General features: G+C 68.7%; 42 protein-coding genes and 1 pseudogene (2 of these 43 only partly in view). 10 read left to right on the plus strand and 33 right to left on the minus strand.

Annotated elements, in window-relative coordinates:
* The 5 genes from GGR64_RS20875 to GGR64_RS12790 form a co-directional block, all read right to left on the minus strand.
* Nucleotides 1-398, minus strand: the 5' portion of a protein-coding gene (locus GGR64_RS20875; RefSeq protein ID WP_260303007.1) for a pyridoxamine 5'-phosphate oxidase family protein. The gene continues 931 nt to the left of window position 1, outside the view; 398 of the gene's 1,329 nt are visible here — the first part of the coding sequence; its start codon is at nt 396-398; its stop codon lies off the left edge, out of view.
* Nucleotides 399-517: 119 nt separating this feature from the next.
* On the minus strand, nt 518-1,594 hold the full coding sequence (locus GGR64_RS12775; protein ID WP_184646274.1) for a ParA family protein: 1,077 nt from the start codon (nt 1,592-1,594) through the stop codon (nt 518-520).
* Nucleotides 1,595-1,693: 99 nt separating this feature from the next.
* The gene (locus GGR64_RS12780; RefSeq protein ID WP_184646276.1) at nt 1,694-2,533 is read right to left on the minus strand and encodes an NrdJb; all 840 of its coding nucleotides are present in this window, start codon (nt 2,531-2,533) and stop codon (nt 1,694-1,696) included.
* Between the two features lie 87 nt (nt 2,534-2,620).
* Nucleotides 2,621-3,325: a hypothetical protein gene (locus GGR64_RS12785; RefSeq protein WP_184646278.1), complete on the minus strand. Its 705-nt coding sequence runs from the start codon at nt 3,323-3,325 to the stop codon at nt 2,621-2,623.
* Between the two features lie 192 nt (nt 3,326-3,517).
* On the minus strand, nt 3,518-6,790 hold the full coding sequence (locus GGR64_RS12790) for an LAGLIDADG family homing endonuclease (RefSeq protein WP_184646279.1): 3,273 nt from the start codon (nt 6,788-6,790) through the stop codon (nt 3,518-3,520).
* A gap of 495 nt (nt 6,791-7,285) precedes the next feature.
* Between GGR64_RS12790 and GGR64_RS12795 the strand changes: the two genes are divergently transcribed.
* The gene (locus tag GGR64_RS12795; RefSeq protein WP_160970164.1) at nt 7,286-8,722 is read left to right on the plus strand and encodes a Do family serine endopeptidase; all 1,437 of its coding nucleotides are present in this window, start codon (nt 7,286-7,288) and stop codon (nt 8,720-8,722) included.
* A 10-nt stretch (nt 8,723-8,732) separates the two neighbouring features.
* Here the strand turns inward: GGR64_RS12795 and GGR64_RS12800 are convergent, their stop codons facing one another.
* Nucleotides 8,733-8,960, minus strand: a complete 228-nt coding sequence (locus GGR64_RS12800; protein ID WP_184447365.1) for a hypothetical protein — start codon at nt 8,958-8,960, stop codon at nt 8,733-8,735.
* Between the two features lie 175 nt (nt 8,961-9,135).
* Here GGR64_RS12800 and GGR64_RS12805 point away from each other — a divergent pair, with 175 nt between their 5' ends.
* The 6 genes from GGR64_RS12805 (at nt 9,136) to GGR64_RS12830 (ending at nt 14,013) form a co-directional block, all read left to right on the plus strand.
* Nucleotides 9,136-9,507, plus strand: a complete 372-nt coding sequence (locus tag GGR64_RS12805; protein WP_160970160.1) for a hypothetical protein — start codon at nt 9,136-9,138, stop codon at nt 9,505-9,507.
* A 7-nt stretch (nt 9,508-9,514) separates the two neighbouring features.
* The gene (locus GGR64_RS12810; protein ID WP_184447366.1) at nt 9,515-9,991 is read left to right on the plus strand and encodes a phage holin family protein; all 477 of its coding nucleotides are present in this window, start codon (nt 9,515-9,517) and stop codon (nt 9,989-9,991) included.
* Entirely contained in the window at nt 9,988-10,482 is a 495-nt protein-coding gene (locus GGR64_RS12815) for a hypothetical protein (protein ID WP_184646281.1), read from the plus strand. The genes GGR64_RS12810 and GGR64_RS12815 overlap by 4 nt, the downstream gene beginning before the upstream one ends.
* A gap of 174 nt (nt 10,483-10,656) precedes the next feature.
* Nucleotides 10,657-11,769, plus strand: coding sequence for an AI-2E family transporter (locus GGR64_RS12820; protein WP_160971099.1), 1,113 nt, complete (start codon nt 10,657-10,659; stop codon nt 11,767-11,769).
* A 110-nt stretch (nt 11,770-11,879) separates the two neighbouring features.
* Entirely contained in the window at nt 11,880-12,593 is a 714-nt protein-coding gene (locus GGR64_RS12825) for an HAD family hydrolase (RefSeq protein ID WP_184646283.1), read from the plus strand.
* 49 nt (nt 12,594-12,642) lie between these two features.
* Nucleotides 12,643-14,013 (plus strand): leucyl aminopeptidase family protein, encoded by a 1,371-nt coding sequence (locus GGR64_RS12830; protein WP_184646285.1) that lies wholly within the window; start codon nt 12,643-12,645, stop codon nt 14,011-14,013.
* Between the two features lie 495 nt (nt 14,014-14,508).
* Here GGR64_RS12830 and GGR64_RS12835 read toward each other — a convergent pair whose 3' ends face one another.
* The 14 genes from GGR64_RS12835 to GGR64_RS12900 form a co-directional block, all read right to left on the minus strand.
* Nucleotides 14,509-15,870: a VOC family protein gene (locus GGR64_RS12835; RefSeq protein WP_184646287.1), complete on the minus strand. Its 1,362-nt coding sequence runs from the start codon at nt 15,868-15,870 to the stop codon at nt 14,509-14,511.
* 928 nt (nt 15,871-16,798) lie between these two features.
* Nucleotides 16,799-17,389 carry a hypothetical protein gene (locus GGR64_RS12840; protein WP_221236200.1) on the minus strand — a complete coding sequence of 197 codons (591 nt, stop codon included), beginning with the start codon at nt 17,387-17,389 and terminating at the stop codon, nt 16,799-16,801.
* A gap of 155 nt (nt 17,390-17,544) precedes the next feature.
* Nucleotides 17,545-18,303, minus strand: coding sequence for an HAD family hydrolase (locus GGR64_RS12845; RefSeq protein WP_184646373.1), 759 nt, complete (start codon nt 18,301-18,303; stop codon nt 17,545-17,547).
* Between the two features lie 199 nt (nt 18,304-18,502).
* Complete coding sequence (locus GGR64_RS12850; protein WP_160970970.1) at nt 18,503-18,880, minus strand: EF-hand domain-containing protein; 378 nt, start codon at nt 18,878-18,880, stop codon at nt 18,503-18,505.
* 226 nt (nt 18,881-19,106) lie between these two features.
* Nucleotides 19,107-19,496 carry a hypothetical protein gene (locus tag GGR64_RS12855; protein WP_184646289.1) on the minus strand — a complete coding sequence of 130 codons (390 nt, stop codon included), beginning with the start codon at nt 19,494-19,496 and terminating at the stop codon, nt 19,107-19,109.
* Nucleotides 19,497-19,575: 79 nt separating this feature from the next.
* Nucleotides 19,576-19,773: a CPXCG motif-containing cysteine-rich protein gene (locus GGR64_RS12860; RefSeq protein WP_010340161.1), complete on the minus strand. Its 198-nt coding sequence runs from the start codon at nt 19,771-19,773 to the stop codon at nt 19,576-19,578.
* Between the two features lie 30 nt (nt 19,774-19,803).
* Nucleotides 19,804-20,583 (minus strand): M15 family metallopeptidase, encoded by a 780-nt coding sequence (locus GGR64_RS12865; RefSeq protein WP_260303009.1) that lies wholly within the window; start codon nt 20,581-20,583, stop codon nt 19,804-19,806.
* A gap of 111 nt (nt 20,584-20,694) precedes the next feature.
* Nucleotides 20,695-22,059: an XVIPCD domain-containing protein gene (locus tag GGR64_RS12870; RefSeq protein ID WP_184646291.1), complete on the minus strand. Its 1,365-nt coding sequence runs from the start codon at nt 22,057-22,059 to the stop codon at nt 20,695-20,697.
* Between the two features lie 67 nt (nt 22,060-22,126).
* Nucleotides 22,127-22,678, minus strand: a complete 552-nt coding sequence (locus GGR64_RS20880; protein WP_255421571.1) for a lysozyme inhibitor LprI family protein — start codon at nt 22,676-22,678, stop codon at nt 22,127-22,129.
* Nucleotides 22,679-22,894: 216 nt separating this feature from the next.
* A complete protein-coding gene (locus GGR64_RS12880) occupies nt 22,895-24,805 on the minus strand; it encodes an XVIPCD domain-containing protein (protein ID WP_184646293.1) in 1,911 nt (636 codons plus the stop codon).
* A 155-nt stretch (nt 24,806-24,960) separates the two neighbouring features.
* On the minus strand, nt 24,961-25,743 hold the full coding sequence (locus GGR64_RS12885; protein WP_184447375.1) for a hypothetical protein: 783 nt from the start codon (nt 25,741-25,743) through the stop codon (nt 24,961-24,963).
* 387 nt (nt 25,744-26,130) lie between these two features.
* Nucleotides 26,131-27,060 carry a hypothetical protein gene (locus GGR64_RS12890; protein WP_184646295.1) on the minus strand — a complete coding sequence of 310 codons (930 nt, stop codon included), beginning with the start codon at nt 27,058-27,060 and terminating at the stop codon, nt 26,131-26,133.
* A gap of 113 nt (nt 27,061-27,173) precedes the next feature.
* Nucleotides 27,174-27,974 (minus strand): N-acetylmuramoyl-L-alanine amidase, encoded by an 801-nt coding sequence (locus GGR64_RS12895; protein WP_184646297.1) that lies wholly within the window; start codon nt 27,972-27,974, stop codon nt 27,174-27,176.
* Nucleotides 27,975-28,059: 85 nt separating this feature from the next.
* The gene (locus tag GGR64_RS12900) at nt 28,060-30,852 is read right to left on the minus strand and encodes a TonB-dependent receptor (protein WP_184646299.1); all 2,793 of its coding nucleotides are present in this window, start codon (nt 30,850-30,852) and stop codon (nt 28,060-28,062) included.
* A 341-nt stretch (nt 30,853-31,193) separates the two neighbouring features.
* On the opposite strand from GGR64_RS12900, the gene GGR64_RS12905 reads away from it, so the two are divergent.
* Entirely contained in the window at nt 31,194-32,588 is a 1,395-nt protein-coding gene (locus GGR64_RS12905; protein WP_184646301.1) for an SH3 domain-containing protein, read from the plus strand.
* Nucleotides 32,585-33,691 (plus strand): dipeptide epimerase, encoded by a 1,107-nt coding sequence (locus GGR64_RS12910; protein WP_184646303.1) that lies wholly within the window; start codon nt 32,585-32,587, stop codon nt 33,689-33,691. The genes GGR64_RS12905 and GGR64_RS12910 overlap by 4 nt, the downstream gene beginning before the upstream one ends.
* A 247-nt stretch (nt 33,692-33,938) precedes the next feature.
* Here GGR64_RS12910 and GGR64_RS20885 read toward each other — a convergent pair whose 3' ends face one another.
* The 6 genes and pseudogenes from GGR64_RS20885 to GGR64_RS12935 form a co-directional block, all read right to left on the minus strand.
* A complete protein-coding gene (locus GGR64_RS20885) occupies nt 33,939-34,955 on the minus strand; it encodes a glycoside hydrolase family 43 protein (protein ID WP_326520333.1) in 1,017 nt (338 codons plus the stop codon).
* Nucleotides 34,929-36,389: pseudogene (locus GGR64_RS20890) on the minus strand (MFS transporter); the annotation flags it as partial. The pseudogene GGR64_RS20890 and the gene GGR64_RS20885, both read right to left, overlap by 27 nt.
* A 22-nt stretch (nt 36,390-36,411) precedes the next feature.
* Nucleotides 36,412-39,054 (minus strand): glycoside hydrolase family 3 protein, encoded by a 2,643-nt coding sequence (locus GGR64_RS12920; RefSeq protein ID WP_184646377.1) that lies wholly within the window; start codon nt 39,052-39,054, stop codon nt 36,412-36,414.
* Nucleotides 39,055-39,107: 53 nt separating this feature from the next.
* Nucleotides 39,108-40,799: a glycoside hydrolase family 43 protein gene (locus tag GGR64_RS12925; protein ID WP_184646306.1), complete on the minus strand. Its 1,692-nt coding sequence runs from the start codon at nt 40,797-40,799 to the stop codon at nt 39,108-39,110.
* Nucleotides 40,799-42,778 carry a sialate O-acetylesterase gene (locus GGR64_RS12930; RefSeq protein ID WP_184646308.1) on the minus strand — a complete coding sequence of 660 codons (1,980 nt, stop codon included), beginning with the start codon at nt 42,776-42,778 and terminating at the stop codon, nt 40,799-40,801. Before GGR64_RS12930 ends, GGR64_RS12925 begins: the two co-directional genes overlap by 1 nt.
* A complete protein-coding gene (locus tag GGR64_RS12935; RefSeq protein ID WP_260303010.1) occupies nt 42,775-44,907 on the minus strand; it encodes an alpha-glucuronidase family glycosyl hydrolase in 2,133 nt (710 codons plus the stop codon). Before GGR64_RS12935 ends, GGR64_RS12930 begins: the two co-directional genes overlap by 4 nt.
* 111 nt (nt 44,908-45,018) lie before the next feature.
* Here GGR64_RS12935 and GGR64_RS12940 point away from each other — a divergent pair, with 111 nt between their 5' ends.
* Nucleotides 45,019-46,077, plus strand: a complete 1,059-nt coding sequence (locus GGR64_RS12940; RefSeq protein ID WP_160968756.1) for a LacI family DNA-binding transcriptional regulator — start codon at nt 45,019-45,021, stop codon at nt 46,075-46,077.
* Between the two features lie 14 nt (nt 46,078-46,091).
* Here the strand turns inward: GGR64_RS12940 and GGR64_RS12945 are convergent, their stop codons facing one another.
* The 7 genes from GGR64_RS12945 to GGR64_RS12975 form a co-directional block, all read right to left on the minus strand.
* On the minus strand, nt 46,092-48,644 hold the full coding sequence (locus tag GGR64_RS12945; protein ID WP_184646310.1) for an exo 1,3/1,4-beta-D-glucan glucohydrolase: 2,553 nt from the start codon (nt 48,642-48,644) through the stop codon (nt 46,092-46,094).
* 22 nt (nt 48,645-48,666) lie between these two features.
* Nucleotides 48,667-50,001: a xylose isomerase gene (gene xylA, locus GGR64_RS12950; RefSeq protein WP_184646312.1), complete on the minus strand. Its 1,335-nt coding sequence runs from the start codon at nt 49,999-50,001 to the stop codon at nt 48,667-48,669.
* Nucleotides 50,002-50,045: 44 nt separating this feature from the next.
* On the minus strand, nt 50,046-51,548 hold the full coding sequence (xylB, locus tag GGR64_RS12955; protein ID WP_184646314.1) for a xylulokinase: 1,503 nt from the start codon (nt 51,546-51,548) through the stop codon (nt 50,046-50,048).
* A gap of 54 nt (nt 51,549-51,602) precedes the next feature.
* A complete protein-coding gene (locus GGR64_RS12960; protein ID WP_184646316.1) occupies nt 51,603-53,132 on the minus strand; it encodes a tryptophan halogenase family protein in 1,530 nt (509 codons plus the stop codon).
* 13 nt (nt 53,133-53,145) lie between these two features.
* The gene (locus GGR64_RS12965; RefSeq protein ID WP_184646318.1) at nt 53,146-54,147 is read right to left on the minus strand and encodes a cupin-like domain-containing protein; all 1,002 of its coding nucleotides are present in this window, start codon (nt 54,145-54,147) and stop codon (nt 53,146-53,148) included.
* Nucleotides 54,148-54,167: 20 nt separating this feature from the next.
* Nucleotides 54,168-54,926 carry a SapC family protein gene (locus tag GGR64_RS12970; protein ID WP_184646320.1) on the minus strand — a complete coding sequence of 253 codons (759 nt, stop codon included), beginning with the start codon at nt 54,924-54,926 and terminating at the stop codon, nt 54,168-54,170.
* Between the two features lie 94 nt (nt 54,927-55,020).
* Nucleotides 55,021-57,671, minus strand: partial view of a TonB-dependent receptor gene (locus tag GGR64_RS12975; RefSeq protein WP_184447389.1) — the 3' portion only. It continues 481 nt past the right edge of the window; only the last 2,651 of its 3,132 coding nucleotides appear in the window; its start codon lies off the right edge, out of view; it ends in the stop codon at nt 55,021-55,023.

Raw genomic sequence — 57,671 nt, forward strand, 5'->3', positions numbered from 1 at the left:
GCATAACGCAACTGGTCCTCCAGCACGTCGCGCGGATAGGCCAGCAACCACTGCGACACCTGACGCAGCTGAACCACATCGTGATCGAACTGTTCGACGAACTGCCGACGCGAATTGACGAACTCGTAAATGACCAACCAGACCGTACGTAGCAAATAAGGGAGAAAAGCCAACGTGAGGACCAACCCCGCCCGCGACAGGGTCACCATCCACAGCTGCGGCGCAATCCAGAGCAACAGAAGCGATGGCAGCAACCCGATGACGATTCCCACCCATCCCACTGCATTGAGCACCCGCATCCAGCGCGGCGTCGACAACGCAGACACTGGCCCTTCCGGCATCGCCGCGATCTTCTGCTCCAGCAAAGCGAACGTCAGTGGTGGCTTGACAGCATCCATTGCAAGGAGCTCCTTTTGCTAAGCAGGACGGCTAGCTCAAACGGCACCGCCTTACATCTCTCATTCGCACCCAAATAGCTGAGTGACGCACGATCATCCCGCCCATTACACTCAAAAAGTCAAACAGACTTAACAACCAGATCAAGCGCAATTCTGCAGTCAACTATCCTATTATTATCTATATTAACTTCACGACCGTGAACGAAGTGCCGACCTCCATGCAAGGATGAGACAGGCACACCTTCATGCGCAGCAACAACACCAGCAGTATTAAAATCCCGCAATGATACCGAGTACTTAATAACAAAATCATTCTCGTTAGTAGGAGCCTGGGCTCGCACAGTAAAACGACCTGGATTCCCTTTGTACAAACCATATAGAGATTCAGCACTAGCGCGAGACAGTGCCGCAAATGCTGCAGCCGCGCCTAGATTTTGCGTAAGCCTATTGCCAATAACTTGATGTATCTTCGGAACTGACACCCCATATGCCTGCGCATTATGCGCGAATGTCCATGCGCCATAAATGGGATGCGGTGGATTTTGGCCATATAAAAGCGAATGCATAGCGCCAATCGCAGTTCTTGATGAGTCGTCAGCATTAACAGGGAGCAGCAATCTTTCGACAGCACAAATGGCAAGTTCTGTGTAACTAGAAAAGCTCGGATTTGTGTCGATAAAAACCACCCACTCTCCACCCAACTCTTTATCAACTGAACTTATTAGCCTCTTAACAACCTCATGCACCCACACCCATGGCTTGATAGTGGGCAAAACTTGCTGCGCTGAAGCAAGATTTGAAATATAGGCAGAAATAAGCTCAAGATTTGGATCGCCACATATTAGATGCAAATTTTTCGGCAAACTAGTATTGATGGCAGAAACATTCGTCACATAAGTCGCCGCCATTGGAGCATTGGCTAGGGGGCCACCGCCCAATGCCTGTGTTAAATAGCCGACGATTGTTGGGGCAGCTGCGCTAGTACAGAGCTTGTGAACCTCCGCCTCCCCTTTTAAACCCCCTCCAAGAAGCATCATGCTTACATTGGCTTGCGGGCACATATCTATGACGAGAACGTGCTTGTCCTCATTTAGCTCAGCAAAACGAGAGGCAACATTGAAAGTGATGGTGCTCTTGCCCACTCCGCCCTTATTATTCCAAATTGCATAAGAATTTTTTATCACAAACCCTCCCATGGCATATGTGTAATAAATTACTTTACTATCCCGCCCCGCTCAATATTTACCACTTAGTGCGGTCATTTTATTTATGGCCGCAAAATTACTGCAATGCACTCACCCACACTTCGAATACCCACAATTCAAACACGTCGCACACCCGTCCATGATGACCAGCGCCTTGGTATTGCACTTGTGGCACATCGTGGCCGACGGCGGGAAACTCGCGCCGTCGCCGGTAACGGCGATGTCCTCTTCGTGGTCGGCGGTGGAGTCGGCCGAAACCTTACCCTCATCCGCCCTGCGGGCACCTTCTCCCGCAGGAGAAGGAACCGCCTTGCTCACTTCACTGTTTTTTTTTGAGCGTTCTTCGTACTGCTTGCGCTTCTCGGCGATCAGCGCGCGCTGGTGGTCGCTCATTTCCGGGTCGTGCAACAAGCCGATCGACTTCATGTGCTCTTCGACGATGCTGCCCAGTTCGGCGACCAGCGACGGCATGTACACGCCGCCGGCCTTGAAGTAGCCGCCCTTGGGGTCGAACACGGCCTTCATCTCGTCGACCAGGAAGGTGACGTCGCCGCCCTTGCGGAACACGGCGGACATGATGCGGGTCAGCGCCACGATCCACTGGAAGTGCTCCATGGACTTGGAGTTGACGAAAATTTCGAACGGGCGGCGCAGTTCGTGCTCGGTGCCGGCGTTGAGCACGATGTCGTTGAGGGTCACGTACATGGCGTGTTCCACCAACGGCGATTTGATCTTGTAGGTGCTGCCGATCAGCACGTCCGGGCGCTCGATGCGCTCGTGCATGTGGATGATGTTGTCGGCAGGCGCTTCGGCCTCGGCGGTGGCACGGTCGATCGACGAGGCGGGCACCGCGGCGGCGGCATCGCGCGCCTTGTCCTCGGGGGTGACGACGGCGTAGCCCTTGATTTTCTGGTCGATCTTGATGGCCATGAGGCGTGCGTTCCTGGAATGCGGATCGGGGCGGGCGTAGGCCCGGCCTCTCTCCCGCGCACGGGAGAGAGGATGCTGCTGGACGGCTTACTTCCGGGCGCGGGTGGCCGCGGCCTTCTTGCCGGCGGCCTTGCGCACGGCGGTCTTCTTCACTGCGGCGCTCTTCTTGGCGACCTTGGTGGTGCTCTTCTTGACCGCCTTGGCGGCCTTGCCCACGGCCTTCTTGGCCACGGCCTTGCGCGCGCCTACGGCCTTCTTCACCGCGCTCTTCTTGGCGACCACCGACTTCTTGGTCACGGCCTTCTTGGCGGCGACCTTCTTGACCGCCTTCTTCGGCGCGGCCTTCTTGGCGGTCACTTTCTTGGCCGGAGCCTTCTTGGCGACGGCCTTTTTCGCAACGGCCTTCTTGGCAGCGGCCTTCTTCGCCGGCGCCTTCTTGGCAGCCGCCTTCTTGGCGGTCCTCTTGCCGCCCTTGGTCAGGGACGCCGCTTCGGCCTGGGCGCTGGCCTTGGCCGCTTCCAGCTTCTTGCGCGCGCTGGCGACGGTCTTCTTGACCGCCTTGCCGGCCTTCTCTGCGCGCTTGGCCACGGCCTTCTCGGCCTGCTTCACCACCTTGCGGGTCTTGGCGACCTGGTCCTGCACGCGCTTCTGCACGTTCTCGGCGGTCTGCTTGACGCTGGCGACGGCTTCGCTGGCGGTGGCGGCGATGGTCTCGCCCATGTTGGTGGCGGTTTCTTTCACGTTCTCGGCGACCTGCGTCAGCGTCGCCGTTACTCCGTTGCCATTGCTCATAAAACCCTCCTCAGGGTGTCAGTGTTTATGTAACGCGGGCGATGCTATACCGATTGCAGCGAAGCGGGGAGCCGGAAACGGCGACACGCGGCGGACGGTGGGGAAGTGTTCGGGAAGGGCGGCGCACCGCCCTTCCGAGGCTCCCACCGCCACCCTCCCCTCCGCCGGCGCGAAAGGGGAAACGGGACGGCGTCAGAACTTGCCGTAATACCCTTCTTTCAGCGCATCGAACAGGTTGGCGGCGGTGTGCATCTCGCCGTCGTATTCGATCTGTTCGTTGCCCTTGACCTCGACCACGCTGCCGTCTTCGAGCTCGAAGCGGTAGGTGGTGTTCTCCAGGTCCGCTTCCTTGACCAGCACGCCCTGGAAGGCGGCCGGATTGAAGCGGAACGTGGTGCAGCCCTTCAGGCCCTGCTGGTGGGCGTAGCGGTAGATGTCCTTGAACTGCTCGTAGGGGTAGTCGGTGGGGACGTTGGCGGTCTTGGAGATGGAGCTGTCCACCCACTTCTGCGCGGCGGCCTGCACGTCCACGTGTTCCTTGGGGTGGATGTCGTCGGCGGCGATGAAGTAGTCCGGCAGTTGCGCGGCGGCGTCCTCGGCGAACGGCATCGCCTTGGGGTTGACCAGGTGGCGGTAGGCCAGCAGCTCGAAGGAGAACACGTCCACCTTCTCCTTGCTCTTCTTGCCCTCGCGGATCACGTTGCGGCTGTAGTGATGGGCGAAGCTCGGCTCGATGCCGTTGGAGGCGTTGTTGGCCAGGCTCAGCGAGATGGTGCCGGTGGGGGCGATGGAGCTGTGGTGGGTGAAGCGCGCGCCCACTTCGGCCAGTTCCTCGACCAGCGCCGGCGCCACCTCGGCGATGCGCTGCATGTAGCGGCTGTACTTGGCGTGCAACAGACGGCCTTCGATGCGCTCACCCACGCGCCAACCGTCGCGTGCCATCTCCGGGCGCTGCCGCAGCATCGCCGCGGTGACCTCGAAGGTCTCCTGCATGATTGGCGCCGGGCCCTTTTCCTTGGCCAGCGACAGCGCGGTCTCCCAGCCGGCCACGGCCATCTCGCGGGCGATGGACTCGGTGAACTCGCACGACTCGGCGCTGCCGTATTTCATGCGCAGCATGGTCATGGTCGAGCCCAGGCCGAGGAAGCCCATGCCGTGCCGGCGCTTGCGCATGATCTCGTCGCGCTGCTGCTGCAGCGGCAGGCCGTTGACCTCGACCACGTTGTCGAGCATGCGGGTGAACACCCGCACCACTTCCTTGTATTCCTCCCAGTCGAAGCGGGCGCGCTCGGTGAACGGCTCGCGCACGAAATTGGTGAGGTTGATCGAGCCGAGCAGGCAGGCGCCGTAGGGCGGCAGTGGTTGCTCGCCGCAATTGTGGGCGTGCAGGCCGTTGCCGTCGAAGGTGTTGATGCCAGGGACCTGCACGTCGTAGACGTCTTCGATGCCATCGGCGGCCACCGACTGCACCGTCGCCACGAAGCGCTCGCGGTTCAACTGGCGACGGTAGCCGGACAGCAGCGCCTTGAGGCGGTTGGCCTTGGCGGTGTCGGCAAAGCCCACCCGCTGGGCGAAGGCATCGAGGTTGTCGCCGCTGACGATCAGTTCGTGCTGCGCCTTGGTGGCGTAGGCACGCGTGCCGCCGTGCCCGTCGGGGAGCAACGCCGTGCCGGCGGGACGCCGGTCGCGGTAGATCTGCGAGGCGATGCCCAGCCGCAGCAGCATGCGCTGTGCTGCCTCCAGCCGCGCCAGGTCGGACTGTGCCAGGCGCACGCTGACGCCCTTCTCCTGGCTGCCCTGCACCGAGCCGTCGGTGTCGAACAGGCCACGCAGGAAGCCGCGGTGGAAATCGCTGGAGGTCTTCTCGACGGCCGGCGTAATCGCCTTGTCGCCCGGACGCAGGCCCAGTTCCAGGGCCAGATCGCGCAATGCGGCCGACTTCAGGCGGTACTCGCCACGGTCGCGCACCTCGCTCCAGCCGGCGAAGTCGGCACGGTGCGGCAGGCTGCGCGCGCAGCGCAGGGCTTCGTCCATCAGCGCCACCGGTGCCAACGGCGCCGCATTGACGGCGGCGGCCTGCGACCAGACAGACAACACGGCGGCTTCCTGCTTGAGCGTGCCGTCGCCCACCAGCATGCCGAGCAGAAACCCTTCCTCGTAGCTGCGCGCGCCGCCCCACTCCGCACCGGCACGGTGATTGTTGAGCAGCACCCGGTCACCTGCGACCAGTTGGTCCGCCTGGCACCATTCGGTGTCCAGCGACCAACGGGTCTGGCGCACCACGCGCCGCACGCGGTGATCCTCGGTCAGGCGCAGTGCGTAACCTTCCTGCGTCTGCAGTCGCACCACCTGCTTGTGCGCGGTCTTGAAGAAGCCCTCCGCGCCGGTGGCATGGTCGGCACCATCCACCCGCGCCAGGAACTGCGTTCCCAGCAGATCGGCGACCTGACGCGGCCCCTGGGCGGTCTGCACCCAGGTATCGGCAGTCACGCACGGATTGGTCGCGCGGATGGTCTCGCACCACCAGTTGTTGTTCATTTCGTTGACGCGGTCGATCAGGATGAAACCCGGCTCGGCGTAGTCGTAGGTGGAAACCATGATCATGTCCCACAGGTGGCGGGCGCGGATGTGCCCGTACACCTTGCACGCGACCAGGCCGTCGTCGCGCACGATGTAGTCCTTGTGCGTGGGCCAGTCGCGCCAGACCACGGCACTGGCGTCGGCCAGGTCGACGTCGGCCTCTTCCTTGCGGTTCACCGGGAACACGAGCGGCCAGTCGGCGTCCTGCTCCACCGCCTGCATGAAGCCGTCGGTGATCAGCAGCGACAGGTTGAACTGGCGCAGGCGCCCGTCCTCGCGCTTGGCGCGGATGAAGTCCTTCACGTCCGGGTGGGACACGTCGAAGGTGCCCATCTGCGCGCCACGGCGGCCGCCGGCCGAGGACACGGTGAAGCACATCTTGTCGAAGATATCCATGAACGACATCGGCCCGGAGGTGTAGGCGCCGGCGCCGGCCACGAACGCACCGCGCGGGCGCAGCGTGCTGAACTCGTAGCCGATGCCGCAGCCGGCCTTGAGGGTCAGGCCGGCCTCGTGGACCTTCTCCAGGATGCCGTCCATCGAGTCGGTGATGGTGCCCGACACGGTGCAGTTGATCGTGCTGGTGGCCGGCTTGTGTTCCTGCGCACCGGCATTGGAAGTGATGCGCCCGGCCGGGATCGCGCCGCGGCGCAGCGCCCAGGCGAAACGCTCGAACCAGTAGGTGCGCTGCTCCTCGCCGGCCTCGGCGTCGGCCAGCGCACGGGCCACGCGCAGGTAGGTGCCGTCGATGTCGGCATCCAGCGGCTCGCCCTGCTTGGTCTTGAGCCGATACTTCTTGTCCCAGATGTCCTGCGACGCCGGCTGCATCGGGATGGGGTCGTGCTTGGATCCGGTCTGGACGACTTCCAGGCGCACCGTACTCATTCTGCTGTGTTCTCCTCGAACCTGTCCCGATGGGGCGGATGGGTGGTCATCCGCCGTGTGTCTTGTCTATATCGCACTTGCGCTGCACGGCAGAGACGGCCGCGGCAGCGCACGCGGCGGCTGCCCTCGACCGATCGAAATTCCCCGAATCCGCGACCTTCCCTGTCACCGTCCCGTCATGCACCGCCGAACGCGCCACCGGATGTGAAATCCTGGTGAAGAAAACCCTACGTCTAGTGCCGTACCGACGCGATACCGCTACATGTAGTGGCTATTGCACGCGTGAACGCTAACCCCGGGCAGGCCGACTGTCAACGTCGTCGCGCGCCGATCACATGCCGTCAAGCTGCTGTGCACGCGGAGCGCCGGCCTGGCCTTGCGCGGACCGCGCTGGTGCGCTTTCACTGGCGGTTAAACGCCGCGCGTTCATCTTGATTTACGCGCACGCGCGCCCATCTGGCCCCACGTCTCCCGCGTCCCCCGGAAAACCCACCCATGCGACCGCTGCCTACGCTGCTGACCCTGACCGCCGCCGCTGCCTTCGGCGGTTTCGCCGCCACCGCGATCAATGCGCAACTGGACAACCGCGCCGAGGCCGCGCCGGTCGCGGCGGCACCGCCACTGTCCGGGGCCGCGCGCCTGCCGTCGGCGGTGGCCGGCGAGCCGCTGCCGTCGCTGGCGCCGATGCTGCAGAAGGTGATGCCCGCGGTGGTGAGCATCAACACCAAGCAGGTCGTGCGGGTGCGCAATCCGTTCTTCAACGATCCGATCCTGCGCCGCCTGTTCCCGGACATCCCGCAGGAGCGCATCAACGAGTCGCTGGGTTCGGGCGTGATCATCGATGCGAAGAACGGCTACGTGCTGACCAACCACCACGTGGTGGAGAACGCCGACGACGTGCAGGTGACCCTGGCCGACGGGCGCAGCTTCAAGGCCGAGTTCATGGGCTCGGACGCGGACACGGACATCGCGCTGATCCGGATCAAGGCCGACAACCTCACCGAGATCCGCCTGGGCGACAGCGACAAGCTGCGCGTGGGCGATTTCGTCGCCGCCATCGGCAACCCGTTCGGATTCACCCAGACCGTCACCTCCGGCATCGTCTCGGCGATGGGCCGCAACGGCATCCGCGGCCTGGGCTACCAGAACTTCATCCAGACCGACGCCTCGATCAACCCGGGCAACTCCGGCGGCGCGCTGGTGGACCTGCGCGGCGAACTGGTCGGCATCAACACCGCCAGCTTCAACCCGCAAGGCAGCATGGCCGGCAACATCGGCCTGGGCCTGGCGATCCCGTCGAACCTGGCGCGCGCGGTGGTCGACCAGTTGATCAAGAACAACGGGGTGATGATCCGCGGCACCTTCGGCATCGAGACGCAGAACCTGACCACGCAGATGGCGCAGGGCCTGGGCCTGTCGGCACCGCGCGGCGCGCTGGTGACGCGGGTGCTGGCCGGGTCGGCGGCCGCCGCCGCCGGGCTGCAGCCGGGCGATGTGATCACCGGCGCCAACGGCGAGCGCCTGGACAGCGCCGAGGCGCTGCACAACTACGAGGGCTTGCAGCCGGTCGGCAGCACCGTGACCCTGGACGTGCGCCGAGACGGCAAGCCGCTGCAGCTCAAGGCCACGCTCAAGGAACAGCCGCGCGCAATCAGCGGCGAGTCGCTGGATCCGCGGCTGAGCGGCGCCACCTTCACCGACCTGCCCGAATCGCTGCGCCAGTCCGGCATTTCCGGCGTGCTGATCGGCAACGTGGCGCGCGGCAGCCGCGCGGCGCGCAACGGCCTGGCCGGCGGCGACATCGTGGTGGCCGCCTCGGTCGGCGAGTTCGCCGACCTGGCCAGCTACCGCGCCAACTTCGCGCGCAAGCCGGCACAGCTGGTGCTGCGCGTGGTGCGCGGCGGCGCGCAGGCCGACCTGGTCATGCAGTGAGCCGCGGCGCTCAGGCCAGGCGCGCGGCGTAGTCGTCGCGCACGTGCTGGTTGAGATAGGTAGTGAGGCCGCGCCCGGCCGCGGCCAGGCGCTGCATCTCCACGACGTGGAGCAGGCCGGGATGATGGCCGTCGTAGCGGTAGGTGGCGCCGTCGGCGAAGCGCAGCACGATCCAGTCCGGACCGCTGTCGTAGGCGACCACTCCCGCGTGGCCGCTCCGATTGCCGTAGGCGTGCATCGCGATTCCTCCGGGACTTGGCCGCTCGCCGGCGAGCGCCGACACTATGGCGCATCGCCTGCGGCGGCGAGCTAACACCCCGTACACCCCGCCGATGGTATTTGTGTCGCCCCCGTTCTGCGCAGCGTCCGCATTGGCGGACGGCAGGCCCCCAAACCCCAGAGGAGACATGCCCATGAATGCCAGCCCGACCAATACCGAGAACCTCAAGGACAACCTGAGCGAAGCCGGTTCGCACCTGAAGTCCGCGGCCAGCTACGCCGGCGAGGCGATCAAGGGCGCTGCCGGTGCCGCCGGCGAGGAACTGAAGCTGGGCAAGGCCAACGTCAAGGCCGAGCTGTCCGACAGCGCCCTGTCCGGGCTGGCGGCCGCCGAGTTCGGCGGCGCGGCGGCGAAGGAGCAGGTGGACGTGCTGCTGGACAAGGGCCGCGACCTGATCGACAGCGCCGCCGAGCTGATCCGCGAGCGCCCGCTGGCCTCGTTCGGCGTGGCCTTCGCCACCGGCTGGATCATCGCCAAGCTGGCGCGCAGCGGCGGCGACAAGTAAGCCGCGCGTGAGCGAAGAGCAGGCCCGCGCCGACGGCGCCGCGGCAGACGCCGCGGCGGCACCGTCGTTGGAGGAATCCTTCCGCGCGTTCGGCGCCGCCGGGCGCGAAGGACTCAACGCCACCCTGGACACCGGCCGCGCGTTGCGCAAGCTGGTGGCCGCGGATCTGGCCCTGGCCCGCGCCGCACTGGCGCGGGCGCTGGTGTGGCTGACCGTGTCGGTGGCGTTCGGCGCCTCGGCGTGGATGTTGCTGATGGGCGCGATGATCGCCCTGCTGCAGCGCATGGGCTGGTCGTGGCTGGCGTCGATCTCGGCGACCGCCGCCTTCAGCCTGGTGGTCACCGCGCTCGGTGCGTGGCAGGCGCTGCGCTACTTCGACATGAGCAAGCTCGACGCCACCCGCCGCCAGCTGGCCAAGCTGGGCATCGGCGGCGACGACGAGGACGGCGACGAGGATGTCGCCAAGCGCGAGGCCAGGTCATGACCCTGCGGCAATTGCAGCACCGCATCGCCCGCGCCGAATCGGTGCTGGAAGGACGCCAGGAGCAGGTGCGCACGCATTGGGCGACCCTGGAGCAGGTCTGGCGCGAAGGCTGGACGCCGTGGCGGATCGTGATCGTCGGTCTGGGCACCGGCTTCCTGGTCGGGCGCGCCGAACCGGCCGCCGTGGTCGGCAAGCTCGGCGGCGCACGCTGGCTGCAGATGCTCAGCGCCGTCTCCAGCCTGATCAATGCGACGACGGCCAAGAGCGCATCGGATAACGCCGAACGCGCCTCCGACGATGCCGAGGAGGCCGCAGACACCGCGCAGGACGCGGCCGTGGACGCCGCCACCCAGGCACCGCCCCCCGCAGCACCCGTTCCCCCGCCCGCTGCCCGCCCGCAGCCGCCGCGGCCGCCGATGGCCTCGCGCCCCGGGCAGCCCGCCGCCGCCGAAGCGGCCACCGATCTGTCCGAGCGTCAGGGCCGGCCCTGAGTTTCCCGCGGATGCGCGCGGGTGATGGCATTCGGCCGCCACGCCGCACGCACGCGGCGGCCACGCGGCCTTGATATCGCGCCGGCCACGATCCGGCCTACACTTCGTTTCCTTTTCGACGCCGTTCGGCGCGTGCCCTGCCGCGCGCGCCGAGGCCACTGCATCGCAGGTCCGATGAGTACAGTTCCCGATCCCGCGGCCGTCGCCGACGACGCGCCGCACGGCGCCCTGCCGCCGCCGCCCGCCCCGCGCCCGCGCGGACCGGTCTCGCTGGTGGTCCTGGCGACGCTGGCGGTCTGCTACACGCTGTGGGCGGCGCAGGACGTGATCCTGCCGATTCTGCTCTCCGCCTTCTTCGCCCTGGTCGGCAATCCGATCCTGCGTGTGCTGCAACGGCTGTATCTGCCGCGCTTCCTGGCCGCGCTGCTGGTGCTGCTGTCGGGCATGGCGGTGGCGACGACACTGACCGTGCAACTGGCCGGGCCCGCCGCCGAGTGGGCGCAGCAGGCGCCGGCGCAGCTGCGCCACCTCGCCACCCAGGTGCGCGACCTGACCAAGCCGATGCAGCAGGCCAACCAGGCCGCGGAGAACTTCGCCCGCGCCGCCGGCGGCGAGAGCGGGCGCCGCGTGCAGGTGATCCGCACGCAGATGGACGACCCCTACAAGGCGCTGGTGCGAACCCCGCGGCTGGCCGCCTCGGCGCTGGCGGTGGTGCTGCTGACGTTCTTCTTCATGGTGTTCGGCGAGAACCTGCAACGCCACGCGATCGCGTTGCTGCCCAGTCGCCAGCAACAGAAGTTCACCACCGAGATCCTGCGCTCGATCGAACGCGAGGTCTCGCGCTACGTGCTGACCATCACCGTGATCAATACGCTGGTCGGCCTGGTCTTCGCCGGCATCCTGATCCTGCTGGGCATCGCGCCGCAGGAAGCGCTGCTGTGGGGCACGGTGGTGGCGCTGCTGAACTTCGCGCCATACGTGGGGCCGCTGATCGGCGCGATACTGATGCTGCTGATGGGCTTCGTCGCCTTCCGCGATCCGCTGAGCGCGTCGCTGCCGGCGATCCTGTACCTGGGCCTGCACACCCTGGAAGGCCAGGTGGTGACGCCGATCGTGCTCGGCCGGCGCATGGCGATCTCGCCGCTGATGCTGATCCTGGCGCTGATGCTGTTCGGCTGGCTGTGGGGCATGATCGGCCTGCTGCTGGCGGTGCCGCTGCTGGTGTGCATCAAGATGGTGCTGGCGCGGGTGGAGGGCATGCAGCGCTGGGCGCGGTTGCTGGAGTGAGGCGGGGATTGGGGAGTCGGGATTGGGGATTAGCGCAAGCGCGCGTGCTGTCTACCGGGCGTGGGGCGCAGGGGTATCAGCGCTTGGCGTAAAATGCGCCGGTGACTTCCATGCCCTCCTTCCCCGTCCGCGCGATCACGCTGGATCTGGACGACACGCTATGGCCGTTCGCGCCGATCGGCGCGCGCATCGAACAGGTGCTGCACGACTGGCTGCTGCAGCATAGTCCGGCCACCGCCGCGCGCTTCCCGGTCGCGGCGATGCGGCAGTTGCGCGAAGAGGTGTTCGCCGCGCATCCGCACCTGCATCACGACCTCAGCGAACTGCGCCGGCTGACCCTGCGCCGCGCGCTGCACGAGAGCGGCGCCGACCCGGCCTTGCTGGAACCGGCATACGCGGTGTTCCATGCCGCGCGCAACCAGGTGGAGTGCTATCCGGACAGCATCGCCGCGCTGGAGCGCATCGCCGCGCGCGTGCCGGTGGTGGCGCTGAGCAACGGCAATGCCGACCTGGCCACGATCGGCCTGGACCGGCATTTCGCCTTCCAGCTCAGCGCCCGCGAGCACGGCGCGGCCAAGCCCGACCCGGGCATCTTCCGCGCCGCCTGCGCGCGCCTGGGCCTGCCCTGCGCGCAGGTGCTGCACGTGGGCGACCACATCGAGATCGACGTGGTCGGTGCGATGCAGGCCGGCCTGCGCGGTTGCTGGATCAACCGCGAGGCGCAGGCCTGGCATCCGCCGATCCCGCCCGACCTGCACTTCGACACCCTCACCGGCCTGGCCGACTGGCTGGACGCGACCCAGCCGGCCTTCGCGCGCGCCTGACCCGCGCGTACTGGCCCGCCGGCCACCTCTCTCTTCCAAGGATCCGCTGATGTCCCTGCCGACCGGCTTCACCGACGCCTCTTCCCACGCGCTGCCGCTGTACGTGCTCGACCGCGAACACCTGGCCGAATGGCGCGCGGCACAATCGCCGGCCTGGGTGGCGTGGATGGACACCCAGCAATTCATGGCCACACCGGGCAGCGTGTTGCTGCTGCCGGGCGCCGACGGCGTGGCCGCTGCGGTGCTGGGCGTCGGCGATCGCGGCGATGCCTATGCCTATGCGCATGCGCCGTACGCGCTGCCGGCCGGCAGCACCTGGCGGTTGGAGACTGCGCTGGACACCGATGCGCTGGCGGCGCTGCACCTGGGCTGGGGCCTGGGCAGCTACCGCTTCGCCCGCTACAAACAACCGGCGCGGCTGCCGGCGCAGTTGCTGGCCACGCCGCAGGCGGAAGTGCGCGATCTGATCGCCGCCAGCCTGCGCGTGCGCGACTGGGTCAACACGCCGACCGAGCACATGGGGCCGGAGCAACTGGAAGACGCCGCGCGCGCGATCGCGCAGGAACACGGCGCGCAGTTCGAGAGCATCATCGGCGACGCGCTGCTGGAGCAGAACTTCCCGGCGATCCACGCGGTCGGCCGCGCCTCGCACCGCGCGCCGCGGCTGCTGGTGCTGCGCTGGGGCGAAGAAGCGCATCCGCACGTGGCGCTGGTCGGCAAGGGCGTGTGCTTCGACACCGGCGGCCTGGACCTGAAGCCGGCCGACGGCATGCGCAACATGAAGAAGGACATGGGCGGCGCCGCGCACGCGCTGGCGCTGGCCGGGCTGGTGATGGCGCAGCGCCTGCCGCTGCGGCTGACCGTGCTGCTGCCGTCGGTGGAGAACGCGGTCGGCCCGAACGCGTTCCGCCCCGGCGAGGTCATCGCCACCCGCCAGGGCACCAGCGTGGAGATCGACAACACCGACGCCGAAGGCCGCCTGGTGCTGTGCGATGCGCTGGCCTATGCCAGCGAGCAGCGCCCCGACGCGATCCTGGATTTCGCAACGTTAACCGGCGCCGCGCGCATCGCCCTGGGCCCGGACCTGCCGGCGCTGTTCAGCAACGACGACACGCTGGCGCAGGCCTGGATCGCCGCCGGCGAGCGCACCCGCGACCCGGTCTGGCGCATGCCGCTGTGGCGTCCTTACCTGCGCTACCTCACCAGTTCGGTCGCCGACCTGGCCAATGCCGGCTCGCGCATGGCCGGCGCGGTCACCGCCGCCCTGTACCTGGAGCGCTTCGTACCGGCACGGCAGGCGTGGGCGCACCTGGACGTGTACGCCTGGAACGACAGCGACCGCCCCGGCCGCCCGGCTGGCGGCGAGGCGCTGGCGCTGCGCTCGGCGTACGCCATGCTGAAGGCGCGTTACGCGGGGTAAGCCGGGTTCGATGGGCTGCGCGGCCAAGGGTCGCGCGCAAGCAGACGCTGCGCCGGTGGCTAGGCGGTATCGCGCGGTGCACGGCTTGGCATGCATCGCGTGCAGGAGCCGCTTCGGCCGCGATGCGCGGTGGTGCGAGCATGTTTGTCTTCGGATGCCGTCGGGACTGAAGTCCCTCCCACATTGCACCCGCCACACCGACCGTGGCCCTGTAGGAGCGGCTTCAGCCGCGACACGCGGTGCTGCGAGCATTGGCCGACTTCGGATGCAGTCGGGACTGAAGTCACTCCCACAATGCACCCGCCGCGCCGACCGTCCTCTCGTGGGACGGCTTCAGCCGCGACGCGCGGTGGCGTGAGCACTACCGTCTTCGGACACCGTCGGGACTGAAGTCACTCTCACGGTGCACCGCCACAATCGGTCGTGTGCCTGTAGGGACACGACGATGGGAAACCGCTGTTGCGATTCCCCAATCCCCATTTCCCAATCCCCGCTTCAACCCGCCAGCGCCTGCAGCGAATCACGTTCGATACCGGCGTAGATGGCGAACTCGTCGTGCACCGTCGCGCCCAGCGCCTGTTCGAACGCGGCGCGGTTGGCGTGGGCGGCGTACGCGCGCTGCTCGCCGCCGCCGAGATTGGACTGGAAGATGCCCGCGGCGCTGACCGGCAGGAAATCCTCGTAGACGATCGGGTCGGCGCTGGCCAGGCCGTCGGCGATCAGCGCTTCGGCCGGCTTGCCGGCCAGGGCGGCGGCGCCGGCGGCGCGACCGGCGTCGGTGAGCGCGTAGCGGAAATAGCCCAGCCCCTCGCGGCGCAGGGTGGCGTAGTCGTCGGGGAAATCGGCGAAGGCGGCCTGCAGGCGCGTGGCGTAGTCGGCACCGGCGCTGCCCTCGGCCGCGCGGGCGCGCTCCAGCAGCGCGTCGTACAGCGCGCGGCCCTTCGGCGTCAGGGCCAGGCCGCGCTGTTCGATCTCGCCGAACCGCGCGGTGTGGGTGCCGGCCTCGGCGCCGTCCGCGCCTGCGGGGAAGCGCACGGTTTCCTCCAGCGCCTTGAAGCTCGTCTGGCGCAGCAGGATCGGGCAGGCGCGGCGCGGCGGACCTTCGATCACCGCCTTGGCGTCGATGCCCCGGCGCAGCATCTCCGCCTGCGCCGCGTCGATGTCCAGGGTGCGCGGGGTCAGGTGGTTGATGTGTGGGCCGTGGAAGCTGACCACGTCGGCGATCAGCTTGTGCGCCTCGCTCAGCGCACGGTAGGTCGGCAGGTTCACGGTCGCGTCGCTGTGCCAGCGGAAGGTCTCCAGCGCCTCGGCGACGAAGCGCTGCGCGTCGGCCTCGGCCAGGCCACCGTCGCGTTCGCACTGCGCGATCAGTTCAAGGGCGCCGTCGGTGAAGATGCGCCGCTCGGCGAGGATCTGCGCGGCCTGTTCGCGCAGCGCCGGGTCCTCGATCAGTTCCAGGCGCAGCAGCGAGGTGAACACGCGGAACGGGTTGCGCGCCAGCGCCGCCGCATCCAGCGGGCGGAATGCGGTGGAGTGCACCGGCACGCCAGCCACCGACAGGTCGTAGTAGCCCACCGGCGCCATGCCCATCACCGCGAACAGGCGGCGCAGCGTGGCCAGTTCCTCGGCGGTGCCGACGCGGATCGCGCCATGCCGCTCCTGGTCCAGGCGCGCGCGTTCGTCGTTGCGCTGCAGCTGCGCCTCCAGCGCCGGGTCAGCGGCCAGGGTCTGCGCATTGACCTGCGCCACCAGTTCCATCAGCGTGCCGTACAGCGGCACCTCGGTGCGGTACATGTCGGACATGGCCTGCGCGAACAGGCTGCGGATAGCGTCGGGCGAAACGAAGGCGTTGGTCATCGGGCGGTCCGGAGCGGCAATGGCGCCGGCAGCAGGACCGGCAGAACGCCTATTCTCGCGCCGCGGCGGCGGCGCGGCCAGTGTGGATGAATGGGCGGCGGCGCATACCGGTACGGCACGGGAATGGCCGGCACCGCTATCTCCTTCTCCCGCCGGGAGAAGCTGCCCCGCAGGGGCGGATGAGGGGACGGGCGCAGCCTCGTGCACCCACACTGCGTGAGGCGCTGCGCGCCCGACCCTCACCCCAACCCCTCTCCCGGGGGGAGAGGGGCTTGAGCATCAGCAATTCTTTATGCGCGCGGACAGCACCGCTGTCTCCTTCTCCCGCCGGGAGAAGCTGCCCCGCAGGGACGGATGAGGGGACGGGCGTAGCCTCGTGCTCCCACACTGCGTGAGGTGCTGCGCGCCCGACCCTCACCCCAACCCCTCTCCCGGAGGGAGAGGGACTTGAGCATCAGCGATTCTTTATGCGCGCGGACGACACCGCTATCTCCTCTCCCGCCGGGAGAAGGTGCCCCGCAGGGGCGGATGAGGGGACGGGCGCAGCCTCGTGCACCCGAACTGCGTGAGGCGCTGCGCGCCCGACCCTCACCCCAACCCCTCTCCCGGAGGGAGAGGGGCTTGAGCATCAGCGATTCTTTATGCGCGCGGACGATACCGCTATCTCCTCTCCCGCCGGGAGAAGGTGCCCCACAGGGGCGGATGAGGGGACGGGCGCAGCCTCGTGCACCCAAACTGCGTGAGGTGCTGCGCGCCCGACCCTCACCCCAACCCCTCTCCCGGAGGGAGAGGGGCTAGGCCTCCGGTTGGCGTTGGAGCGCGCCGCTGGTGAAGCCTGCATCCTCACTCGCCGCGCGTGGCAGTGCAGGGATGCGCACGACGTGGACGTGAGTCCAGACGGCGGCGGTGCCGTCGCACTGCCGTGGGCCTATTGCGAACGCGTAGCCCCGTCCTGGGGCTGCGCCGCGGCCCGGTCGCGTGCGGCGCGGTCGCCCAGTTGCCGGCGCAACAGCGCATCCAGCACGATCGGGCGGTCCCAGTGGTCGTAGCTGGCGACAATGGCGTGGCGCAGCGTGCGGTAGGCCAGTGAGCCGGGCGGCGCGTCCAGTCCCGTCGCCACCGCCGCCCAGCCGGCCGGCGCGCCGGCGGCCGTGCGTGCGCGCACCACCTCGCGGTACGGCCGCCCCGCGGCCTTGGCCAGAAACGCGGCGACATAGACATCGCGCGGCGGCCAGTGGCGCTCGCGCAGCAGGACCTCGGCATAGCCGTGCGGCATCTGCGCGTAGCGCGCGACCTCGTCGAGGAAGCTGTCGGGGTAGCGCGCGGCGTAGCGGTCGATGTCCAGCAACTGGCGATCGATCCAGGCATCGTCGGTGCCGGGCACCTCCACCGGGGCGGCGTCCGTGGCGTCGGCAGTAGCTGCGCGCGCGGGCACCGCCGCATCCTGCGCCAGGGCCGAACCGGCAGCGCACAGCGCGGCGCACACGAGCAGACCGGCAGGAGACGGAAATAGGCGCATGGGTCGATTCTGCCGGAGGCAACGGGAACTGTCAGCGCGGTGAGCAAGGAGAACAGCCGGCGAGTGCGTGCACTGCGGCCTCGGCGGTGTCGCGGCTGAAGCCGCTCTTGCGAAACAAACCCAGGCCGGGCACATCGGCACCCTTGGCGATTCGCTCAACCCCGCAGCAGGCTCGCCGCATGCCGGTTGAGATCCGCCACCGCCTGCGGCCAGTCCGCGGCCGCGGCCACTTCGCGCAGGCGCGGTTCGTCGGCGGACAGGCCGTGCTCGGCCTCGTGCGCCCAGGTGGTGGTGTACGGCGTGTGGATGCCCCAGCCGCCGAGCGCGATCACCGGCTCCACGTCCGAACGCAGCGAGTTGCCGATCATCACGAAGCGCTCGGCACCGATGCCGAATTCGGACAGCACCTTGGCGTAGGTCTTCGGATCCTTCTCCGACACCACCTCGATGCGCGGGAACAGGTCGCCCAGGCCGGATTGTTCGATCTTGGCTTCCTGGTGGAACAGGTCGCCCTTGGTGATCAGCACGATCTCGAACTCGGCGGCGATCGCCGCCACCGCCTCGCGCACACCGGCGATCACCTCCACCGGATGCTGCAGGGTGGAGCGGCCGATCTCGACGATGCGCTGCAGATCGCGCGCGGCGATGCGGGCGTCGGTCAGTTCGATCGCCGCCTCGATCATCGACAGGGTCATGCCCTTCGCGCCATAACCGAACACCGCCAGGTTGCGGCGCTCCACTGCCAGCAGATGCTGCAGGGTGCGTGCGTCCTGCAGGTCCAGATACTGGCCGAGAATGGCTTCAAACGCGGCTTCGGCGTCGCGGTAGTAGTCCTCGCTCTTCCACAAGGTGTCGTCGCCGTCGAAACCGACCAGGGCGATGGGTGAAGCGCGCAAAGCAGTGGGCGTCGGCATCATCGGCCAATCATAACAGCGCGTCCCGACCGCAGCCGACACGCTGCTCCACCGCACAACGCACGACGGCGGCCATGGGCCGCCGTCGTGATGGAGCGTCTGGCTGCAACGACGCTCGGGTGATGCACCAGAGGTTCGGTCCCGGCGAGGCGGTTGCGTCCTCATCGCCACGCAACCGCCAATGCCGGTACCGCTCCCGTTACTGGCCGCCGTTGCTGTCGCTGCCGGTCGCCGCGCCGCCCTGCTGCTTGGCGACGTAGGCCTTGTACTCGTCCGGCGTCAGCTTGCCGTCATGGTCGGCGTCGGCCTGCGCGAAGATCTGGCTGAGGCCGGCGTTGACCTGCGCCTCCTGCTTGCTGATGGCGCCGTCCTTGTCGGCGTCGACGTCGGCCCAGGTCTGGCCGCCGCCCGAGGCCGCGCCGGCCTGCCCACTCTGGCCGGTGGCGCTGGTCGACGACTGCGTCTGCGCCTGCGCGGCGGCATCGGCCTGCGCGTCCTGGGCGAACGCCGGCAGGGCCAGTGCGGCGGCGAGAATGGCGGCGGTACCGATCAGCGGGGTGCGGGTGCGAATGTTCATGGGTGGATTCTCCTTGGCTCTCTCGGTGTGACATGTCCGGTCGATTCCGGAACACGGCGCTACCGTGCCCGTCTCAGACTGAATCCATTCCCTGTCGAAAATTGCCGCAAAACGGATCGTTAACCACGGCGCCGACGCAGCGCGCTACCGCACTAGTTAGGGATTGGTGAGCGCGTGGTAAGGCGTCCATTCGAGACGTTTGGATTGCAGAAAGAAAACGTCTGTTTCAGCGTGTTTCGTGACCGCCGTCGCCGACGTTTTCGCTTGAACGCGCCCTGAATACGATCCACGCCAGGGCCACGCCGGACAGCGCGCCGGCCACTTCCAGCACCACGCGCGAGCCCAGTTCGTCCGGATCGTGGATGGTGGACAGGGCGATGCGCGCGTACAGAGGCGACTCCAGGCGCACGATGCTGGTGTAGAACAGGTTCCAGCAGTCGATGCCGGCCGACACCGCCACCGCGATCAGGCAGGCGCCGCCCAGTTGCTGGCCCTCGGACCAGCCCAGCCGCCGGCCCAGCCACTGCCACAGCGCATACACCAGGAAGCCGACCGCCAATGCGATCAGCCCGGCTTCCAGCGAGCCCAGCAGGCCGAAATGCAGCGGCAGGTTCATCGGGATTCCTTGGTCGGCAGGGACGCAAGTCTAGAGCGTGTCGCGCCCCGGCGTGCGATGCGCCAAGCCGGCGCGCAGATCAACTGGCGTTTTCGGCGATCGCGCTCACCACTGGCGCACCGTCCTCGTCCCAGCGCACCGTCATCAGCATCGGCTTGCAGCACACCTGGCAGTCCTCGACGTACTGCTGCACGTCCACCGACGGATCCAGCGCGACATCGATCCATTCGCCGCAGTAAGGGCATTGCAGGTCGACGAACTGGTGCGTGCCGGTCATGGGGGGGTCCGTGGCGAGGGTGGCGTGCCGCTAGCGCACCGGCACGTCGAAGGCGACGCCGGGGCTGGGCTCGGGCTGGAAGGTGTAGTGCCACCATTCCATCGGATAGTTGACGAAGCCGCGTGCGGCCATCGCCTTCAACAGTTGCTGACGGTGCGCGCGCTGGGTGGCGTCGATGGCCGGCGTGTCGGTGTGTGCGCTGGGGTCGAAGAAATCGAAGCCGGTGCCCATGTCCAGCGCGCGGCAAGCGCCCTGGCGGCAGTCCAGCAAGCCCAGGTCGACGGTGGCGCCGCGGCTGTGGCCGGAGTGCTCGGCGATGTAGTCGCCCAGCAACACGCTTTTTTCCAGCTTGGGGTAGTAGCGCGCCTTGGCGACCTGATCCTGCGGATCGCGCGCCCAGGCGACGAAGGCGCGCACCGATCGCTGCGGCCGATAGCAGTCGAACACCTGCAGGCGGTAGCCCTTGGCCTGCAGGTCGTGTTGCACCTGCGCCAAGGCCTTCGCAACCGGTGCCAGCAGATAGCACTTGGGCGCGTCGTAACCCGGCACCGGGCGGCCAGTGAAGTTGTCGTGGCCGGCATAGCGAATGTCCATCGCGATGTCCGGCGCCAGCGCATGCACGTCCACCAGTCCTGCCTGTGCCGGCGTGGTCGCCGGCGAGGTGGTCGGTTCCGCGGCGAGCGCGACGGGCGCGACGACGAGGGCGAGCGCCAGGCCTACCGCGCGCAGTGCGCCATGCCGGCGCCAGGGGCGCGAGGCACAGCGGTGGCGGGAGCGGCGGTCATGCGGCATGTGCGCAGCATAGGCCATGGCCGTCGCCGCTGTCCTGCCACAACACGCAGCCTTCGATGCACGTTCCGCGAACCACGCGATGCACGGCGGCCACCGGCGCATGCCGATGACCGCCCTGCACAGCGCGCGTCAGCGTCCGGGCGCCTGCGCCTGGGCCTGGGTGCGCTGCTGGTCCTGCACCTGCCGCTCCTGGGCCTGGCGCTGGGTCTCGGCGGCCAGTTGCTGCTGGCTCTGCTCCAGCGGCACGGTCGCCGCCTGCTGGCGATCGACATAGGCGCGATGCACGTCGTGCGCGTTCTCCGGGTTGCGCTGCACCGCGATCATGCCGCGGCCATCGGTACTGGCGACCAGGTCGTCGATGCGCGACATGCCGCTGACCTTGGCCTCGAACGCCAACTGCCCGGCCGCACGCTGCATGGACTCGCGGTCGCCGTAGCCACCGTTGGGGCCCTGCTTTTCCAGCTGCGCGACCGCCTGGTCGAACAGCGGGCTGTCGCGCCGCAACTGCTCCACGCCCTGCTGCCGCTGCACGCTGCGGTCGATCGCGGCCAGCGTCTCCGGGCCGGCCTTGCCGTCCACGCCCTTCAGGTGCTGGTCCTGCTGGAACTTCTCCACCGCCGCTTCGGTCTTGGGGCCGTAGGTGCCGATCGCATCCTTGGCCTCCAGGTAGCCGAGCGTGGCCAGCTTTTCCTGCAGGCCCTTCACCGCCTCGCCCTGCGCATTGCGCGCGAGCACGCCGCCATGCGCGGCCGGCTCGCGCTGGCCGTCGTGCGGCTTCGGCGCCGCGTGCCCGTCGCGCTGCTCGCCAGGCTTGGCGACGGTCTTGCCGAGGTCGGCCAGCTTGAGCAGGTCGGCCTTCTCGTTCTCGGCGCGGTTCTCCAGCGAATCCAGGGTCTTCTGCTTGTGCACGCGCGGGAACAGCTCCTTGACGTGCTCGGCCTTGTAGTCCTGCACCGCGCTGACGATCTCCTTGTCGGAAATCTTCGACAGGTCGGCCTGCTTGCCGAACTTTTCTTCCATCGCACGCAGGAACACGCCGGAGCCGCCCGGCTTCTTGTCGCTGCCGGGGCCGTACTGGACCGCGGTGCTCCACATCGCGTCCTGCACCGCGGGGCCGCGGTCGGACAGGTCCATGCCCTTGTCCTTGAGCCGGTCGACCAGTTTGTCGAAGTGGGTGCGCTTGATGTAGTCGTGCTGTTCCTGGCCGAAGCCGGGGTCGGTCTTGGCCAGGTCCTTCCACTTGGCGCTGAACGCGTCCGAACCCGGCTTGAGGCCGGCGAAGTCGTCGCTGTACTTGCTGTCCTTGACGAAGGCGGCGACGGTGCCGCCGTTGATGACCTTGCCCTCACGGGTCGTCGTCTGCGAGGTCATCTGGTACGAGCCGTAGGACACGCCGCCGGGGTCGTCGACGCCGGAGGACACGGTCGACGCGCCGCGGCCGCCGGTCTCGTAATGCTTGGAAGTCTGGCCCAGTTCCCAATCCTTGTCGCTCATCGCTATCTCCTTGGCTGGACGCGCGGCGTGGAAAACGCCGCGCGTCGGGGTTCAATACAGGGGTGAATCAGTGCGCTTCGAGTTCGTCGGCGCGGCGCGCGGTCATTTCCAAGCGGCACTCGGCCGCATCCACACGCTCGGCCTGGCCACCGTCCGGATCGGCGACGCACTTCTCGTCGCGCTCGGCGATCCACTTGCGCTGCCGCTCGCGCAGCGCGTGCTGCTCGGTCTCGCCGAGCTTGGCCATCGCCGCCTTGTAGGCGGTGTTGAGGCGCTGGTCCTGGTAGGCATGTTCGTCGGAAATGCACTGCAGCATCGCCGGGGTGGCGCCGCCGGCGGCGGTGATGCAGGTGTCGTAGGACGGTCGCAACACGGGGGAATCTCCTGAAGCGGTGGAAGGGTTGGGCGCCGCAGCGGATGCGGCCGGCGTGGCCGTGCCCACATCGGCCTGGGTGCCGGCATCGTGGGGGGCAGCAGGGGATGCCGCGGTAGCGGCGTCCGCAGCCGGAGCGGCCGGTGCCTGCGCCTGGCTGGGCGTGGAGGACGGCGCACTGCAGGCGGCAGTGGCCACGCACAGCAGCAGCAGGGAAGAGCGTTGGAAAGCCTTGGCGATGGCCATGGTCGGATTGCGTCCTTGTCGTTAGCGCGAGCGGAAAGGCGAGGTTCTAAGCGATCATTGCGCACGCTGTCCATCGCACGCCGCGATGGTGGGTGATCGCGTTGGGCTGGCGTTGGGCAATGTCGCGTCGGCGCATGTACGGCAGTGGCCGCCGCCATCGCCATGCACGACCACCGCCGCAACGTGCGCGACGGCGGCCGTTGCCGCACACACCGGTCAGCGCGGCGCCTGGGTCTTCTCGTGCTGTGGATCCGGCTGCTGCGGCTGTTCCTGCGCTTGCCGCTGGGTTTCGGCGGCCAGTTGCTGCTGGCTGCGCTCCAGCGGCACCGACGCGGCCTGTTGCTTGTCCACGTAGGCGCGATTGACGTCGTGCGGATTGTCGGGATTGCGCTGCACGGCGATCAGGCCGCGGCGGTCGCCGCTGAGCACCAGGTCGTCGATGCGCTGCATGCCGCTCACCTTAGCCTCGAACGCGACCTGGCCGGCGACGCGCTGCATCTCTTCGGCGCTCTTGAAGCCGCCGTTGGGCCCCTGCTTCTGCAGGTGCTCCATGGCCTGCTTGTACAGCGGGTTGTCGGCCAGTGCCGCCGCATCGGCCTTGGCCGGCGCGGGCTGCCTGGCGATCGCCTCCAGGGTCGCCTTGTCGGCGATGCCGGTGGGCGCCAGGCCCTTCTCGCGCTGCAGGTTGGCGACCACTTGCTGGGTGCGCTCGCCGTAGTAGCCGGTGCCGCTGAGCAGTTTGCCCTGGTCGTCCTTGACGCCCAGTTCGATCAGGCGTTGCTGCATCGCCTTGACGTCGGCGCCCTGCTCGCCCGGCTTCAGCGCCGTGCGCGGCTCCTGCGTGCCCTGCGTCTGTGCCTGGGTCTGCTGGCGGTCCTGCAGCAGGTCGCGGCCCTTGACCAGCGGATCGGAGGCGAACAGCTTGGCGTTGTGGTGCGTGGCCAGGTAGTCGTCCAGCGGCATGGTGTTGACGCCCTTGCTGCCGGTGGACTGGCTGACCAGCAGCTCGCCGCTCTTGGGATCGCGCACGACCATCATGATGTGGTCGATGCCCTTCCAGTGCTCGTGCGCGGTCTTGCCCGAATCCACGCCGATGACCATGCCTTCCTTCAGCGCGCCGGGCTTGAACACGTCCTTGCCCTGCAGCAGCACGCCGGAGCTGTCGAAGGCCTTCTTGACGATCTCGCCGGAGCCGGACATGCCCTGCACCAGCATGTCCTTCTGGGTGAACACGTCGCGGCCGGCCTTGCGGTTGATCTCGTTCATCGTCGCGTTCTGCAGCTCGGTCACCCAGCCGGAACAGTCGATGTAGCCCTGCGACAGATGCTTGCCGTCCACGCCGGGGTGGTAGTACCTGCTGCTCTTGACGTTGATCGCGTACTGCACGTCGTCGTGCTTGACGCCCAGATCGTAGGCGGCGGTCAGCGCGATGCCGTCGTGGCCGCCCTGCTTGCCGCCGTCCGCTGCCGGCGTGCGCGCGGGCGCCGGCGCAGCCTGGCCCTCGGCGATCGGCTTGATGCCCTTTTCCGGAATCGCGATGTGGTCGTACTTGGCGTCCCAGTACTTCACGAAAGCCTTGGCCATATCCTGGTCGGACAGCTTCTTGAAGTCGGCCAGCGAGGTGCCGGTGTAGGCCTGGAACTGGCGCGCGCCCTGCGCGTCCTTCTCGCCGGGCACGTTGTTGAGGATGTTGGCGCGGGTGCCCTTGAGCTCGAAGTGGCCGGTGGCGATCGCGGCCTGGATCGAGCGGTAGCCACCGGCGCCCTGCTGGTGCGCCATGTACATGTCCAGGCCATCGGGCTGCGGCTTGCCGGACAGGTAGGCGCGGCCGTCGCGCTCGTGCTGGCGGGTCAGGCTGTTGCGGTTGTCCTGGTACATGCGCGCGGCGGCATCGGTGTTGGCCACCGCGTCGAGTTCGCGGCCACGGATGCCATAGGCGCTGGCGGCGCCGGGCGTGAACTGGAACAGGCCCTTGGCGCTGTTGGGACCGCGACTGGCCTGCTCGTCGAAGCGGCCGCCGGTTTCGATGTAGGCGAAGCGCATGAAATCGTCGACCGGAATCTGCCGCTGCCTGGCTTCCCGCTCGATGATGTCGAGATTCTCTGCCTTGGTGGTATCGCGTGCCATCTCGTGTAACTCCTTGAGGTTGAGGTACGGCCATCGCGGCCGCCTGGGTCAACCGAGCTCGTCCATGAGCTTGTTAGTGCGCGGTCAACAGAACGATTGCGTACTGCGGAACATCGGGTGCTGCGTCCATCGGCGCGCCGCCGCGCGCCGTCGGGTCATGCGTCGGGCGCCGGCTGGTATTGGCCGCTATCGGGGTCATAGGCGTACCGCAGCACGTCGCTGCCATCGAGCAGGCGCGCGCGGCCGGGACCGGCGATCGCGGTGCCGTGCAGCGCCACCCGCAGCGCCGGCATGCGCTGGCCGGGCACCGCCTGGAATTCCAGGGTGCCGGTGCTGGACACGTGCGGCACCACGCCATCCGGGTCGCTGACCGCCTCGTTGTCCTCGCCGGCCGCCACCGTGCCGCAATAGACCCAGCTGCGGTAATCGCCGAGGTCGTGCCGGTTCGGATCGAACACGAACAACGCGAAGCCGGCCTCGGTGATGCCGTTGCCGAAGCGGGTGGTGGGCACGGCCAGCAGCAAGCGGCCATCGCCGAGCGCATGCTGCTGCGGGGTGCGCGTGGTATCGAACGCATCGGCACGCGCATAGGCGCCGAAGCTGCCGACGTAGCGCTGCGCATGCAGCACCATCCACGGCCGCTCGCCGCCCGGGGTGGTCAGCTGGAAGGTGGCGGCGCCGAGCGAAACGCCCTCGCCCGGGTTCGGGAAGGTTTCCGCATCGTCGATGCCGTACTGGCCCGGCGTGGCATAACTGAAACCGGTGTAGTACCGCTTGCCGTCCAGTTCGAAATGCCGGCCGCCCCAGAAATTCACCACGGCGCCGTTGTCGATCTCGTAGGACACGGCACCATCGCCGTCCCAGCCGTAGATCAGGTACAGCACGCTGCCCGCATCGGGTGGCATTTCGGGAGCGGCGCGCTTGTTGTCGTTCGACATGTCCAGAACATCCTGTATTCGGTGAAGAAGCCGGAAGAACCCACCTGCGCGTTCCGACGCGCACCGCCGCCGCTTCCGCCCAGGCATGGGCGAGGCACGACGCGGACGCGACGCCTGATGCGGAGCGCGAACACTCCCCGCAGGCGCGGTTTCGGACGGAACAAGGTGACGTAACACGCCGGCCCCGAGCAGGGGCAATGATGGCGGTCGCGCATGGCGAACCGCACGCCGGCAATCCACGCCGGCATTTCGGGCGAGTGCAGCATCCCATGCCGCTCGCGAATGACTCGCCTGATCATCAGGCCCCGTGGGGCGCATCTTAAACCAGGTCCTACGCCCGAAACCACCGCTGCCTTGCGCGCAGCGTCACCTCCCCGCGCCGCCCGTTCAGCGGTCCAGCGGCGGGGTGTACTGTTGCTTGGCGGGGTCGTAGGTGTAGGTGACGGCATCGGCCGGGCCCAGCGTGCGGACCTTGCCAGGCCCCTCCACCACCGTGCCCTGCAGGGCCACCCGCAGCGACGGCACGCTGCCGCTGGCCGGCGGCACGAAGCTCAGCGTGCCGGTGCTGGTGGCGCACTTCATGGTGCCCTGGTCGTCGCAGGCGGCGCTGTTGTCCTCGCCGGCGGCGACCGTGCCCAGGTAGACCCAGCCCTTGTAGTCGCCCAGGTCGTTCTTGTTCGGGTCGAAGGTGAAGATCGCGAAGCCGGCACTGGTGATGCCGTCGGCGAAGCGGGTGGTCGGCAGCGCCAGCAGCAGGTGGCCGTCCTGGGTGGCGGTGCTCTGCGGCTTGCGCTGTTCGTCCAGGGTGTCGGCCTTGCCGTCGGACCCGAAATCGCCGGCCCAGCGCTGCGCGTGGAACAGGGTCCAGGTCGGCTTGCCGCCGGCGCTGTCGCGCACGTAGGTGGCCTGGCCGATGCTGACGGTGGCCGCCGGGTCGGGCAGGTCCTGGTCGCCGGCCTGGCTCCCGGGCTTGTCGTACTTGCCGCCGGTGGCATCGGCGAAACCGGTGTAGTACTGCTTGCCGCCGAGGTCGAAGCGGTAGCCGTACCAGAAGCTGGCCACCGCGCCGTTGTCGATGGCGTAGGAGGCCGAGCCGTCGCCCTTGGCGCCGTAGATGTCGGCCAGTACCCGACCCGGCGCCGGCACCTCGGCGGCGGCCGGCTGTGCCGCGGCGCTCGCCTCGGCAGGCGCTGCGGTTGCGGGCGCGCTCGCGGTGGCCGGGGTCTGCGCCGCGGCCGGCGCATCGGCGGCCTTGTCCTTGCACCCGCCCAACAGCAGGAAGGTTGCCGCCCACAGGGCCGTGGTTCCTCGCCTCATCGCACTGCGTCCTTTGGAGTCCGTTGGCGCGCGATGCTACCAAGAACCGCGGCGGCGCCAGGTGACAGGCGTGTCCGCCGCCGCGACCGACGCTGGCGCCACACCGCGCTGGCTCAGGACGCGTCCGGTTCCATCGCCGGGACCGGCTGCGGCCGCGCCAGCAGCGGCTGGGTCAGCGCGTACAGGATGCGCAGGTCTTCGTCGTCGAAGGCGGTGGCGTCGTTGCCGCGGTAGTGGTGATGGAAGGCGCGCAGGGTGGCGGCGCGGTCGTCGACCGGATAGCCGATCAGCGCCAGCGCCTGCCACGGATCGAAGCCGGGCGGCGCCGGCGGCGTGTCGGCGGCCGGCCAGCGGCCGAAGCCGGACTCGGCCAATTGCTTCCACGGGAACAGCGGGCCCGGGTCGACCTTGCGCGAGGGCGCGAAGTCTTCGTGCCCGACCACCTGGCTGCGCGGGATGCGCAAGCGCGTGCACAGGTCCTGCAGCAGGACCAGTAGGCTGTCGATCTGTTGCGGCGCGAACGGGGTCTTGCCGTCGTTGTCGAGTTCGATGCCGATGGACGCGGAATTGATGTCGGTGATGCTGCCCCAGCGCCCGGCGCCGCCATGCCAGGCGCGGTCCAGGTCGGCGACCAGTTGGTAGCGCGTGCCGTCGCGGCCGATCAGGTAGTGCGCGCTGACCTTGCCCTTGCTGTTGTGCGAGCGCAGCGTGTCCAGGCTCTGCTGCACCGAGTGCTGGTCGGTGTAGTGGATGACGATCAGGATCGGCCGGCGCGCGTCGTAGTTCGGCGACGGCACCCAGGTGGCCAGCGGGTTGCGCTGCGGCGCGTGCGCGCAGGCCCCGAGCAACGCGAGCGTGACCAGCAACAGCAGCCGGCGCACGGCGGACAGGGACGGCACGGGAACGCGGGTCATGGACACTTCCTGGTCGGGGACGCACAAGCGTACGCAATCGGCGCGGCGGCGGCGTGCAAGCGCGCATCGACGGCCACGCGCGCGCTCAGAAGCGGTAGTTGAAGTTGACGTACCACTGCCGCCCGATCGCGCTGTACACCCGCGGGAAGTACGGCCAGGTGGTGTAGGTGTCGTCGCGCGGGTGCAGCGCGTCGAACAGGTTGAGCACGCTCAGGCCGACGGTCGCCTTGTCGGTGATCTGCTTGGCGAGGTCGACGTTCCACACCAGATACGGCGCCACTCGGCCGCGCTCGGCGTAGTCGGGCCGCGAGCCGTAGCGGTAGCCGTACACGCTGGCCGACCAGTCGCCGCGGCTCCAGTTCGCACGCCAGTTGCTGCGCGTGCGGAACGCCAGGTAGTCGACGTCGTTCATCACGTCCACCGGGCGCGCGCCGGCGAACTGCGCCACCTCCATCCGCAGCACCCGGGTCAGGCCGGCCTGCAGGCCGAGCGTGCCCCAGGCGCCGAGGTCCAGGTCGTAGCGCAGGCTGGCGTCGATGCCGTCGGTGCGCATCAGCGACTGGTTGATGGGGAAGGTCTTGAAGGCGGTGATCTGGCCTTCGCTGGTCAGGTCGGTGCCGGGGCTGCGCGTGACCGCATCCAGGTAGAACCGGCAGGCCGCCGAGGCGGTGTCCACCGCGGCGCCGGCGCGGTCGCGGCCGAGCAGGCAGTTGGCGTTGTTCTCCAGCAGGGTTTCGCTGGAAATGGCCTCGACCCGGCCCTGGAGTTCGATGCGGTAGTAATCCAGGCTCAGCGACAGCGCCGGCAGCACGTCCCACACCGCGCCGAGCGTGGTCGACTTGCCGGTCTCCTCGCGCAGCGACGGATTGGACGCCTGGGTGGAGAAGGTCTGGTACTCGTGCGCGCTCGCGCAGGCCGCCGACAACGGATCCAGGCCGTCGCGGCGGCACAGGTATTCGTCGACCACGGTGGGGTTGTTGGCGCTGGTGCCGGCGTAGATCCACAGCAGGTCCGGCGCGCGGAAGCTGGTGGCGTGGCTGCCGCGCAGCAGCAGGGTGTCGAACGGACGCCACTCCAGGCCGGCCTGCCAGGTGGCCGCGCCATCGACCGCGGTGATGTCGTCGTAGGCGTCGTAGCGCGCGGCCAGGGTGGCGCTGAGCCGGCTGGCGATCGGCACGCGCAGTTCCAGGCCGGCGGCGTAGCGCTTGCGCGGGCCGCCGCCGGGGGTCTGGGTGAGGTTGTAGATGCGCTCGCTGCCGGTGTAGTCGACGGTGGTGCGCGGATCGGGCTGCAGGTCGTAGGTCTGCCGTGCCGCCTCCAGCACGGCGGCGATCTGCACCATGCCCGCCGGCACCGCGAACAGGTCGCCGCTGACCACGAACTGGGCCTGGTCGGTGGCCGATTCGCCGCGGCTGACCACCTCGGTGGTGAGCTGCTGGTACAAGTCGGGGCTGCCGGGCGCGAACAGCCGGTCCGGGCGCACGCGGCGAATCTCGGTGCCGTCCGGGCGATAGCCCAGCAGCGGCCCGAGGTAATAGTTGCGCACCGCGTTGGTGAGGAAGCGCGGGCGCCGGGTGGTGATGTCGTAGCGCGACAGCGACACGCTGGCATCCCAGTCGAAACGTCCGTCGAAGGCCTTGCCGCGCACGCCGGCGTTGAGGTTCCAGCTGCGCTCGTCGTAGTCGATGGTCTTGATGCCGCCGACCTCGTCCGGCAGGAAGATGCGCTGCGCGGTGACCAGCCCCAGGTCCGGGTCGTAGGTGGTGAACGCACCCTCGCCGATGTAGTAGTGGGTCTGGCTGGAACTCTTGTCCTGCGAGCGATTGGCCAGCAGTTGCGCGTAGGCGACGACGTCCTGGCCGAGCTCGGCATCGCCGGCCAGGTAGGCCGAGGTCTTGCCGTAGCCGTTCTGCACCGAGCGCCCGGCGTAGTAGTCGAACGCGCCGCAGCGGTTGGCCGCGGGCAGGCTGTCGCTGGTGCGGTACGGACGGAACGCCGGATTGGTCGCGGTGCAGGCCGCCGCCAGCGCCTGTGGCGAGGTCAACAGCGTGCCCGCCTGCGGCCACAGATAGGTGTTGCCGCGGCGCAGGTAGACGCCGGAGATGGACACATTGGGCGAGCTGGGATCGGCCTTGTTGGCCGGATGGTCGTCGTAGGAATCCATGAAGCCGCGCTGGCGGGCGACGATGGGTTCGCGATCCAGCCGCTCGAAGGCGTAGGTGAAACTCCAGCCGTCGCCGCGGCGCCCGCCGGTCCACTGCAGTTGCCCGCTATCGCCGCCGCCACGGGTGGTGGTGCCGGCGCGCACGCGCAGGCTGTCGCCCTGGAAATCGCGCTTGGTGATGATGTTGACCACGCCGGCGACCGCGTCGGAGCCGTAGATGGCCGAGGCGCCGCCGCTCATCACCTCGATGCGCTCCACCGCCGCCGCCGGGATGCTGCCCAGGCTGACCGCGGTGCCGTTGGCGCCGTAGGGCTGCGGATAATCGGCCATGCGCTTGCCGTTGAGCAGGATCAGCTGGTAGCCCGGCCCCAGCCCGCGCAGGTTGAGGTACTGGCCGTTGGGCGAGCTACCGGTCTGGTCGCTTTCGTTGAAGGTGCTGCCGCTGAACTGGGTCAGCGTGCCCAGCGATTCCCACACCGTGCCGAAGCCCTGCTTGCGGATGTCCTCGGCGGTGATGACGGTGACCGGCGCCGGGCCCTCCACCTGCGCGCGGGCGATGCGCGAGCCGGTGACCAGTACCGCATCGAGATCGCGCGGCGTCGCCGCCTGTTCCTGCGCCGCTGCCGCCGCCGACACGGCCGCGGCCAGCGTCGTCAGCGCGGCCAGCGCCACGCGCACGGGACGCAAGGGAAAAGGACGACGAACGATTCGCATGGGCACGCGGCTCTCCTGCATGGCGCGGATGAATGGCGCGAACGCCGCGGGCGCGGCCACGGCCGAGCGCCTGTCCCTGGCGTCCACGCACACGGCGATGACGCGTGCACGCCACGCAGCCATCGTGTTGCGGGTTCCTGCATGTTGCCGAGCGGACGCGGCGCTGCCGTGCGGTGCTTGCACGTTCCCCAGCGCCACCGCCACGCGCCCCCTGTGCATTCGGATGTAACACGCGCTCGCAAAACCTGTCAACGCAGCGCCTTGACAGGAAAAAACCGGGAATCGAAGATCCTGGCGTGGGCGCGGGACGCGCCGGCCTTCTTTCCAGACAGTGGGATCCCATGATCACGATGCGCGGCCTGTGCCTGTTGCTCGCCGCGGCGGCGAGCGGCGCCTTCGCCACGGCACGCGCCAGCGACGCCATGCCGCTGCAGGCCCGGCCGGCGCAGTTGCAGGCCGAACATTGGATCGCACGGCTGCCGGCGGCGTCGCCACCGTTGTTGCAGGCGGCGCAGCGCGCCGCGTTCAATGCCCGGCTGCTGCGCGACGATCCGTCGATGCACGATCTGGCCGCACTGCCGGCGCAACTGTCCGCCGCGCAGGTCCGTGCGCAGATCCTGGCGCTGTCGGCACCGCCGACACGCACGCTCTACGACACCCAAGGCGCTGTGCTCGACGCCGCGCGCCTGCAGGCGCTGCAGCGCGCGCTGGCGCTGGATGCGCTGCCGGCGCAGGTGCAGCCGCGCTACGCGCTGGTGGTGCAACGTGCCGACCTGCGGCGCTTCCCGACCGCCGAGCGCGTGTTCAGCGACCGCGACGATCGCGACATCGACCGCTTCCAGGAATCGGCGCTGTATCCGGGCAGCGCGGTGGCGATCCTGCACGCCAGCACCGATGGGCAATGGCTGTTCGTGCTGGCGCACAACTACGCCGCCTGGATCGCCCGCGACCGCGTCGCCGAGAGCGACCGCGCCAGTGTGCTGGCGTACGCGCAGCGCACGCCGCGGCTGCTGGTCACCGGCGCACGCGCGTCCACCGTGTTCACCCCGGAACAACCGGCGGCCTCGCAGGTGGCGCTGGACATGGGCAGTTCCCTGCCGCTGCTGCGCGACTGGCCGCCGCAACAGGTGGTCAACGGCCAGTCGCCGCTGGCCGCCTACGTGGTGCAGCTGCCGCTGCGCGACCGCGATGGACGGCTGCAACTGGTACCCGCGCTGATACCGCGCAGTGCCGACGTCGCCGAGGCACCGCTGCCCGCCACGCCGCAGTCGCTGCTGCAGCAGGCCTTCAAGTTCCTCGGCGAACGCTACGGTTGGGGCAACAGTTACGACGCACGCGACTGCAGTGGCTTCGTCGTCGACCTCCACCGCAGCCTGGGTATCGACCTGCCGCGCAACACCGGCGACCAGGCGCGCAGTCCCAGCCTGGCTTCGGTGCCCTACGTCGCGACCGACCCGCTGCCGCAGCGGCAGCAGGCGCTGGCGCAACTACGGGTGGGCGACCTGGTCTACATCCCCGGCCACGTGATGCTGGTGATCGGCCACGAAGACGGCCAGACCTGGGTGATCCACGACGTGGCCGGCGCCAGCTACCGCGACGCCGCCGGGCAGGTGCAGCGCGTACGCCTCAACGGCGTGTCGGTGACGCCGCTGGAGCCGCTGCTGCTCGGCGACGGCACGCCCTTCATCGACCGCATCACCCGCATCCAGCGCCTGCGCGCGCCCACGACCGAATGAAGATCACCGAGATCCGCCTGGGCATGCTGCGCGTGCCGCTGAAGACCCCGTTCAAGACCGCGCTGCGCACCGTGCAGGCGATCGAGGACGTGGTGGTCATGGTCCACACCGACGACGGCCGGATCGGCCACGGCAGCGCCCCGGCCACCCCGCCGATCACCGGCGACACGCACGATTCGATCATCGCGGCGATCGAACGCTGTCTGGCGCCGCGGCTGATCGGCGAGGACATCGCCGACCTGCAGCGCCTGCGCGGCCTGATCCAGGGCGCGCTGGAACACAACAGCAGCGCCAAGGCAGCGATGGAGATCGCCGTGCACGACCTGTGGGCGCAGCAGCATGGCGCACCGCTTTACCGCTTGCTCGGCGGCGGCACGCCGCAGCTGACCACCGACCTCACCATCAGCGTGAATGCCGTGGACACGATGGTGGCCGACGCGCTGTCGGCGCTGGCGCGCGGCTTCGTGGCGCTGAAGATCAAGATCGGCACCGATCTCGCCGAGGACATCGCGCGGGTCAAGGCGATCCATGCCGCGGTCGGCGAGCGCGCGCAGCTGCGGCTGGACGCCAACCAGGGCTGGACGCCGAAGCAGGCGGTGCAGGCGATGCACGCGCTGGAACGCGCCGGAGTGACGCTGGAATTGCTGGAACAGCCGGTCAAGGCCGGCGACATCGACGGCCTGCAGTACGTGACCGAGCGGGTGCAGACCCCGGTGATGGCCGACGAAAGCGTGTTCTCGCCGGCGCAGGCGATCGCGCTGCTGCAGCGGCGCGCGGCGGACATCGTCAACATCAAGCTGATCAAGGCCGGCGGCCTGTCCAACGCGCTGCGCATCGCCGACATCGCCGCGGTGTACGGGGTGCCGTGCATGATCGGCTGCATGCTCGAATCAAGCGTCGGCGTGGCGGCGGCAGCGCACCTGGCGGTGGCGCGCGCGGACGTCATCACCAAGGTGGACCTGGACGGGCCGTCGCTGGGGGCCTTCGATCCGGTGGTCGGCGGGGTGCAGTTCGACGAGGCGCAGATCCGCATCGGCGAGGCGCCGGGGCTGGGAATTCGCGAGATCCAGGGGTTGGAGTTGTTGCCGCAGACGTTGCGTTGATGCCAAGTCGTGCGCGGTGCGGGGTGATCGGCGCCTGTGTTGCGGTGACGGATACGAGATCGGATTTTCCCGTTTCCTTCCGCGATTGGAGCAGACCTCCAGCCACGACAACGCACTCGTAGGAGCGGCTTCAGCCGCGACAGGCGTTCCCGGGCAGGCCTGTCGCGGCTGAAGCCGCTCCTACAACGGAAAGGGCGACTGCCTTGGCACGGCCCGTGCCCGTGCAGCGTCGCTGGACATCGGCATCTCAGCCCCCATAGGGATCGACAGTCCGAATGCTCCCGTCCGGCTCGACGTGCAGCGGCGTGCACTTGACCGAGCGCAGGTGGGTCACGCCGCCGGACAACAGGGCGTCGTGGTAGAACAAATACCAGCGCCCCTGGAAGGCGCAGATGGAGTGGTGCGTGGTCCAGCCCACCACCGGCTTCAGCAGCACGCCGCGATAGGTGAACGGGCCGTACGGGCTGTCGCCGATGGCGTAGCACAGCAGGTGCGTGTTGCCGGTAGAGTACGACAGGTAGTACCGGCCCTGGTCGTTGTGCAGCCACAGTCCCTCGAAGAAGCGGCGCGCGTGGTCGTCGGCGCGCAGCGGTTGCCCGTGCTCGTCGAGGATCACGATTTCCCGCGTGCGTTCCGCCAGCCGGGTCATGCCCGGGTCCAGCCGGGCGATGCGCGGGCCCAGTGCCGGCGCATCGTCCTCGGGTTCGGCATGCGCCGCCTCAAAGCGGTCGTCGCGGTACTTCTGCAGCTGACCGCCCCAGATGCCGCCGAAGCAGAGGTAGTGCGCGCCGTCGTCGTCCTCGAACACGGCCGGGTCGATCGAGTAGGTGCCCGCGATCGGCTCGGGCTCGGCGGCGAACGGGCCTTCCGGACGGTCGGCCACCGCCACGCCGATGCGGAACAGGCCCTGCGCGTCCTTGGCAGGGAAATAGAGGTAATAACGGCCATCGCGCGTGGCCGCGTCCGGCGCCCACATCTGCCGGCTGGCCCACGGCACGTCGCGCACATGCAGGGCCACGCCGCAGTCGGTGGCCGTGCCTTCGGGCGAGTCCATGCGCAGCACGTGGTAGTCCTCCATGCCGAAGTGACCGCCCTCGTCGTCGAACGGTGCGCCGCTGTCGATGTCGTGCGATGGATAGATGTACAGGCGTCCCTCGAACACGTGGGCCGACGGATCCGCGGTGTAGATGTGGGTCACCAGCGGTTGCGCGATGGCGTGCGCCGCGAGGTGGTCGAGATCGCTCCCCTGCCGCCGCAGCTGCAGGTCGTGCTCGATGCGCAGTTCCATGCGCTTGTCGATCCGGTAGAAGAACAACAGCGCCACCGCGACCAGGAACGGGATGGCGCAGTAAATGCTCACGGTCAGGCGAATGCCGTCCACCACGGCCTGCGGCTGTTGTTCGGCGCCCGCCTGGTAGCCGTGGTGCGCGAGGATGCCGGCGACCAGCGCGCCGCCGATGCTGAGGCCGATCTTCAGCCCGCACAGCATCGCCGAGAAGATGATCGCGGTGGCGCGGCGATGGTTCTTCCATTCCGAGTAGTCGGCGACATCGGCGATCATCGCCCACAGCAAGGGGATGGTGATGCCGTAGCAGAAGCCGTGCAGCATGAAGGCGCCGAAGGCCACGCCGACCGCGGTGGGCGGAAACACGTAGAACGCCAGCAGGAACACGGTAGAGGCCAGCAACGCGCCGCCGAAGGCATCGCGCTTGCCGAAGCGGTCGGCCAGGCGCCGGGAGAACCCGATGCCCAGGATCATGCACAGGATGCCGCAGGCATTGAACAGGCTGAACGCCGAGGTCGCCGCGTCCTGCGGCCAGGTGAAGCCGGACAATCCCCATCCGCTGAGCAGCGCGTTCACGCCGCCGATGAAGCCATTGAAGCCGGAGGCGTCGAGAAAGCCCGCCAGGGCGGCCTCGCTCAGGTAGTACTGGAAATAGTAGATGTAGGTGCCGCCCTTCAGCGCCAGGTTGACGAAGACCAGCACCGTCAGTGCCAGCATCACCTTCCATGGCCGGTTGTGCAGCAGGTCGGACAGGTCCTGCAGCACGCCTGCGCTCTGTTCCTTCGCCGGGACGATGCGCTCGCGGGTGGTGGCGAAGGTGATCAGGAAGAACAGCGTGCCCACCACTGCGAACACCGTCATCAGCCGCTCGAAGCCTCGCACGTTGTCGCCGTCGCCCAGGATCAGCACCAGCGGCAACAGCAGCACCTGGATGATGAACTGCGCGATCATCACCGCCACGAAGCGGTAGGCCGACAGGCTGTTGCGCTGGGCCATGTTCCCGGTCAGCACCCCGCTGAGCGCGGAGTACGGCAGGTTGTTGGCCGCGTACACCAGCATCAGCAGGCCGTAGGTGGTCAGGGCATACATCACCTTGCCGCGCGCGCCCAGGTCCGGGGTACTGAAGGCGAGCAGCGACAGCACGCCAAACGGGATCGCCGTCCACAGGATCCAGGGCCGGAACTTGCCCCAGCGGGTGGCCGTGCGGTCGGCGGCGATGCCGATCAGCGGCGTGAACACGAACGCGCCGAGCAGGCCGATCACGAAGATGATCGTCGCCGCCGTGGCGGCCGGCAATCGATACACATCGGTGTAGAAGAAGGCCAGGTAGGTGATCAGCGTCTGGAAGATCAGGTTCGCCGCCAGGTCGCCCAGGCTGTAGCCCAGCTTCTCCCGCACCGACAGCACGTGCACGGCGGTCTCCGCACTGCGCGGCTCAGTCACGGCGCGCCTCCACGGTAAAGCGCCCACGCACGCGGGCATCGGCGCTGGAGCCGCCGATGCGCACTTCGTAGCTTCCGGGCGGCACAACATAGCGGCCGCGGGCGTCGTCGTACTGGCGCAGCGCCTGTTGCGCATCCAGTTCGAACGTCAGGGTCCGCCGCTCGCCCGGGGCCAGGCGAACGCGCTGGAAGCCGCTCAGCGCCTGCTGCGCGTCGCCGGGCGCGGCCGCCAGCCGCCGCACGTACAGTTGCGCGACTTCGTCGCCGGCGCGCTTGCCGGTGTTTGCCACCTCCACCTGCACCTTGAGGCGTCCGTCGTCGGCGATGCGCGGCGCATCCAGGCGCAGCTTGCCGTAGTCGAACCGCGTGTACGACAGGCCGTGGCCGAACGGATACAGCGGGGTACCGCGGAAGTAGCGGTAGGTGCGGCCCTCCATCGCGTAGTCGTCGAACGCCGGCAGCGCCTGATCTGCCCGGTAGAACGTCACCGGCAAGCGGCCGGCGGGATTGACCTCGCCGAACAGCGCCTGGCCCACCGCGGTGCCGCCGCGCTGCCCGGGATACCAGCTCATCAGGATCGCCGACAGATGCGCCTGCGCCCACTCCACTGCCAGTGCCGAGCCGCCGGTCAGCACCATCACCACCGGCTTGCCGGTGGCGTGCAGCGCTTCCAGCAGGGCGCGCTGCGGCGCGGGCAAGCGCAGGTCGGTGCGGTCGCCGCCAGCGAAGCCAGGATAGTCGACCTTCATCTCTTCGCCCTCGACGTCGCCGGTCAACCCGCCGACGAACACCACCACGTCCGCGTTGCGGGCGGCATCGAGCGCCTCGTCGAACGGCGGCTTCGCACCGGGCATGCGCCAGCCCAGCCGCACGCCGGCGTCGCGCTCGGCGTCGTAGTACTCCAGCTTCACCGCATAGGCGCGGCCCGCCTGCAGGTCCAGGTCCACGCCGTCGGCGCGCATGCGGTCGCTGTCGGTCCAGTGGTCCAGCACCAGCTTGCCGTCGACATAGAGACGGAAGCCGTCGTCGGCGGCCGCCTCGATCCGGTAGCGGCCCGAGACCGGCGGCAGCAATTGGCCGCTCCAGCGGATGCTGAAATGATCGTTGGGAATGCCCTGCCCCGGCCCCGCTTCGCCGCGGGCCAGCAGGTTGTCGGTCGGCGAGCCGCGGTCCCAACGGAAGCCGATCTGGGCGTCGGTACGGACCAGCGCCGGCGTCCCCGCCAGATCGGGCGTGCGGAAGTACTCGCCGCGCAGGCCGCGTTCCGGGGAATCGGCCGACGGCCGCAGGTATGCCGCCTCGATCAGCGGCGTGGCGCCCGGATCGTCGCGTCCTTCGACCAGATCCACACCGCGGGCATAGCGCACCTCGATGCCCTTCGCCGCGTCGCGGATGCCCTGCAGGATGGTCACCGGCGCCGCCGGCGTGCCGAAGTAGTTGCCGAGCAGGGCCATGGTGTCGTCGGCGGTCGGGCCGACCACGGCGATGCGCTTGAGCTTGCGCGACAGCGGCAGCACGCCATCGTTCTTCAGCAGCACCAGCGATTCCTGTGCGGCCTGCAAGGCCAGCGCATCGTGCGCGGGCGCCTGGTTCACCGAGGCGGGAATCCGTGCCCAGCGCACGCGCTCGGGCGGGTCGAACATGCCCAGGCGCATCCGCGCGGCGAACAGGCGCGTCACCGCATCGTCGATCTCCGCTTCGTCGATCAGCCCCTGGCGCACCGCCGCCGGCAGCGTGGCGTATTCCTGGCCGCACTCCAGTTCGGTGCCGTTCTTGACCGCCAGCGCCGCGGCCGCCTCGCGGCTGGGCGCGAGGTGGTGATGCTTCCAGATATCGACGATGGCCCAGCAGTCCGAGACCACGTAGCCGGTGAAGCCCCAGTCGCGGCGCAGCACGTCGCGCAACAGGAATTGGCTGGCGCTGGCGGACTCGCCGTACACCCGGTTGTAGGCGCCCATCACTGCATCCACCTGGCCTTCCTTCACCAGCGCCTCGAACGCCGGCAGGTACGTGTCGTACAGGTCGCGCTTGCTGGGGCGGGCGTCGAAGTGATGACGGTCGGCCTCCGGACCGCTGTGCACGGCGAAATGCTTGGCGGTGGCGTCGAGCTTGCGGTACACGGGATCGTCGCCCTGCAATCCCCGCACGAAGGCCACGCCCATGCGCGCGGTGAGGTAGGGATCCTCGCCGTAGGTCTCCTGGCCGCGGCCCCAGCGCGGGTCGCGGAAGATGTTGATGTTCGGCGACCAGAAGGTCAGCCCCTGGTAGCGGCCGTGCGCGCCCTCGCGGAGGAACTGGTGGTGCTTGGCGCGTGCCTCGTCGCTGATGGTGGTGGCCACCTGCCCCATCAACGGCACGTCGAAGGTGGCGGCCAGCCCGATGGCCTGCGGAAACACGGTGGCCTGGCCTGCCCGCGCCACGCCGTGCAGCGCTTCGTTCCACCAGTCGTAGGCCGGCACGCCCAGGCGTTCGATCGCCGGCGCGGCGTTCTGCATCTGCGCCGCTTTCTCCTCCAGGGTCATCTGTGCGACCAGCGCCGCCGCCCGGGTCTCGAAGCTGGCCGAGGTGTCTTGCCACGGCTGGGTGTCGGCGGCATGGCCAACGCTGGCCAGCGTAGCGGCGGCGCATAGGGCCAGCGCGCGGACGAGGCGGCCAGGGCGGGCGGAAGGAAGGGAAGACCTGCGCATCATCATTTGCTCCTCGAGGCGCGCTCGTCGCGCGCGAAGGGACCGAGCAGGGCGCTCACGAAGCCGCCTGCACGATCCGTATTCAACACGGTCCCGTCGACATCGTCGGCGAGCGTCTGCCAGCCCTGCCCCGCACCGGTATCGAACGCGAATGCATACGCCCCTTCGTCACCCGCGATCTTCAGGCGCAACGACGTCGACGCATCCAGTTCGCGGCTGGCCAGGGTTCTGGTCGCGCCCTTGCCCTCGCGCGCCTCCAGGAAGACCTCCACGCGATCGCGTCCCACACGGCGCACGCCGAGGAAGTACCACCAATCCTCGTTCTGGAACGCCGCAAGCCCCGCTGCCACGCCTGCCGCCGGCTGCGTCAGTGCGGTGCTGGCCTCGAAGCGCAGGTGCTGCTGGCGGCGCCCCAGGAAGGCGGGGTTGCGCAAGGTGTCCAGGTTCTCCGGCAACGGATGCACGGCCAGACTGCCCGGGCGCGTGCGCAGGTCCGCCCAGTCCCGCTTGGGCACGCGCACACGCAACCAGCCGCGGCCGAGCGTCGGCGTGTCGAACTCATCGCGCTCGACAAAGTTGCCGGTGGAAGGCGCCTGCGAGGCCTCGCCCTGCATCCACGACGGCGCCTGGACCGCATAGGGGATGGCCTGCCCGGCCGGCAGGATCAGCGGCCAGCCGTCGCGCCACTGCACCGGCAGCAGGTAGGTCTCGCGCCCGGTGTTGTAGTGGCGCACGTCGTAGGTGCGGCTGGCCAGGAACACCGCCCACCAGGACCCGTCCGGCCCTTCCACCAGGTCCGCATGCCCGGCATTGGCGATCGGCAGCGGCCGGTTGTCGGGCAGGTCGCGCTGGGTGAGGATGGGATTGCCCGCGTACGGCGCGTAAGGCCCCCAGACGTCGCGGCTGCGCAACACCACTTGGGAGTGCTGCGGCCCGGTGCCGCCTTCGGCATCGGAGAGGTAGTACCAGCCATCGCGGCGATACAGATGTGGCCCCTCGATCCAGATCGGATTCTTCGCCGGCTCCACGCCGCCGTCGATCAGCACCTTGCGCGGCCCCACCGGGGTGAAGCTCGCCAGGTCGAGCTGCTGCATCCAGATCGCGCGATGGCCGTCGTAACGCGGCGGGCCGGGCGGCTCGTCGTTGTTGAGCAGGTAGACGCGACCGTCGGCATCGAAGAACAGCGACGGGTCGATGCCACCGATGCCCGGCAGCCAGTGCGGGTCCGACCAGGGACCGGCGGGATCGCGCGCGGTGGCGATGAAGTTGCCACCGCTGTCCACGGCCGTGGTGACCACGTAGAACATGCCGTCGTGATAGGCGATGGCCGGCGCGAAGATGCCGCGCGACACGCTCAGGCCATCGAAGTCCAGTTGCGTCGGGCGGTCGATCACGTTGCCGATCTGCTTCCAATGCACCAGATCCACGCTCTCGAACACCGGAATGCCGGGGAAGTAGGTGAAGCTGGAATTGACCAGGTAGAACCGCCCGTTCGCGCGCACGATGCTCGGGTCGGCGTGGAAGCCGGCCAGGATCGGGTTGCGGTAATGGCCTGCTGGCAGCGGTGCATCGAAGGCCGCGTCGCGCCCGGCGTATTCGAACCAGTCGAAGTAGACCGGTGGCGCAGGCGCGGCCCACAGCGGCTGCAGCGCAGCGGACAACAGCAGGAGGGCCGAGGCGAGCAGCGGACGCATCAGGGAATCTCCTCGGAAACTGCGAGTTCGAACGGTCCCGCCGGCGCCCCGGACCTGTCGCGCAGCGTGCAGATCGGACCATCGGCCCAGCAGTAGCGCACGCGCGTGGCGGATGCGGCCTGCGGGCTGTGCAGGACGACGTCGCGCCCGTCCAGCGTGGCGTCGGCATACCGGCAGTGCTGCGCCTGCGCATCGCAGAGTTCGAAGCCGATGGGACCGTTCGCACCGGTCGTGACCAGGCTGCCGTCGACGTCGTCGAACACGATCCGCACCGCGCCCTGCGTGCGCGCTGCCGTGCGTGGCGTCGGGCCGGACGGCGCCAATGCGCGTTCGCCGTAGACCACGTGACGCGCCACCCGCGCCAGGCGCCGCCCCAGTTCCTGCTTGTTGGGCGGATGGATGTCGTAGGCATCGCCGATGTCGATGGCCACCGCGAGCCCGGAGTGCGGATCTTCTGCAACGACGCGGCGCTGCGCCTCGCGCAGCTGCGCCCAGCCGCTCTCCGTCGGTGTCTGCGGTGGGCGGCCGTAGCCGGCCAGTTGCACCACCAGCAACGGCAGCGCCGCGCCGAACTGCCTGCGCCAGTCGTCGCGCAGGTGGCGCAGCCGTGTCGCATAGACGGCGCCCTCGCCGGCATTGGATTCGCCCTGGTACCAGACGATGCCGCGCAGGCCGTCGTTGCCCAGCGGCGCGATCATGCCGTTGTACAGCGTCGACATGCCGGAGGCCGCATGCCACGGCGCCAGCGGCGGGGACTGTGGATCGGGCGCCACGCGATACTGCCAATGCCCATCCAGGACGATCCGCGTGCCATCGTCCAGTTGCACGGCATGGGCGCTCGCGGGGCCTGCCAGTCCGCCCTCGCCGTAGGTGTCCAGCACGTTGACGACCACCGTGTTGACGCCCGCTTTCAACAGGCCGGGCGGCAGCGCATACCGGCGCGGATCGCTTGGCGCGTTCTGGCTGCCCACGGCCACGCCGTTGACCCAGGTCATGTCCGTCTCGTCGACCGGCCCCAGCACGAGCCGTGCGCCCTGCGCCGCCTGTGCGGCGGTCAGGGTGACCTGCGTGCGGTACCAGACCATGCCGTTGTAGGCGGCGAGCGCGGGCACGCCCCAACGTTCCCAGGCGCCGAGCGTGGCCGGCGCGTCCTGCCACCGCGTGCGGTCCGCGCCGGGCTGCCAGGGTGTATCGCCCGGCTTGGTACCGGCGCGCGTGGTCCACCACTGTTGCCAGTGCCGGCCCCAGCGTGCGCTCGCGGCGACGGGGTCGGTGGCGTACAGCGCCAGCACGTCCAGCGCATCGTCCATGCCGCCTTGCGCGCGCAGGGCGTCGGCGCTGGTCCAGGCCTCGATGCGCGCGCCGCCCCAGGCCGCCTGGATCAGGCCCATCGGCACCTTAACTGTCTTCTGCAGCTCGCGCGCGAAGTAGAAGCAGGCAGCGGAGAAATTGCGCACCGTCCCCGGCGATGCGGGTCGCCACGCGACGTCGGTCGGAAACATGTCCTGCGGCGTGACCGCCGCGGCCTTGGGCACGGCGAACAGGCGGATGCTCGGCTGGACGGCGGCGGCCAGTTCGCTGCTCGCATCCAGCGCGCGCCACACCGGCAGCTCCATGTTCGACTGCCCGGAACACAGCCAGACATCGCCCATCAGCACATCGCGCACCACCTGGCGGTCCTGCCCCGCGCGCACGGTCATGTCGTAGGGACCGCCGGCGGCGGTAGGCTGCAGCGTCGCGTGCCAGCGACCTCCGGCATCGGCGCGTGCACTGACCGACTGCCGTGCGAATGTCACCGACACCGTGGCGCCCGGCGCGGCGTGGCCCCACACCGGAATCGCCCGGTCGCGTTGCAGCACGGCGTGATCCTGGAACAGCGGATGCAACAGCGGCGGCGTCGCCTGCTGCGCCATGCATGGCATCGCGCAGGCTCCTGAAACCATCGCCAGCAGCCAGCCCGTCCACGTTGTCGGCTTCATCGTCCATCTCCGGGTGCGGAGGGAAACTGCAGGGCCTGGTACCAGGCCAGCGAGTGCGGCGGCGCGGTTTCGCCTGGGGGCAAGGGCCGACCGCTCACCGACTGGAAGTACGCCACGCTGGCATCGCGCCACCACTGCGCTTCGCGCAGCTGGATGCGCAGGAACGCCGCGACCTGCGCATGCCGCTCGGCATCCACCTTGCCGCGCAGGCCGTCCCAGGTGGCCTGCATGGCCTGCACCTGGCGCACGCCCTGCGAATAGCGGCCGACCAGCTCGTCCCACAACGGCCGCCCGGAGGCCATGCGGTGATCCCACGGCACGTGGTGGAACCACAACAGCAGCGGCTCGGGCACCCGCGCCAGGTCGCCATACACGGCCGCCACCTCGGGCGCGTACTGGCTCACCGCATTGCTGCCGCGAGCGGTGCGGTCGAAGCCGATGCCGTCGCGATCGGCGCGGTGGTAGTACACCGAGGTCCAATCCGCGCGCGGGCCGCCGTCCACCCAAGGGCCGGGACCGTAGTGGTGGCCGCGCGCCATCAGGTGGTGCAGGCCCAGCGGGGTCATGTAGTTCACCGCGGCCTCGCGCGAGGCCATCATCATCCCGACGATGGGCTGCACCACCTCGGGCCTCGGCGAAAACGTCATCGCCGCCCATTCCGCCGCGATGGCACGGGCGGAGCGATGCGGATTCCAGGCGAGACGGCCGAACGCATACCAATTGGCCTGGTCGAAGTGCGAGCCGCTCCAGGTGCGGTCGTTGCCGATGTTGGCGACGCCTGCGATGCCGCTCAGGGCATGGCCTTCCAGCGAACCGTCCACCACGTCCGCCACCGTGGCGCCCGCGCCGCGGGCGTGGGTGTCGGACTGCAGCACTTCCTCGTACAACGGCCCCAGGTACACCAGGTGCGTGGCAAAGCCCAGATACTCCTTGGTGATCTGGAATTCCAGCATCAGCGGCGTGCGCGGCATCGCGCCGAACAGCGGATGGAACGGCTCGCGCGGCTGGAAATCGATGGGCCCGTTCTTGACCTGCACGATCACGTTCGGGCGGAACGCGCCGTCGAGGCCGGCGAACTCGGTGTAGGCCTGCATGGCACGGTCCACCGGCACGTCGTGGGCGTAGACGAAGGCCCGCCACATCACCACGCCGCCGTGCGGCGCCAGCGCATCGGCCAGCAGGTTGGCGCCGTCGGCATGCGAACGGCCATAGTCCTGCGGGCCGGGCTGCCCTTCCGAATTGGCCTTGACCAGGAAGCCGCCGAAATCCGGAATCCGCGCGTAGATGTCATCGACCTTGTCGCGCCACCAGCGCTGCACGGCCGGGTCGAGCGGATCGGCAGTCTTCAGCCCGCCCAATTCGATGGGCGCGCTGAAGCGCGCGCTCAGGTACACGCGGATGCCGTAGGGCCGGAACACGTCCGCCAGCGCCGCCGCCTTGTCGAGATAGGCCGGCGCCAGGCTCTGCGCGTTGGCGTTGACGTTGTTCAGTACCGTGCCGTTGATGCCCAGCGAGGCATTGGCCCGCGCATAGTCCGTGTAACGCGGGTCGCGCCACTCCGGCAGGCTTTGCCAGTCCCACAACGAGCGGCCTGCGTAGCCGCGCTCGACATGGCCGTCCAGATCGTCCCAATGGTCGAGCACGCGCAGTTGGATCCGTGGCGACTCATACACCTCGAGCGCGTCCAGCGACGCACCGGTCTGCAGCAGCCGCAGCAGATGGAACACCCCGTACAGCACGCCGATGTCGCGACGTGCGGCCACCAGCAACACCGCGTGCCCGTCGATGCGGGCGCGCTTGAGCAGGTAGCCCTCCTCGCCCAGCGACGCGATCTCCTCGCGGAACGGCGCAAGCGCTGGCGACGACTGCGGCGTGCCCAGCACCACCGCATGATCGCCGGTCGCGACCGCACGCGTCGCCGGCGCGCGGCCCAGCAGGCCGGTGAGGCCGCGTATCAGTTCATCGCGCGCCGCACGCTGCGTCGGGGTCTGCTCCGGCGCCACTACCTCATCCAACTCCGCCGTGCGCGCAGCGCCTTGCGAAGGCAGATACCGCAGCCACAACGCAGCGCCATCCTCCGCATGCACGCTGCCTGCGCAGACCATCAGCGCCATGGCAGCGCACGCCATCCACTGACACCGCATGACATGCGCACGACGCCCAAGCACCGCCAACAAACCTTGTAAGCTGACGGCGTGCCCGCGGCGCGCCAACGTCAAGAAGAACAAAGGGAACGCGTTTTGGACAAGCCGAAGAAATCGGTCCGCCGCAAGACCAGCGGGGTCACGATCGACGAGGTGGCGGCCTTGGCCGGGGTGTCGCCGATGACGGTGTCGCGCGCGATCAACCAGGGCAAGGTGCGCGACGCCACCCGCGAGCGCGTGATGCGCGCGGTGCGCGAACTGGGCTACACGCCCAACCTGGCGGCCAGTTCGCTGGCCGCCGCGCAGCACACGCGCATCGCGCTGATCTACACCAACCCCAGCGGCGCCTACCTGCGCGAACTGCTGGTCGGCTTGCTGCGCGTCGCGTCCAACGCCGCCATCCAGTTGGTCATCCATTACTGGGAAGACCTGGACCCCGACGCCGAGCGCAAGGCCGCGCGCGCCTTGGGCGGCCGCGTGGATGGCGTGATCCTGCCGCCGCCGCTGTGCGAGTCGCAGGCGGCGGTGACCGAACTGGTCAAGGCGGGCATTCCGGTGGTCGCGATCGCCGCCGGGCGCCTCAGCGACGCAATCTCCTGCGTGCGCATCGACGATTTCCACGCCGGCAAGGAGATGGCCGAGCATCTGATCCAGCACGGCCACCGGCGCATCGGCTTCATCCGCGGGCGCCAGGACCTCAGCGCCAGCGCGCGGCGCTACGAGGGCTTCGTCACCGCCCTGCAGGAGGCCGGGCTGAAGGTCGAACCCGGCCTGGTCCAGCAGGGCGACTACACCTACCGCTCCGGGCTCGCCGCCGCCGAGAAGCTGCTGTCGCACCGCCGCCCGCCGACCGCGATCTTCGCCAGCAACGACGACATGGGCGCGGCAGCGATCTCGGTCGCGCATCGGCGCGGCCTGGAAGTGCCGCGCGACCTGTCGGTGGTGGGCTTCGACGACACCTCGGCCGCCACCACCGTCTGGCCCGAGCTCACCACCATCCACCAACCGATCGCCTCGATGGCCGATGCCGCCATCGACATCCTGCTGCGCAGCATCCGCCGCAAGCGCGACGACGCGCGCATGTCCAGCGACCACGTGGTCCCGCACCGGCTGGTGCTGCGCGGTTCGGTCGCCAGCCCGCCCAAGGGCCGCTAGCGCAGGTCGCATGCTCACGTGCTCGGACATGCGACGGTGGCCTCCGCTTCGTTCAATGCACCGAGCGCGACCCGCGACACCGACAGCGTCATCGTGCCCGCCGTGGTCAACGCCCACGGACGCTCCAGCTTGCTCAGATCCGCACCGGCCGCGGCAAGGCACTTGAGCGGCACGCCCACGCGTTTCCATTGGCCGACCGGCAGCTTGGCTAGCGTCGGCCCGATCGCGACCCGCGCGGTGCAGCCGCTGCCGCAGCCGACCGCCAGCCATGCCTCGCCCTGCGGTGCGGCGTCGACCCGCAGCGTGGTCAACAGCATCAGGTCGCCGTTGCTCTCGCGCTGCAGGTCCAACGGCGTATGCGACTGCAGCGCCACCACGGCCTCGCGACCGCCCGACCAGGCAAGGCGGCGGCCATCTTCCTGCGCCAGGTGATCCACGCCGGTGACCTTCAGCGCGCCGCCATCGAGCGATTCCGGCACCCGGGTGACGGTCACGCCCTGCCCGGTGCTGCTCTCCAGGCGCAGCGCCATGCCCGGGCCGGCCGCGCCGCGGACGAAGAACACCCCGGCCGCGCCTTCGTTGCCGGTGAGGCCGGAAACCTCGGGCAGCCTGGCCAGATCGCCGTTGTCGGCATAGCGCAGGCCGAAGCCGAAGGCGAACAGCGGGTCGTAGCCCTTCTGCCCCACGTTGTTGGCGTATTGCGTGGCCGTGCGCGGCCAACTGAAGCTGAGCTTGCCCTTGAAGTCGTGCTGCACGCCGCCCTGCGGAGTGCGCAGCAGCACGTCGGCGATGCCCGCGCCTTCCGAGCCTGGCAGCCACGCCGCCACGAAGGCATCGGCGGCATTGAGTTCGCGGTTGACCCACAGCGGGCGCCCGCTGAGGAACACTGCGACGACCGGGATGCCATCGGCCTTCAACCGCTTGATCAGCGCCAGGTCCGTGTCGTCGCCCGGCTTGTAGGCCAGGGTCGGCCGATCGCCCTGGAACTCCGCGTACGGGTTTTCGCCGAACACCACCACGGCGACGTCCGGCTTGGTCGTGTATCTGCCGTCGACCGAAAGCACGGCCTCGCCGCCTGCGGCCTTGGCCTGCTGCGCGAAGCCCTCGTAGATGGTGTCCGCGTTCGGGAAGTCCTTGCGGGTGGTGCCGGTGCCCTGCCAGTTCAGCGTCCATCCGCCGGCCTGCTTGCCGACGTCGTTGGCACCGTCGCCGGCCACCAGGATGTGTTGCTTCGGCGACAGCGGCAGCACGCCGCCCTGGTTCTTCAGCAGCACCAGCGACTCGCGCACCGCCTGCCGCGCCACCGCGCGATGCGCCGGGGCGCCGATCAGCGCGAACTGGCCACCGACCGCGCGCGACGATGGCTTGCCCGCCTCGAACAGGCCCAGCCGCATCTTGACCCGCAGGATCCGGCGCACCGCATCGTCCAGGCGTTGCCGGGAAATGGTGCCGTTCTTCACCGCCGCCAATGTGGTCGTGTAGAAGCCCTTCCAACTGTCCGAGGCCATGGCCATGTCCAGGCCGGCGTTGATGGTGGCGGGGCAATCGGTGGGCGTGCAGCCCTTGACCTGCCCGTGGCCGTTCCAGTCGCCCACCACGAAGCCGCCGAAGTGCATGCGTCCCTTCAGCGCGTCGGTCAGGTAGGCCTTGTGGCCATGCATCTTTTCGCCGTTGACGCTGTTGAAGGAGGCCATCGCGGTCTGCGCGCCCGCGGCGATCGCCGGGGGATAGCCGGCGGCATGGATGCGCACCAGTTCGGCCTCACCGATTCTGGTGTCGCCCTGGTCCCGGCCGTCGGTGGTGCCGCCATCGCCGAGGAAATGCTTGACCGAGGCGATCACATGGCGGCCATCGAGGAAGTCGCGCGTTCCCACCTTGCCCTGCAGTCCCTCGACCATCGCCCCGGCATAGCTGGCCACCACCTCGGGCGACTCGGAATAGCCCTCGTAGGTGCGGCCCCAGCGGTCGTCCTGCGGCACCGCCACGGTCGGCGCGAAGGTCCACTCCATGCCGGTGGCACGGGTCTCCAGCGCGGTGATTTCGCCGATCCGCCGCAGCAGCGCCGGGTTGCGGGTCGCGCCCAGGGCGATGTTGTGCGGAAACAGGGTCGCGCCGACGATGTTGCTCTGCCCGTGCACCGCATCGATGCCGAACAGCACCGGGATCGCCTTGCCGCCCTTGGAGGTGTCCATCGACGCCGCATAGAACGTATCGGCCAGCGCCAGCCATTCGGCCGGCGCGGCATCGTAGCGGCCGCCGGGATCGGAGTTGCCGCCGGCCAGGATCGACCCCAATCGATACTTGCGCACGTCCTCCGGGGTGAGGCTGCCGATATCGCCCTGCACCAGCTGGCCGACCTTTTCCTCCACCGTCATGGTGGCGATCAGGTCGGTGAGGCGCCGTTCCAGCGCGGGATCCTCGGGCAGCGGCCAGGTCACGTTGGGCCAGGGGCCGGCCTCCGCCCGGGCGGGCGCCGCGGCCTGGACGTCGCCCTTGCAGACGGCAAGCGCGAGCAGCAGCGCGGCCAGCAGTGCGCCGTGGTGGCGTGTGGAATGGGTGTCGGTCACGGCGCTCTCCTTGCCGCCGCGCTCAGCGCAGCAGGTACTGGTTGATCAGGTTCTCGTAGCGCTCCTGCCGGCCACTGATCTGCCGTGGCTCGCCACCCTTCGCGCCCAATGCGGCCAACTCGGCGAGGCCGAGCGCGCCGCCCGCGAACTCCTTGCCGGCACCACTGTCGAAGCTGGCATAGCGCTCCTGGCGCCACCGTTCCCAGGGCGAGTCGTTGAGCAACGCATGGGCGACTTCCAGCCCGCGTGCGAACGCATCCATGCCGCCGATGTGGGCGATGAACAGATCCTCGAGCTCGGTGGACTCGCGGCGCACCTTGGCGTCGAAGTTCAGGCCGCCCTCCAGGCCGCCCTGGCGCAGCACCACCAGCATGGCGCCCACGGTGTCGTACAGGTCGGTCGGGAACTGGTCGGTATCCCAACCGTTCTGCGCATTGCCGCGGTTGGCGTCGATGCTGCCCAACAGGCCGTGGTCGGAGGCGACCTGCAGGTCGTGTTCGAAGGTGTGGCCGGACAGCGTGGCGTGGTTGGCCTCGATGTTGAGCTTGAAGTCCTTGTCCAGGCCATGCTGCTTCAGGAAACCCGTCACCGTCGCGCTGTCGAAGTCGTACTGGTGCTTCATCGGCTCCATCGGCTTGGGCTCGATCAGGAAGTTGCCCTTCAGGCCGATGCTGCGGCCGTAGTCGCGCGCCATGGTCAGGAAGCGCGCGAAGTGGTCGAGTTCGCGCTGCATCTGCGTGTTCGCCAGCGAGGCGTAGCCCTCGCGGCCGCCCCAGAACACGTAATGCTCGCCGCTCAGTTCCACCGTCGCCTCCAGCGCCGCCTTCACCTGCACGGCGGCCCGTGCCACCACGGCGAAATCCGGATTGGTCGCGGCACCGTTCATGTAGCGCGGATGCGAGAACAGATTGGCCGTGCCCCACAGCAGCTTCATCCCGGTCGCGTCCTGGCGCGCCTTGGCCAGGCCCACCATGTGCTTGAGGTTCTTCTCGTACTGCGCGGCATCGTCGGCGTCCGGCGCCAGGTCGATATCGTGGAAGCACCAGTACGGCACGCCGAGCTTGGTGAAGAATTCGAACGCCGCATCCACTTTCGCTTCGGCGCTGGCCATCGGCGCGCCCACCTCCCAGGGAAAGTGGCGCGTGCCCGGGCCGAACGGATCCTGCCCGGCGTTGCAGAAGGTGTGCCAGTAGCACACCGCAAAGCGCAGATGTTCCTGCATGGTCTTGCCGCCGACGAGCTTGTTCGCGTCGTAGACCTTGAAGGCGAGCGGGTTGTCCGAACCGCGACCTTCGAACGGGATGCGGCCGATGCCGGGGAAGTATTCCTTGACGCCGATAAAGGGCTGGGTGTGCATGGTGCGGGTTCCTGTCGTGGTGGGAGGGGTCGCGAAAAGGAGAATCAGCCGCGGAACAGCGGCATGCAGGCGTCGAGATGACGCAGGAAACGCGCATAGGCCGCGGCATAGGCCTGGGTGCGCGCCGGATCCGGGCGGGCGGACCGCTGCGGGTCCACCGCCACATGCCGCTGCGCGATGTCGGCGATGGACGCGGCGTCGCCGCGCGCCAGGCCGACGGCCCACAGCGCCTGCAGGGCCGCACCGAACGCCGCGCCTTCCGGCTGCGTGGGCACGTCCACCGGCAGGCCGAACACATCGGCCACCAGTTGCCGCCATGCGCCGCTGTTGCTGCCGCCGCCGGTCAGCACGATGCGCTCGAACTGCATGCCCGCGCGCACGAATGCGTCGAAGCCGTATTTCAGGCTGTAGGTCGCCCCTTCCATCGCCGCGCGATAGAGGTGGGCCGGGGTCATGTTGGTCGTGTCCAGGCCTGCCAACATGCCCTTGCCCAGCGGCAGGTCCGGCGTGCGCTCGCCATTGAGGAACGGCAGCATCACCAGGCCGTCGGCGCCGGGCGCGGTGGCGTGCAGATGCGCATCGCCATCGCGGGTGCTGAAGCCGAATGCGGCGGCGACCTGTTCAGTCGCCACGGTGCAGTTCATCGTGCAGATCAGCGGCAGCCAGCCACCGGTGGAAGAGCAGAACGCGGCCCACGCGCCGTCCGGGTCGACCACCGGCGTGTCGGAATAGGCGAACAAGGTGCCGGAGGTGCCCAGGCTCATCGCCAGGCGACCGGGCACGACGCAGCCGGTGCCGATCGCCGCCATCATGTTGTCGCCGCCACCGACGGCGACCTTCAGCGTCGTCGGCACGCCGAGCAGGCGGGCGGCCGCCGGGTCGATATCGAACACCGCATCCGGCGCGGCGAAGCGCGGCAGGCAGTCCGCCAGATCGCGCTGCGGATCGGTCGCACGCAGCAGTTCGGCCGACCACGTGCGTGTGCGCACGTCCAGCCAGCCCGTACCCGATGCGTCGCCGTATTCGCAGAAGCGCTGGCCGGTCAGCACGAAGTTGAGGTAGTCGTGCGGCAGCAGAATGGTGGCGAGCCGCGCATAGACCTCGGGCCGGTGCGTCCTGGTCCAGGGCAGCTTGGAGGCGGTGTAACCGGTGAGGATCGGGTTGCCCGCCAGCGCGATGGTGCGCGCCGCGCCGCCGACCGCGTCCATGATCTGCCCGCACTCGGCCGAGGTGCTGGTGTCGCACCACAGCTTGGCCGGTGCCAGCACCTCGCCCGCCGCATCGACCGGAACGAAGCCGTGCTGCTGGCCCGAGACCGCCAGCGCGGCGAGGCGCGATCGCAGCGCAGGATCGATCGCCTGGAAGCAGGCCTGCAGGGCCGCGACCCAGTCGGCCGGCCGCTGTTCACGGCTGCCATCGGCGGCGGAATGCAGATCCAGCGGCGCGCTGCTGCTGGCCACGACGCTGCGCCCGACCGGGTCGTAGACCACGACCTTCAGGCTCTGCGTTCCCGCATCGATTCCGGCCACCAGCTCCCTCTCTTCCACGTCGTCTCCGCCTTCTAGTTAGCGCTATCATTTTTGAGCGACAGCAATGTGCTGCTACGCCAGGGAAACGCTCCGTTGCCAGACGTCGGGCGCCGCCTTGCAATAGCGTTCGATGAACTCCGCCTGCGACGGCATCGCCGCGCTGGCCTGCTGCAGCGGCTGGCGGATCCGCAGCAACAGCGTGCGCAGGTCCGCGTCGTCGATGGCGGCAGCCAGCGGGTGCGGCGGTCCAGGCTGGATGCCCTGTCCCAGCAATACGCTGGTCCACGAATCCACGCGGAACAGTTCGCCGGGGTCCTGCCAGGCGTGCGCGCGTTCGCGCCAGGCGCGCAGCCGGAGCGCGAGCGACTCGGGCAGTGCCATCTCACGGCAGGCTTTCCACATCGGCTCGTCGCGCTGGGTGGCGTGGTAGTGCAGGATGATGAAGTCGCGCACGTGCTCCATCTCCTGGCGACTGACCGTGTTGTACAGCTCCACCAGCGCCGGGCTGATGCCCTCGCTTGGAAACAGCTGGATCAGGCGCACCACGGCGCTGAGGGTCAGGTGGATGCTGGTCGATTCCAGCGGCTCGATGAAGCCGCTGGCCAGGCCCAGCGCCACCACGTTCCTGTTCCATGCCTGCAACCTGCGCCCGCTGCGGAACGGCACCAGCCACGGATCCCGCAGCGGCGGGCCGTCGACGTCGCGCAGCAGCTTGGCGTGCGCCTCGTCGTCGGACATGTGGCGACTGGAGAACACCAGCCCGCAGCCGACCCGGTGCTGCAGGGCGATATGCCAGCGCCACCCGGCCTCGTGCGCGATGGCACGGGTATACGGCACCGGCGGCGCGACCGCCTCGGTCTGCACCGCGACGGCGCGATCGCTGGGCAACCAGTCGTGCCAGTCCTCGTAGCCGGTGTGCAGGGTCTGCTCGGTCAGCAGGCCACGGAACCCGGTGCAGTCGATGAACAGGTCGCCCTCGATGATCTGCCCGTCTTCCAGCAGCAACGACGCGACGGAGCCGTCATGCGCATGTTGCCGCACCTCGCGGATCTGTCCTTCGATCCGGCGCAGGCCATGCGCTTCGGCCTTCTTGCGCAGGAATTTCGCGTAGAGCGCGGCGTCGAAGTGGTAGGCGTAACTGACCTGCGGCTGGGTGTCCAGCGCGAACTTGTCGCCGCGCGAGGCGATGCTTTCCAGGCAGAAATCGCCAAGGTCCGACGGCATACCCCGGCGCAGGCTGTCCAGCCAGAAATGATGGAACGGCGTGGCCCAGGTGCCCTGCCCGATGGTGCCGAACGGATGGATGAAACGATCGCCGGGGCGACGCCAGTTCTCGAACGAGATCGACAGCTTGAACGTGCCGGCCACGGCACGCAGGAACTCCTGCTCGTCGATCTGCAGGAAGCGGTGGAAGGTGCGGATCGGCGGCACGGTCGACTCGCCGACGCCCACCGTGCCGATCTGCTCGGACTCCACCAGGGTGATGTCCAGGCGATCGCGGAACTGGTGGGCCAGCGCGCAGCCGGCCAGCCAGCCAGCGGTGCCGCCGCCGGCGATGACGACCTTGCGGATGCGTCCGTCTGCTGTGGTGGCGAGAGTCAAGTCGATGCTCCCATCAGCGGTTGAGCCGCGCCAGCAACTGCGCGCGCGTGCGGCGCGCCCGTGCCTCGTCGAACGGGGCCAGCTCGCCCCGGGCGGCCTCGGGCAGGTGCTGGCCTGCACGTTCGCCGGGACCGAACACGTAGTAGTCGAAGAGCTTCGCCCAGGCCTGCTTCTCGCGTGCCGGCAGATCGCGCAGCGCCCACATCGCGTGCTGCAGCGCCGTCAGCGGCGAGGGCAAAAAGGCAGGCGCGCTGCGCCACCAGTAGTTCACCAGCACGTTGAACGGCGCCAGGCTGCGCACGTGGTGCCACCACATGCTCGGGATGAACAGCGCATCGCCCGGCTCCAGCTCGACGTGCTGCGCGCTGGCGAGGGCATCGCGGAAACGCGGATAACGCGCGAAGTCGGGGCGATCGACATCCACGACGCTGACCACCTGGCCGCCCGGCGTCGGTTCCAGCGGTCCCGGATACAGGTTGTCGATCTGCTCCGGCGGAAACAGGGTGAAGCGGCGTCGGCCCACGGCGCAGCAGGCCAGGTTGTCCGGCGTGTCGAAATGGCAGGAGGCGATGACGCGGTTGCCGATCCAGATGCTGGCCGGCGCATCGATGCCCTGCCCGGCCAGGCCGGCGTCGTTGGCCTGCGCGAACCCCGGCAGCGCCCGCTCGATCGGCAGCGACGCGACATAGTAGGTGGGCGGCCGCGGATCCTCGAGGGCGGCGGCGATCGCATCCAGCACCTGCGTCAGCGGTCCGCGCCGGACCTCGAAATTCAACTGGGTGAAGTCCGCGTTGTAGAACGGGCGCCCCTCGATCCCGGGTTCGCCGAAGGAATATGGAACCGGCACGCCCGCATCGAAACCGCGCAGGTAGGCCAACGCGTCCTGCGTGGAGCGCAAGCCGGCCTGGACCAAGCCCCAGTCGCGCGCGATGCCGCGCAAGACCACCGGTTCCCCGGCCGCCACCAGCGCCTGCAATGGCAGGGCCGTGGGCTGCACGCCCTCCAGTGTCCGCATGGCCGCGCCGTCCGGCACGCTCAGTTCCTGCCTGCCGCGCCGGCGGCATCCTGCAGGCGCAGGCGTCGCTGTTTCTCGGCGATCAGGCGGCGCATGTTGTGCAGCGAAGCCAGCATCAGGTACGCGCCCTCCAGATAGCCGGCGCGGTTGAGCGCGGCCAGCGCAGGACCGTCCAGCCCGGCCAGGCGTTCGCGGTCGATCGCATGCAGGCCGTTGACGCCGACCCGATGCTGCGCATCGAGTTGCACGTCGAGCGCGACGGGCTGGATCAACCCCTGTGCATCGAGCGCGGCGAACATGTCCGCGCCGAACGCATGGCCCTCGTGGATGCCGCGCAGCACCCCGGCGATGTGGTCGAGATAGGGCGTGTTGCCGCCCTGCGGCAGGAACACCGGCTCGCCCTGCATCGCGGTCACCCGCGGATGCTCCATGTCCACGTGCAGGACCGCTTCCTGGCTGAGCACGCCATCGATCCGCTGCTCCTGGAACCCGATGAGGAACGGCCCCTTGGCCGCCGCCCCGGGCAGATACGACGCCGTCCAGCGCCGCTCGTGCAGGAACAGGTTCTCGTGCTGCTCGAACCCCAGCAACGCCACGGACTGCCACGCGCCGGTCGCCGGATCCTTGCGCAGGAAGATCGGATACTCGCGCTGCAACTCGGCGAACTCGCTCGGGTAGGCCGGCACCATGCCCACCGCATCGCCGAACTCGGGGCCGAAGTCGGTGGCCACGCGCAGGTCGCGGTGGGCGATGTTGTTGAGCATTTCGTAACGCGGCATGGTGGTGCGCACTCCCGGTGGAGCCTGGCACGGGACACCGCCGCAACCGCGGCGGCGCCCGTGACGACATGCGAAGAGATCCTCTCCGCCTTCCTCAGAACTTGTAGCGAACGCCCAGCATGTAACGCGGACTCTGGTCGGCCAGCTTGACGATCATCTGCGAGGTCCGCGAACGCCAGCGCACGTCCTCGCCGGTCAGGTTGATCGCCTCCAGCCCGAACGACCAGTTGTCGTTCAACGTGTAGTTCACGCTGAGGTCCCACTGTTCGTACGGTTCCACATAGTACGGATTGCGGCTGGTGCCCTGGTTGGCCAGGATCAGGTACTGGTCGCGCCAGTTCCAGGCCAGGCGCACCGACCAGCCGTACTTTTCGTACATCAGCACCGCATTGGCGGTGTCGCTCAGGCCGGTGAGCGCGAACTGGTCGATGCTGGGGTCGCCGGCATTGTCGTAACCGACGTCGCCTTTGACGATGGTGTAGTTGGCGAGGATGCCGAACCCGGTGTCGCCGAGGAAGTACTGGCCACCGAGTTCCCAGCCATGCAGCTTGGCCTGGTTCTGGTTGATCGGGCGGTTGACGTTGAACTCGTACAACGGATCGTCGGCCTCGCCATAGAGATCGTAGGCCGCCTCGGTCGCCAGCACCTGCGCGCCGGTGCCGTTGTAGGCGGCCAGGCCGGCCGGGTTGTTGCGCAGCAAGGCCAGCGCAGTGAACAACGACGTATCGTTGGCCGAGCAGGCCGCCGCATTGGCCGGGCCGACCTGGGCGAGGCAGGCACCGCTGGTGAGGAACCCCAGGGCCGTCCTCGCGTCCGGACCGGAGGTCGGATCGCGCAGGCCGTACAGTGTCTCCTGCACCACGGTATTGCCGACGAAATTGTTGACCGACTTGTTCCAGTACGTCACCGACAGATAGCTCGCGTCGGCGAAGTACCACTCCAGCGCCAGGTCGAGGTTGTCGGACTCCAGCGGCTTCAACGAGGGGTTCTGTGCGGTGCCGCTGGCCCGCGAGGACGGATCGATCAGCACCGAGCCGAATGGCTGCTGTGCCCCGGGACCGGCATAAAGGTTGCCGATCGGCGCGCGCGCGATGCTCTTGCCGAACGAGACGCGCCCCTTCAGCGTCTCGCTGAGATCGATGCTGAAATCGAGGTTGGGCAGGATGTAGCTGTAGCTGGTCTTTTCGCTGAACGGTTGCTGCTCGTTGGACAGCACCACGCGGAAGTCGTTGTTGGACTGCCACTCGATCGCTTCGGGCGTGGCGATGACCGAGGTCGACACCACGTCGGTGGTTTCGTAGCGCACGCCCAGCCGGGTATTGGTGCGCATGCCGGCCAGCTCGCCATCCAGTTCGACCTGGAAATAGGCCGAGCGGGTCTTCTCTTCCACGAAGTTGTCGGCGGCGCGCTGCGGGCTCACGCCCAGGCCGACGCCGTACTGGCTGGCCGCCCATTCCGCGAGCCGGCCTGCGTCGCCCCGCCATGCCGGCCAACTGCTGCCGCCGTAGTCATGGAACAGGCCGATGATGTTGACCGGCTGCATCAGGTTCATCAGGCCGCCAGCGGTATCCCGGTCGACATTGGCCACGCCCCAGTCGCCCAGGGTGGAATACGCCTCGGCGGCCTGGATGCGATGGGTGGTCGACTTGTTGCTGTCCACGCCGAACTGGAAGCGGCCCTGGTCGAAGCTCCACTCGCCATCCACGCGGGCCTGCTTGATCTGGCTGATCTGGCTCTGCGAGTTGACCCGCAGCACCTGCGTGCCGATCTCGCCCGGCACGAAGCCCGGGTTGACCACGCCGTTGGTCCTGGCCGCGGCGTCGGCGTCGCTCGGATACCAGACCTGGGTGCCGATCGGCAGGCCGTTGTTGAAGTTCAGCTCCTGCACCCAGGACCCGCCGCATTGCGGACCGGAGGTGCAGTTGTTGGTGCCGGCGATGCTCATGAAGATGGAGCCGCCACCGGTCAGCGGATCGTTCGGGCGGCTTTCGTTCTTCGAGTCGTGCGCGTCGAAGCTGAGCTTGAGCCGGTCGGTGACGTTCCACACCGCGTTCAGACCGAGCGAGCCCAGCTTGTACTTCTGCATGCTGCGCTGCTGCTCGAGGCCGAAATCCTTGGTGCCGGCGATTTCGCGGATGTAGGTCGGCACGGCCACCGCGCCGCTGGTATCGAACGTCACATCGGTGTAGTTGCTGTTCTGCAGCCACATGCCCTGCTCGCCACGATTCTCGGTGATCTCGTTGGTCGAATAGGTGTAGTCCAGGGTCAAGGTCAGGCTGTCGGTGGGCGCGAACTGCAGCACCGCCTGGCCGTTGACGCGCTCGCGCTCGAACTCGGAGAACGCATAGCGCAAGTCGTTCGGTCGTGCGTACAGCGCACCGGCCTGCGGCGCGTTGACCACGGTCGGGTTGCCGGGCATCGAGCCGGTCCACGGCTGCACGTTCCAGTAGTTCTCGGTGGCCTGCACCGAGCCGCCCTTGCGCTTCTGGTAGCTCGCGCTCACGCCGACGCCGAAGGTCTTGTCCGGGTTGCTGTAGCTGAAGATGCCGGACAGTTCGGGCGTCAGGTCGTCGTCGAACGGCTGGCTGCGGTCGGAGACCGCCTTGGCGCCGGCGCTGGCGACGATGCCCTGGTGGTCGAACGGGCGCGCAGTCAGGATGTTGATGGTGGCGCCGATGCCGCCGCTGGGCATGTTGGCCTGGCTGGTCTTGTAGACCTCGATGCCATTGATCGCTTCGGCGGCGA

This window comes from Xanthomonas sp. 3307, assembly GCF_014199735.1.
GTDB classification, from domain to species: domain Bacteria; phylum Pseudomonadota; class Gammaproteobacteria; order Xanthomonadales; family Xanthomonadaceae; genus Xanthomonas_A; species Xanthomonas_A rydalmerensis.

Coding starts and splice junctions, on each gene's coding strand:
- GGR64_RS12930 (WP_184646308.1), bottom strand. CDS start 42,778: ATGAAGCCGACAACGTGGACGGGCTGGCTGCTGGCGATGGTTTCAGGA.
- GGR64_RS12835 (WP_184646287.1), bottom strand. CDS start 15,870: ATGACCAACGCCTTCGTTTCGCCCGACGCTATCCGCAGCCTGTTCGCG.
- GGR64_RS12840 (WP_221236200.1), bottom strand. CDS start 17,389: ATGCGCCTATTTCCGTCTCCTGCCGGTCTGCTCGTGTGCGCCGCGCTG.
- GGR64_RS12970 (WP_184646320.1), bottom strand. CDS start 54,926: ATGCCGCGTTACGAAATGCTCAACAACATCGCCCACCGCGACCTGCGC.
- GGR64_RS12790 (WP_184646279.1), bottom strand. CDS start 6,790: ATGAGTACGGTGCGCCTGGAAGTCGTCCAGACCGGATCCAAGCACGAC.
- GGR64_RS12865 (WP_260303009.1), bottom strand. CDS start 20,583: ATGGCCTATGCTGCGCACATGCCGCATGACCGCCGCTCCCGCCACCGC.
- GGR64_RS12820 (WP_160971099.1), top strand. CDS start 10,657: ATGAGTACAGTTCCCGATCCCGCGGCCGTCGCCGACGACGCGCCGCAC.
- GGR64_RS12785 (WP_184646278.1), bottom strand. CDS start 3,325: ATGAGCAATGGCAACGGAGTAACGGCGACGCTGACGCAGGTCGCCGAG.
- GGR64_RS12805 (WP_160970160.1), top strand. CDS start 9,136: ATGAATGCCAGCCCGACCAATACCGAGAACCTCAAGGACAACCTGAGC.
- GGR64_RS12830 (WP_184646285.1), top strand. CDS start 12,643: ATGTCCCTGCCGACCGGCTTCACCGACGCCTCTTCCCACGCGCTGCCG.
- GGR64_RS20880 (WP_255421571.1), bottom strand. CDS start 22,678: ATGGCCATCGCCAAGGCTTTCCAACGCTCTTCCCTGCTGCTGCTGTGC.
- GGR64_RS12925 (WP_184646306.1), bottom strand. CDS start 40,799: ATGCGTCCGCTGCTCGCCTCGGCCCTCCTGCTGTTGTCCGCTGCGCTG.
- GGR64_RS12780 (WP_184646276.1), bottom strand. CDS start 2,533: ATGGCCATCAAGATCGACCAGAAAATCAAGGGCTACGCCGTCGTCACC.
- GGR64_RS12855 (WP_184646289.1), bottom strand. CDS start 19,496: ATGAACCTGCCGCTGCATTTCGGCCTGCTGGGCTCGCTGGAAGCCGGG.
- GGR64_RS12800 (WP_184447365.1), bottom strand. CDS start 8,960: ATGCACGCCTACGGCAATCGGAGCGGCCACGCGGGAGTGGTCGCCTAC.
- GGR64_RS12795 (WP_160970164.1), top strand. CDS start 7,286: ATGCGACCGCTGCCTACGCTGCTGACCCTGACCGCCGCCGCTGCCTTC.
- GGR64_RS12895 (WP_184646297.1), bottom strand. CDS start 27,974: ATGACCCGCGTTCCCGTGCCGTCCCTGTCCGCCGTGCGCCGGCTGCTG.
- GGR64_RS12885 (WP_184447375.1), bottom strand. CDS start 25,743: ATGTCGAACGACAACAAGCGCGCCGCTCCCGAAATGCCACCCGATGCG.
- GGR64_RS12815 (WP_184646281.1), top strand. CDS start 9,988: ATGACCCTGCGGCAATTGCAGCACCGCATCGCCCGCGCCGAATCGGTG.
- GGR64_RS12905 (WP_184646301.1), top strand. CDS start 31,194: ATGATCACGATGCGCGGCCTGTGCCTGTTGCTCGCCGCGGCGGCGAGC.
- GGR64_RS12850 (WP_160970970.1), bottom strand. CDS start 18,880: ATGAACATTCGCACCCGCACCCCGCTGATCGGTACCGCCGCCATTCTC.
- GGR64_RS12965 (WP_184646318.1), bottom strand. CDS start 54,147: ATGCGGACACTGGAGGGCGTGCAGCCCACGGCCCTGCCATTGCAGGCG.
- GGR64_RS12880 (WP_184646293.1), bottom strand. CDS start 24,805: ATGGCACGCGATACCACCAAGGCAGAGAATCTCGACATCATCGAGCGG.
- GGR64_RS12900 (WP_184646299.1), bottom strand. CDS start 30,852: ATGCGAATCGTTCGTCGTCCTTTTCCCTTGCGTCCCGTGCGCGTGGCG.
- GGR64_RS12890 (WP_184646295.1), bottom strand. CDS start 27,060: ATGAGGCGAGGAACCACGGCCCTGTGGGCGGCAACCTTCCTGCTGTTG.
- GGR64_RS12775 (WP_184646274.1), bottom strand. CDS start 1,594: ATGGGAGGGTTTGTGATAAAAAATTCTTATGCAATTTGGAATAATAAG.
- GGR64_RS12870 (WP_184646291.1), bottom strand. CDS start 22,059: ATGAGCGACAAGGATTGGGAACTGGGCCAGACTTCCAAGCATTACGAG.
- GGR64_RS12910 (WP_184646303.1), top strand. CDS start 32,585: ATGAAGATCACCGAGATCCGCCTGGGCATGCTGCGCGTGCCGCTGAAG.
- GGR64_RS12860 (WP_010340161.1), bottom strand. CDS start 19,773: ATGACCGGCACGCACCAGTTCGTCGACCTGCAATGCCCTTACTGCGGC.
- xylA (WP_184646312.1), bottom strand. CDS start 50,001: ATGCACACCCAGCCCTTTATCGGCGTCAAGGAATACTTCCCCGGCATC.
- GGR64_RS12935 (WP_260303010.1), bottom strand. CDS start 44,907: ATGGCGTGCGCTGCCATGGCGCTGATGGTCTGCGCAGGCAGCGTGCAT.
- GGR64_RS12825 (WP_184646283.1), top strand. CDS start 11,880: ATGCCCTCCTTCCCCGTCCGCGCGATCACGCTGGATCTGGACGACACG.
- GGR64_RS12845 (WP_184646373.1), bottom strand. CDS start 18,303: ATGCCGACGCCCACTGCTTTGCGCGCTTCACCCATCGCCCTGGTCGGT.